47 protein-coding genes (2 of these 47 cut by a window edge) are annotated in these 57,671 nt (G+C 52.6%); 26 read left to right on the top strand and 21 right to left on the bottom strand.

Annotation, left to right across the window (positions count from 1 at the left end):
* The 4 genes in view from ABDW13_RS00740 to ABDW13_RS00725 are tightly spaced (at most 11 nt apart) and all read left to right on the top strand, a layout consistent with a single transcriptional unit that may run on beyond the window.
* Nucleotides 1-40, top strand: partial view of an autoinducer 2 ABC transporter substrate-binding protein gene (locus ABDW13_RS00740; RefSeq protein WP_343550457.1) — the final stretch only. Its footprint begins 932 nt before the window's first position; 40 of the gene's 972 nt are visible here — the last part of the coding sequence; the start codon falls outside the window, past its left edge; the stop codon is at nucleotides 38-40.
* Between the two features lie 11 nt (nucleotides 41-51).
* Nucleotides 52-993: an ABC transporter permease gene (locus tag ABDW13_RS00735; RefSeq protein ID WP_343550456.1), complete on the top strand. Its 942-nt coding sequence runs from the start codon at nucleotides 52-54 to the stop codon at nucleotides 991-993.
* Nucleotides 990-1,934 carry an ABC transporter permease gene (locus ABDW13_RS00730; protein ID WP_343550455.1) on the top strand — a complete coding sequence of 315 codons (945 nt, stop codon included), beginning with the start codon at nucleotides 990-992 and terminating at the stop codon, nucleotides 1,932-1,934. Before ABDW13_RS00735 ends, ABDW13_RS00730 begins: the two co-directional genes overlap by 4 nt.
* Before the next feature lie 2 nt (nucleotides 1,935-1,936).
* Complete coding sequence (locus ABDW13_RS00725; protein ID WP_343550454.1) at nucleotides 1,937-3,259, top strand: ArgE/DapE family deacylase; 1,323 nt, start codon at nucleotides 1,937-1,939, stop codon at nucleotides 3,257-3,259.
* A gap of 88 nt (nucleotides 3,260-3,347) precedes the next feature.
* Here the strand turns inward: ABDW13_RS00725 and ABDW13_RS00720 are convergent, their stop codons facing one another.
* The 3 genes from ABDW13_RS00720 to eptA all read right to left on the bottom strand — a co-directional run bounded on the left by ABDW13_RS00720 (nucleotide 3,348) and on the right by eptA (nucleotide 5,896).
* Nucleotides 3,348-3,503 (bottom strand): hypothetical protein, encoded by a 156-nt coding sequence (locus tag ABDW13_RS00720; RefSeq protein WP_343550453.1) that lies wholly within the window; start codon nucleotides 3,501-3,503, stop codon nucleotides 3,348-3,350.
* A gap of 87 nt (nucleotides 3,504-3,590) precedes the next feature.
* Nucleotides 3,591-4,256, bottom strand: coding sequence for a two-component system response regulator PmrA (gene pmrA, locus ABDW13_RS00715; protein WP_343550452.1), 666 nt, complete (start codon nucleotides 4,254-4,256; stop codon nucleotides 3,591-3,593).
* On the bottom strand, nucleotides 4,256-5,896 hold the full coding sequence (gene eptA, locus ABDW13_RS00710; RefSeq protein WP_343550451.1) for a phosphoethanolamine transferase EptA: 1,641 nt from the start codon (nucleotides 5,894-5,896) through the stop codon (nucleotides 4,256-4,258). Before eptA ends, pmrA begins: the two co-directional genes overlap by 1 nt.
* A 262-nt stretch (nucleotides 5,897-6,158) precedes the next feature.
* Here eptA and ABDW13_RS00705 point away from each other — a divergent pair, with 262 nt between their 5' ends.
* The 7 genes from ABDW13_RS00705 (at nucleotide 6,159) to ABDW13_RS00675 (ending at nucleotide 11,569) form a co-directional block, all read left to right on the top strand.
* Entirely contained in the window at nucleotides 6,159-6,923 is a 765-nt protein-coding gene (locus ABDW13_RS00705) for a hypothetical protein (RefSeq protein ID WP_343550450.1), read from the top strand.
* Complete coding sequence (locus ABDW13_RS00700; protein WP_343550449.1) at nucleotides 6,920-7,588, top strand: response regulator transcription factor; 669 nt, start codon at nucleotides 6,920-6,922, stop codon at nucleotides 7,586-7,588. The genes ABDW13_RS00705 and ABDW13_RS00700 overlap by 4 nt, the downstream gene beginning before the upstream one ends.
* Nucleotides 7,564-8,916 (top strand): HAMP domain-containing sensor histidine kinase, encoded by a 1,353-nt coding sequence (locus tag ABDW13_RS00695; RefSeq protein ID WP_343550448.1) that lies wholly within the window; start codon nucleotides 7,564-7,566, stop codon nucleotides 8,914-8,916. The genes ABDW13_RS00700 and ABDW13_RS00695 overlap by 25 nt, the downstream gene beginning before the upstream one ends.
* A gap of 18 nt (nucleotides 8,917-8,934) precedes the next feature.
* Nucleotides 8,935-9,543, top strand: a complete 609-nt coding sequence (locus ABDW13_RS00690) for an undecaprenyl-diphosphatase (protein ID WP_343550447.1) — start codon at nucleotides 8,935-8,937, stop codon at nucleotides 9,541-9,543.
* Nucleotides 9,530-9,847 (top strand): hypothetical protein, encoded by a 318-nt coding sequence (locus ABDW13_RS00685; RefSeq protein WP_343550446.1) that lies wholly within the window; start codon nucleotides 9,530-9,532, stop codon nucleotides 9,845-9,847. Before ABDW13_RS00690 ends, ABDW13_RS00685 begins: the two co-directional genes overlap by 14 nt.
* On the top strand, nucleotides 9,804-10,280 hold the full coding sequence (locus ABDW13_RS00680; protein ID WP_343550445.1) for a phosphatase PAP2 family protein: 477 nt from the start codon (nucleotides 9,804-9,806) through the stop codon (nucleotides 10,278-10,280). Before ABDW13_RS00685 ends, ABDW13_RS00680 begins: the two co-directional genes overlap by 44 nt.
* Nucleotides 10,281-10,384: 104 nt before the next feature.
* Nucleotides 10,385-11,569 carry an MFS transporter gene (locus ABDW13_RS00675; RefSeq protein WP_343550444.1) on the top strand — a complete coding sequence of 395 codons (1,185 nt, stop codon included), beginning with the start codon at nucleotides 10,385-10,387 and terminating at the stop codon, nucleotides 11,567-11,569.
* A gap of 3 nt (nucleotides 11,570-11,572) precedes the next feature.
* Here the strand turns inward: ABDW13_RS00675 and ABDW13_RS00670 are convergent, their stop codons facing one another.
* The 8 genes from ABDW13_RS00670 to ABDW13_RS00635 form a co-directional block, all read right to left on the bottom strand.
* Nucleotides 11,573-12,484 (bottom strand): LysR family transcriptional regulator, encoded by a 912-nt coding sequence (locus ABDW13_RS00670; RefSeq protein ID WP_343550443.1) that lies wholly within the window; start codon nucleotides 12,482-12,484, stop codon nucleotides 11,573-11,575.
* A 119-nt stretch (nucleotides 12,485-12,603) separates the two neighbouring features.
* Nucleotides 12,604-12,891 (bottom strand): hypothetical protein, encoded by a 288-nt coding sequence (locus tag ABDW13_RS00665; RefSeq protein WP_343550442.1) that lies wholly within the window; start codon nucleotides 12,889-12,891, stop codon nucleotides 12,604-12,606.
* Nucleotides 12,892-12,976: 85 nt separating this feature from the next.
* Nucleotides 12,977-14,389, bottom strand: coding sequence for a heavy metal sensor histidine kinase (locus ABDW13_RS00660; protein WP_343550441.1), 1,413 nt, complete (start codon nucleotides 14,387-14,389; stop codon nucleotides 12,977-12,979).
* Nucleotides 14,373-15,077 (bottom strand): heavy metal response regulator transcription factor, encoded by a 705-nt coding sequence (locus tag ABDW13_RS00655; protein ID WP_343550440.1) that lies wholly within the window; start codon nucleotides 15,075-15,077, stop codon nucleotides 14,373-14,375. The genes ABDW13_RS00660 and ABDW13_RS00655 overlap by 17 nt, the downstream gene beginning before the upstream one ends.
* Entirely contained in the window at nucleotides 15,074-18,157 is a 3,084-nt protein-coding gene (locus tag ABDW13_RS00650; protein ID WP_343550439.1) for an efflux RND transporter permease subunit, read from the bottom strand. Before ABDW13_RS00650 ends, ABDW13_RS00655 begins: the two co-directional genes overlap by 4 nt.
* The gene (locus tag ABDW13_RS00645) at nucleotides 18,154-19,290 is read right to left on the bottom strand and encodes an efflux RND transporter periplasmic adaptor subunit (RefSeq protein WP_343550438.1); all 1,137 of its coding nucleotides are present in this window, start codon (nucleotides 19,288-19,290) and stop codon (nucleotides 18,154-18,156) included. The genes ABDW13_RS00650 and ABDW13_RS00645 overlap by 4 nt, the downstream gene beginning before the upstream one ends.
* A 649-nt stretch (nucleotides 19,291-19,939) precedes the next feature.
* Nucleotides 19,940-21,031 carry an ABC transporter substrate-binding protein gene (locus ABDW13_RS00640; protein ID WP_343550437.1) on the bottom strand — a complete coding sequence of 364 codons (1,092 nt, stop codon included), beginning with the start codon at nucleotides 21,029-21,031 and terminating at the stop codon, nucleotides 19,940-19,942.
* Nucleotides 21,032-21,079: 48 nt separating this feature from the next.
* On the bottom strand, nucleotides 21,080-23,203 hold the full coding sequence (locus ABDW13_RS00635) for a TonB-dependent siderophore receptor (RefSeq protein WP_343550436.1): 2,124 nt from the start codon (nucleotides 23,201-23,203) through the stop codon (nucleotides 21,080-21,082).
* Nucleotides 23,204-23,610: 407 nt separating this feature from the next.
* Here ABDW13_RS00635 and ABDW13_RS00630 point away from each other — a divergent pair, with 407 nt between their 5' ends.
* From ABDW13_RS00630 to ABDW13_RS00595, 8 genes are all read left to right on the top strand, one after another.
* Complete coding sequence (locus ABDW13_RS00630) at nucleotides 23,611-24,522, top strand: MurR/RpiR family transcriptional regulator (protein WP_343550435.1); 912 nt, start codon at nucleotides 23,611-23,613, stop codon at nucleotides 24,520-24,522.
* Between the two features lie 17 nt (nucleotides 24,523-24,539).
* Nucleotides 24,540-25,208 carry an iron ABC transporter ATP-binding protein FetA gene (gene fetA, locus ABDW13_RS00625; protein WP_343550434.1) on the top strand — a complete coding sequence of 223 codons (669 nt, stop codon included), beginning with the start codon at nucleotides 24,540-24,542 and terminating at the stop codon, nucleotides 25,206-25,208.
* On the top strand, nucleotides 25,195-25,956 hold the full coding sequence (fetB, locus tag ABDW13_RS00620; protein ID WP_343550433.1) for an iron export ABC transporter permease subunit FetB: 762 nt from the start codon (nucleotides 25,195-25,197) through the stop codon (nucleotides 25,954-25,956). Before fetA ends, fetB begins: the two co-directional genes overlap by 14 nt.
* Before the next feature lie 37 nt (nucleotides 25,957-25,993).
* Nucleotides 25,994-26,608 carry a hypothetical protein gene (locus ABDW13_RS00615; protein WP_343550432.1) on the top strand — a complete coding sequence of 205 codons (615 nt, stop codon included), beginning with the start codon at nucleotides 25,994-25,996 and terminating at the stop codon, nucleotides 26,606-26,608.
* A gap of 199 nt (nucleotides 26,609-26,807) precedes the next feature.
* Nucleotides 26,808-27,275, top strand: coding sequence for a GNAT family N-acetyltransferase (locus ABDW13_RS00610; RefSeq protein ID WP_343550431.1), 468 nt, complete (start codon nucleotides 26,808-26,810; stop codon nucleotides 27,273-27,275).
* Between the two features lie 385 nt (nucleotides 27,276-27,660).
* The gene (locus tag ABDW13_RS00605; RefSeq protein WP_343550430.1) at nucleotides 27,661-33,651 is read left to right on the top strand and encodes an autotransporter outer membrane beta-barrel domain-containing protein; all 5,991 of its coding nucleotides are present in this window, start codon (nucleotides 27,661-27,663) and stop codon (nucleotides 33,649-33,651) included.
* 500 nt (nucleotides 33,652-34,151) lie between these two features.
* A complete protein-coding gene (locus ABDW13_RS00600) occupies nucleotides 34,152-38,222 on the top strand; it encodes a hypothetical protein (protein WP_343550429.1) in 4,071 nt (1,356 codons plus the stop codon).
* A 12-nt stretch (nucleotides 38,223-38,234) separates the two neighbouring features.
* Nucleotides 38,235-39,845 (top strand): LA2681 family HEPN domain-containing protein, encoded by a 1,611-nt coding sequence (locus tag ABDW13_RS00595; protein WP_343550428.1) that lies wholly within the window; start codon nucleotides 38,235-38,237, stop codon nucleotides 39,843-39,845.
* 113 nt (nucleotides 39,846-39,958) lie between these two features.
* Here ABDW13_RS00595 and ABDW13_RS00590 read toward each other — a convergent pair whose 3' ends face one another.
* The 10 genes from ABDW13_RS00590 to ABDW13_RS00545 all read right to left on the bottom strand — a co-directional run bounded on the left by ABDW13_RS00590 (nucleotide 39,959) and on the right by ABDW13_RS00545 (nucleotide 50,608).
* Entirely contained in the window at nucleotides 39,959-40,195 is a 237-nt protein-coding gene (locus ABDW13_RS00590; RefSeq protein WP_343550427.1) for a hypothetical protein, read from the bottom strand.
* A gap of 581 nt (nucleotides 40,196-40,776) precedes the next feature.
* The gene (locus ABDW13_RS00585) at nucleotides 40,777-41,307 is read right to left on the bottom strand and encodes a GNAT family N-acetyltransferase (RefSeq protein ID WP_343550426.1); all 531 of its coding nucleotides are present in this window, start codon (nucleotides 41,305-41,307) and stop codon (nucleotides 40,777-40,779) included.
* A 207-nt stretch (nucleotides 41,308-41,514) separates the two neighbouring features.
* Nucleotides 41,515-42,363, bottom strand: coding sequence for a VOC family protein (locus tag ABDW13_RS00580; RefSeq protein ID WP_343550425.1), 849 nt, complete (start codon nucleotides 42,361-42,363; stop codon nucleotides 41,515-41,517).
* 23 nt (nucleotides 42,364-42,386) lie between these two features.
* Nucleotides 42,387-43,538: an amidohydrolase gene (locus tag ABDW13_RS00575; RefSeq protein ID WP_343550424.1), complete on the bottom strand. Its 1,152-nt coding sequence runs from the start codon at nucleotides 43,536-43,538 to the stop codon at nucleotides 42,387-42,389.
* A 2-nt stretch (nucleotides 43,539-43,540) separates the two neighbouring features.
* On the bottom strand, nucleotides 43,541-44,635 hold the full coding sequence (locus tag ABDW13_RS00570; RefSeq protein ID WP_343550423.1) for an alkylhydroperoxidase domain protein: 1,095 nt from the start codon (nucleotides 44,633-44,635) through the stop codon (nucleotides 43,541-43,543).
* A 12-nt stretch (nucleotides 44,636-44,647) separates the two neighbouring features.
* Nucleotides 44,648-45,580: a putative FMN-dependent luciferase-like monooxygenase gene (locus ABDW13_RS00565; RefSeq protein ID WP_343550422.1), complete on the bottom strand. Its 933-nt coding sequence runs from the start codon at nucleotides 45,578-45,580 to the stop codon at nucleotides 44,648-44,650.
* Entirely contained in the window at nucleotides 45,577-47,187 is a 1,611-nt protein-coding gene (locus ABDW13_RS00560; protein WP_343550421.1) for an ABC transporter ATP-binding protein, read from the bottom strand. Before ABDW13_RS00560 ends, ABDW13_RS00565 begins: the two co-directional genes overlap by 4 nt.
* Nucleotides 47,184-48,032 carry an ABC transporter permease gene (locus tag ABDW13_RS00555; RefSeq protein ID WP_343550420.1) on the bottom strand — a complete coding sequence of 283 codons (849 nt, stop codon included), beginning with the start codon at nucleotides 48,030-48,032 and terminating at the stop codon, nucleotides 47,184-47,186. Before ABDW13_RS00555 ends, ABDW13_RS00560 begins: the two co-directional genes overlap by 4 nt.
* The gene (locus tag ABDW13_RS00550; protein WP_343550649.1) at nucleotides 48,029-48,973 is read right to left on the bottom strand and encodes an ABC transporter permease; all 945 of its coding nucleotides are present in this window, start codon (nucleotides 48,971-48,973) and stop codon (nucleotides 48,029-48,031) included. Before ABDW13_RS00550 ends, ABDW13_RS00555 begins: the two co-directional genes overlap by 4 nt.
* Nucleotides 48,974-48,985: 12 nt before the next feature.
* Nucleotides 48,986-50,608 carry a TIGR04028 family ABC transporter substrate-binding protein gene (locus ABDW13_RS00545; RefSeq protein WP_343550419.1) on the bottom strand — a complete coding sequence of 541 codons (1,623 nt, stop codon included), beginning with the start codon at nucleotides 50,606-50,608 and terminating at the stop codon, nucleotides 48,986-48,988.
* A gap of 385 nt (nucleotides 50,609-50,993) precedes the next feature.
* On the opposite strand from ABDW13_RS00545, the gene ABDW13_RS00540 reads away from it, so the two are divergent.
* The 7 genes from ABDW13_RS00540 to ABDW13_RS00510 all read left to right on the top strand — a co-directional run.
* The gene (locus ABDW13_RS00540) at nucleotides 50,994-51,989 is read left to right on the top strand and encodes an MsnO8 family LLM class oxidoreductase (protein WP_343550418.1); all 996 of its coding nucleotides are present in this window, start codon (nucleotides 50,994-50,996) and stop codon (nucleotides 51,987-51,989) included.
* Nucleotides 51,990-52,002: 13 nt separating this feature from the next.
* Nucleotides 52,003-53,160, top strand: a complete 1,158-nt coding sequence (locus tag ABDW13_RS00535; RefSeq protein ID WP_343550417.1) for an amidohydrolase — start codon at nucleotides 52,003-52,005, stop codon at nucleotides 53,158-53,160.
* 75 nt (nucleotides 53,161-53,235) lie between these two features.
* Complete coding sequence (locus tag ABDW13_RS00530) at nucleotides 53,236-54,549, top strand: LLM class flavin-dependent oxidoreductase (protein ID WP_343550416.1); 1,314 nt, start codon at nucleotides 53,236-53,238, stop codon at nucleotides 54,547-54,549.
* Between the two features lie 17 nt (nucleotides 54,550-54,566).
* Complete coding sequence (locus ABDW13_RS00525; protein WP_343550415.1) at nucleotides 54,567-55,499, top strand: ABC transporter substrate-binding protein; 933 nt, start codon at nucleotides 54,567-54,569, stop codon at nucleotides 55,497-55,499.
* A 9-nt stretch (nucleotides 55,500-55,508) separates the two neighbouring features.
* Nucleotides 55,509-56,021, top strand: coding sequence for a GNAT family N-acetyltransferase (locus tag ABDW13_RS00520; protein ID WP_343550414.1), 513 nt, complete (start codon nucleotides 55,509-55,511; stop codon nucleotides 56,019-56,021).
* Between the two features lie 9 nt (nucleotides 56,022-56,030).
* A complete protein-coding gene (locus tag ABDW13_RS00515; protein WP_343550413.1) occupies nucleotides 56,031-56,954 on the top strand; it encodes an amino acid ABC transporter permease in 924 nt (307 codons plus the stop codon).
* Nucleotides 56,938-57,671, top strand: partial view of an amino acid ABC transporter ATP-binding protein gene (locus ABDW13_RS00510; protein WP_343550412.1) — the 5' portion only. 61 nt of this gene lie beyond the right edge of the window; the window shows 734 of its 795 coding nt (coding positions 1-734); its start codon is at nucleotides 56,938-56,940; its stop codon lies beyond the right edge, outside the window. Before ABDW13_RS00515 ends, ABDW13_RS00510 begins: the two co-directional genes overlap by 17 nt.

Genomic DNA, 57,671 nt, shown 5'->3' with positions numbered 1-57,671 from the left:
GGTGTTCACCAAAGAGAACGTCGATCAGTTCAAATTCTAACGGGGATGCGCATGCAGATGACTTCACGGGAGATCGCCTTGCTGGCGATTGCCCTGCTCGCCAGCGCCGGTTTCGCGTGGTTTTCGCCGTGGTTCGCTACGCTCGATAACCTGCTAACCATTCTGCGCAATAGCAGCGAACTGCTGCTGATCGCACTTGGCATGACATTGGTGATTGCGATGGGCGGCGTCGATGTGTCGGTTGGCGTGGTGATGGGCGTGGCGGCGTGGGGCGTCGGGCAACTGCTGCTGGCGCAATCACCGTGGCTGGCGGCGCTGGCCGGTCCGCTGCTGGGATTGTTGTTAGGGCTGATCACCGCGCTGGTGGTGGTGATTGGCCGCATTCCGGCCATTGTCGGCACGCTCGGTTTGTTTGGCGTGTGGCGCACCGGCTTGTTCGCTTTGCTCGGCGGCCAGTGGCTTTCCGGCTTGCCCGACGGTTTAACCAGCGGATTAATGCATTCGCTGCTGGGATTGCCGTTGATGGCGTGGGTCATCGTGCTGGCGTGGGCGGCTGTGTGGTTGATGTTGCGCCATACGCCGTACGGATTGTGGCTGCTGGCGGCGGGCAATTCAGAGGAGAAAGCGCGGCTGGCCGGCATTCCGGTGACACAAGTGCGCATCGCCACCTTCATGGTCAGCGGCTTGCTGTGCGGCATCGCCGCCACCTGTTATATCGCCACCTATCGCAACGTTGAAATGACCGTTGGCGGCAGTTTAGCGCTGGAAGCGATTGCTGCGGTGGTGCTGGGCGGCACACGCATCACCGGCGGTTCGTGCAGCTTGTTGGGCACGCTGCTCGGCGTGTTATTGCTGCGCATTTTGCAGAACGGTTTGCTGCTGGTGGGGATTCCGTCGCTGTGGCAAACCGTGGTCACCGGCGCGGTGCTGTTGATTGTCCTGAGCAGTGAAGCGGCCAGCGGACGCATGTTCACCTTCCGGAGGTTGGCATGACTTTCTGGCGCAAATCACCGGATATCACGCTACTGATCGCACTGTGGCTGCTGCTGGCGCTGGGTATCGTGCTGGTGCTGCCGCAGATGCTGGCAAGCTGGTCGATCACCTCGATTCTGCAATTCGCCACCTTGCTTTCATTGGTCGCACTCGGCCAATCGCTGGTGGTGATGACGGGCGGTGGCGGCATTGATTTGTCGGTCGGCGGCAATGTGTCGTTATCGGCGGTGATCGGCATGCTGGCGCTCGATCAGGGACTCAATCCGGCGCTGCTGCCGTTGGTGTGTTTACTTAGCGGCACGCTGGCGGGAGCGATCAACGGCTTGCTGATCGCCCGGTTACGACTTTGGCCGCTGATTGTCACGCTCGGCAGCTTCTATCTGTTTTCCGGCCTGGCGCTGGCATTAACCGGCGGCGCAGCGATTGCCGGGGTGCCAGCGGAATTAACCCAGTGGGGACGCGGTGCGCAATTGGCGATCCCATTGCCGTTTCTCACCTGCGTGATCCCGGCCTTCTTCATCGCCTGGCTGATTCTGAGCAAAAGCGCGTGGGGCAAGTGGATTTATGCCTGCGGCTTCAATGAACACGCCACGCGGCTGGTCGGCATTCCGGTTGATCGACTGCGTTTGCTGGCTTACTGCCTGAGTGGATTGCTGGCGGGCTGTGCTGGATTTGTCTCTCTCAGTTGGCTGGGCAGCGCGCGGCCAGAAATCGGCGTCAATCTGGAACTCGAATCTCTCACCGCAGCTCTGCTCGGCGGCGTCGCCATTTTTGGCGGGCGCGGCAGCGTGATCGGCATATTAGCGGCGGCGCTGATGCTGGTCACCATCAAAACCTGCATGTTGCAGTTGGGACTGAACAGCGTCTGGCAACTTGGCGTGGTGGGTATTCTGTTAATTATCGTGTTGATGGCACAACGACTTTTCATCTATCGGAGATAACCATGAATCTGACCGAACAAATCAGCGCGCACGTTGATGCCAGCGCCGAACGTATCGCACAAACACTGTGCGACCTGCTGGCGTTTCCCTCGATTGTGAAGGCCGATCCGCGTGAGGCTGGACCGGGCGAGCGTGATTGCCAACGGTATCTGCAACAACGCCTCGAAGCGCTGGGCATGACAACCGATCTTTGGGATCCCGATGGCCCGGCGCTGTACGACAAATATCAGGGCCGACCGGGCGCAAATAAAGGCCGCACTTTTGAAGGACGTCCCAATCTGGGCGGCACCTTAGCGGGCGCGGGCGGCGGAAAATCGCTGATGCTAACTGGCCATATTGATGTGGTGCCGCCGGGGCCGCCGGAACACTGGCACAGCGATCCGTTCGTACCAGAAATTAAAAATGCGGCGGTGTACGGCCGTGGCGCAGTCGATATGAAAGGCGGCGTCGCCTGCATGTTGATGGCAGTTGAGTTGTTGCAGGATCTCAATATTCGTCTGGCGGGCGATGTGGTGTTCACCACCGTGGTCGATGAGGAGATTGGCGGCATGGGTTCGCTGGCGATGGTCGATCGCGGCTTTAAAGCCGATGCGGGCATCATGACTGAACCAACGGCCAATCGTATTTCACCGATTTGCCACGGCATTTTGTGGGGACGGATTATTCTCGATGGGATCGGCGGGCACGCTGAACTCACGCCAAACAGTTGGGACAGCAGCGGCCCGGTGGATGCGGTCACTTTGTGTCGACAAATGCTCGATGGCCTGGATGTGCTCAACCGTCGCTGGCAAACCCAACCGAATAAAAATCATCCGCTGATGGAAATGCCGAATCAAATTATTGTGACGCAGTTGAAAGTGGGTGAACATCCCGCGTCGATTGCCGGTCGCGCCGAGATCGTGATTGATGTGCAATATTTGCCCGCCGAAAAAGATGAGATGGGTTTGGGCGGCAACGTTAAAAAAGAGATTGAAGCGCATGTGGCGAAGGTTTGCGCGCTCGATCCCTATCTGGCGCAGCATCCAGCGCGAATTGAATGGATTCTGGATGCCGATTGCGCCGAAATCGCCGCCGATCATCCTTTTGTCACCACTTTCCAGCAAGGCGTGGGCGATGCGGCGTTGAATCCGCAACTGGCGGGATTCGGTGCGCACAGCGATATTGGCTTGCCGAGTACGCTCGGTCAAACGCCAACGGTGAACTTCGGCCCCGGCGATCCGGCGATGTCACATCAACCCAATGAACATGTGCCGATCAGCGATTTGGTGGCGTGCACCAAGGCGATTGCGTTGACGCTGGTGCGTTGGTGCGGAACGGCTTCGTAGGGCACAAACCTTTGCACGTTCCGTAGCGGCGCGATTTATCGCGTTCAGTTGAATTTAAAACGTCAACACAACGCAATAAATTGCGCCGCTACGGTTCTGGTGAATTTTTTAATGTTTGTTCGAGGAAATCGGTGGTGTGATGCATCCAGCAGCGCATATCAAACAGGTCGAGCACCAAGCTAATAGAGATAAAGGCAATGCAGAGAATGAAAATAATCGCGAGATAATAAGGCAAAACTGACATCTATTCCTCCCTGGAATGTGCTCGACAGCGGAGGGCATTATTACTTAAATTTTTCTTATAGACAAATCAACACGCCAAATCGCACGTTTACTCTTCATCCACTACTAAGGTGTAACCAAAGCCGCGTGTGGTCTTAATAAAGGAGCGGCCAATCTTTTCACGCAGGTTATGAATATGCACTTCTAAGGTATTGGTGGCCGGTTCGGTGGACCAATTATAAATATCGTTAAACAACACTTCGCGATGTACCGGTTGCCCAGCTTTAAACATCAAGCGCGACAATATCGCATACTCTTTCGGGGTTAATTCCAGCGCTTTGCCCGCCAGGAAAATTTGCTTATTGTTGATGTTGAGCGAAAACTCGCCGACATTTAACGTCTCATCACCTTCATTAAGATGACGGCGAATCAGCGCGCGAACGCGCGCTAATAGTTCATCCAATGAGAAGGGCTTCAGCAAATAGTCATCAGCCCCAGCATCCAAGCCGATAATTCGGTCATTAACGCTATCGCGTGCGGTAAGAATTAATACCGGCACGCTGATTTTGTTTTGGCGTAATCGCAGAAGAAAATTAATCCCGTCGTCGTCAGGCAAACCCAAATCCAGAATAATCAGGCTGTAATGCCCACTTTGCAAACTGGCTTCGGCGATGCGCACGGTGGAAACCGCGTCGCAAATATAGCCTTTTCTTTCCAGGGCAATCACTAAGCCCTGCAACAGCAATTCATCATCTTCTACGATCAGCGCTTTCATTAATGATCGCTCCGGCACGCGGTGAGAATATCATCAGCTGGCTTGTATTCATGGGTCTGAATACCGGTTAAGCCGAGCATGGTAGAGAACAAGTTATCCTGCGAGAAACCTTGCTGTGCCGCTTTCTTATCGATGCAGGATTTATCCACGCCATAGCGCTGTTGATAATCCGGCGACAGCCAAATCAGCATCGGCACATGTTTCTGTTCCGACGGCGCAATGGCATACGGCATGCCGTGCAGATAAGCGCCATTTTCACCCAGTGATTCGCCGTGGTCAGAAAGATAGACCAGGCTGGTGGTGAATTGGTCTTGATGTGACTTAAGCACATTGATGGCTTTATCGACGATGTAATCGATATACAAAATCGTATTGTCGTAGGTATTCACCAGTTGTTCTTGCGAGCAATCCTGAATCTGATTGGTATCACAAGTTGGCGTGAATTTCTTAAACTGCGGCGGATAACGGTTGTAATACGTTGGACCGTGGCTGCCGATGGTATGCAGAACGATCACACCGTTGCCTTTGAGATTTTTAATGTAATCCTCGATGCCGTGGAATAACACTTCGTCATAACACTCGCCCTCGTGGCACATATCCGGCAGGTTAAGTGCGGTCATATCCTGATGCGGCACACGATCGCAGGCACCTTTACAGCCGCCGTCGTTATCATTCCACAACACCTGCACGCCCGCGCGCTGGATAATATCCAGTAGACCTTCCTGATGGCTGGCCAGTGAATCATCATAATTGCTGCGCGGCATATTCGAGAACATGCAAGGCAATGAAACCGCCGTTGCGGTACCGCACGATTGGGTATTCGGGAAATAAGAGACGTCATCTTTTGCCAGCAGTGGCGTGGTTTCACGCTCATAACCATTAAGCTGGAAATTCACCGCACGCGTGGTTTCACCCACCACTAAAATGGTCAGGTTCTTCTTCGGGCCTGCCAACATCTGGGGTTTTTGCTGCGCATCCAGACCAATTTGCACCAGCGGTAAATTCGCCGTTTTGCTGTGGTTATACCAGGAAAGGGTCGCCACAATGGAATTGGACGGGCTAAGCGATTTAATCAGTTCTTTTTGATTACGGAACAGCGAGGCGTAATCTTTATAAAAGAACATGGCTACCAATGAAATACACAGCACCGATACCACGATGGATGCAATGCGTTTGGCGGCACTTTTCCAGAAAGATGGGCCATTATTGACGCGAATCCACCACGCTAATAGCGCAGCCAACAGGCCGCTTATCACCAGTGTGACAATTAATTTTGGCGACATTAACGCCATTGATTCCGATGCCGTGGTATCCATCACATTGGTGATCATCGAACGGTCGATGACAATGCCAAAGCTCCAGATAAAGTATTGCGCCGAGGCAGAGACCAGCACAAACAGCGCAATCACTAAGCGGTCGAGCCAGATAAAAGAGGCCAGCGTAGTAATAATATTGATGACGCTAAATGCCACTAATGGCATGGAAAGGAATACCAAAATATTGCGCAGGTTATCCAGCGGCAAGGCGCTAATAACCTGGCGATAAAATGCTATGTTGAGAAAAACCGCAATATAAACCGAAAAAAGGGCAATAAAAGCCAGCCGACTTAACGTGGGTCTTTTTGACAGCGAAAACGTCATGAAAACATCCGTATGAGTGAAGATGCGAGAAAGCTTAAGAAACTAAGGTTAAGTGAACCTTAAGCATAGTCATAAATCTGTAACCAATGATTAATTAATTGAATTTATTGATTTATTTAATATGGGGCAAGGTCTTGGTTTGCCATGATGCGTAGCGGCGCGATTAATCACATCATTTTCCACTGATAAAATTTCGCGATTTAAGGGAGCTTTAAGTTTACTTCGTCATGCTGGGTTCAATACTCAGACGGGGAATCCCAACATGACCGATCATTTAACCGACCTTAAAACCAAGGTCCCGCAAGCGACGCTGCTGTTTTGGGTGTTGAAAATGATGTCGACCACGGTGGGAGAAACCGGAGCCGACTGGATTAATTTTGGCCTGGGCTTTGGCCTGGTCCATACCTCAATCATCGCGGCGGGCTTATTCCTCATCGTCCTTATTTTCCAGCTTAAGTCACCACGTTATATTTCCTGGCTTTACTGGATAACCGTTTTATTAGTCAGTATTACCGGTACGCTGATCACCGATTATTTAACCGACCAAATGCAAGTGCCGCTGCTCTATTCGGTGGCGATGTTTGGTTCAGCTTTAGTGATGGTTTTAATGTTCTGGCATCGCACTGAAGGCACGCTGGAATTCTCCGCAATCAATACCGTGAGCCGTGAACTCTATTATTGGCTCGCCATCATGATCACCTTCGCCTTTGGTACCGCATTAGGCGATGCCCTCGCAGAACGTTTAGGGCTGGGATATTTATCCACCTCGCTGTTGTTTGCGGTGTTAATTGCGATTAGCGCTTTCCTGTGGCGCTTACGCGTGCTCAGCGCTGTGGCGTGTTTCTGGACGGTTTATGTCTTAACCCGACCTTTAGGCGCGGCGTTAGCCGATCTGTTCTCGCAGCCGATTAAAGAGGGTGGGTTGGGTTACGGCACCACACCAGTGAATATTATTTTCCTGGTCGGCATGGTGACGTTAATCGGCGCATCCAGTTTTTACAGTCGTATTCCGCAGGAGCGCCCGTGAGAGTGCTGTTGGTTGAAGACGACCGCATGATCGGTGCCGCGGTGCATGCAGCATTGAAAGATGCCGCCTATGCAGCGGATTGGGTACGCGATGGTGCACAAGCGTTGCTCAGCATTGAAACGCACCATTACGATCTGGTGCTGCTGGATCTGGGATTACCGCAGCGTAATGGTTTCGAAGTGCTCAACGATTTGCGTCGTCGCGGTAATCAAGTGCCTTTGCTGATCGTCACGGCGCGCGATGCGTTGGAAGATCGCTTGCAAGGGTTGGATTCCGGTGCCGATGATTACGTGCTCAAACCTTTCGAAATGAGTGAGTTACTGGCGCGCGCCAGAGCGGTGATGCGGCGCAAAGCGGGCAACGCCACGCCGCTTTTTACCAACGGTACGCTGGAACTCAATCCCACTACGCGTGAAGTACTGCACCTCGAACGCCAGCAAAAACATCTGTTATCCAGCCGCGAATATGCCTTGCTGCACGCACTGATGATGCAGCCGGGGCAGATTTTCTCACGCAGCGAGCTGGAGGAAAAGATCTACGGCTGGGGCGAGGAGATCGAAAGCAACGCCGTGGAGTATTTCATCCATGCGCTGCGCAAAAAACTGGGCAGTGATGCGATTAAAAATATTCGAGGCGTGGGATGGAAAGTCTCAAAAGGCGAGTGAACGAGTCGGTGCAGCTGCGCCTGTCGTTCGTGCTATGCATGGCGGTGGGCGGCATTGCGTTATTGAGCGGCGTGTTGGGTTTTCTCTCTGCCTGGGATGAAGCGCATGAGTTGCAGGATTCGTCATTGCAGCAAATCGCCAGCCTCGCCAAAGATGGCATGCTCACGCCGCGCAACGACAATTTTGTCAGCCCGCCGCTGCACGATGAAGAAGCGTCACGCGTGGTGGTGCATTTTCTGCTGCCCGCAGGCCAGGCGTTGGCAACCACGCCAGATCACTTTGCGTTACCGGCCAACTTAGACACGGGTTTTCACACGCTAAAGATCAATCGGCACGCTTATCGGGTGTTGATTGAGGATGTGCATGATGGCATTCGCGTCGCGGTTGCGCAGCGCGCCTCGGTGCGTGAAAGCGTGGCGTTATCCTCGGCGCTGCGCACTCTGGTGCCATTCTTCATTCTGTTTCCAGTGCTGCTGTATTTGGTCGCCGATTTTGTGCGCAAGATTTTCCGTCCCATTCGCCAGTTGGCCGATGATGTGGATGCGCAAAGTGATGGCTTAAATGCGGCGATTAACAGTGAATCCTTGCCGCGCGAAATCACGCCCTTCGTCAATGCGATCAATCGTTTATTAAAGCGCTCGGCGGAATCGGTGGAATTGCAGCGGCGATTTGTGGCGGACGCCGCACACGAATTGCGCTCGCCACTGACGGCGTTGCTGCTGCAAACCGCTCGCTTAGAGGCCGGTGATTTGCCGCCAGCCAGCCGCAACAGCCTCGGCGTATTGCGTGAAGGCATGAAACGCATGGCGGCGCTGGTCGAGCAATTATTAAGCCTGAGCCGGGCGCAAAGTGGCGAAAATATCAAATTGCCACCGCCGGAGAATATTGCGGTATTTGCGGTGATCAAACAGGTGATTTCAGATTTACATCCTTTAGCGGAAGAGAAATCGCAGGATATCGGCGTGGTCGGCGAAAGCAATACGTTAGTTTCTGTTCGTCCTTCTGAGCTGTATACGGTATTGCGCAACATCATTCACAACGCGATTCAATATACGCCGGTACACGGAAAAATAGATATTTCGCTGCATGATCATCAAGGTTGGGTCTCGATTGAAGTTGAGGACTCTGGCCCCGGTATTCCGCCCGATAAAAGAGAGCGGGTATTTGATGCCTTTTATCGCATTGAAGGCAGCGACGTTATTGGTTCTGGCCTGGGATTATCCATTGTCGGCGCCATGATGGCGCGCATGAAAGGGCGGGTGAAACTCAGTTCAGCCAAACAAACGTCATCAGGTTTGAACGTTCAACTTTCACTGCCACATATTTAAGTTTACAAGGAGAGGAATATGTTTTTAACGTCTGAAACTGCGGAAAATATTAACGATACATTGTTTCTGTTGATCAATGCCCCGGCACACGCATCACATTTATTATTGGGCTTCGGCAATCTGTGTGCTTCCGGATTGATCTTTCTCTATCCGCTGATGCTGCTGATTTATTGGTTCAGCTTCAATAACACCAAGCAGAAAATCGCACTTCAGGCGTTACTGGCATCGCTGTTGGCGTTAAGCGCGAACATGGTGATTGCCCATTTCTTCACGCATCCGCGGCCATTTATGGTGCCGATCGGCCATACCTTTATTAGCCATGCCGCCGACTCCTCGTTCCCCAGCGACCACATGACGCTGGCCTGCGCCATTGCCATCAGTTTTATCTTCAGCAAAAAAAACGTTGCTGGCATGAGTTTGTTGTTATTGGCGCTGTTTATTGGTTGGGGACGTGTCTATTTAGGTGTGCACTTCCCTGGCGATATTTTAGGTTCGCTATTAGTGGCAACCTTCTGTGGCTGGATGGTGAAAAAGTCAGAAAATATATTCGATCCGCTATTTGGCAAGCTTTATCGATTGAATGATTGGCTCTTTGGTTCATTGAAACGTTCGAATGTCAAAAGCTGATGCGGGTTATATGCATGCAACTGTTGCGCAAACCGCTATTTTTACTTTTACTCATCAGTGGGATGTTATTTTGCATCCCGTTGCTGGCGTGGGTATTACATTGGCAATGGCATGCCAATGCACAATCGTCATTGTTGTGGGGATTTTATTTATTTACGCAAACCGTCAGCCGACCTTTTGGTTATATAACGTCATTGGTGTTGCTGATAATGATGTTTTATTCGCTCGGCATCCCGCGTATTCAGTGGGGGAAATTTGCCTTGGCGTTGCTGTTACCGGTGATTATTGGTCAGTTGGCGATTAATGTGATCAAGCAACACAACCAGGAACCGCGCCCTTATGTGGTGTGGCTGAGCCAAACTGATCGCCAAGCCGATCAGCACTTTTACCAACTTGATGTCGCGCAGCGGCAACAGCTGATTAAACGGGATTTAGCCAGCAACGGCGCGATTCCCGCCTGGCAGCAGCAGCATTGGCTGGCGCAAACCGATCCTGCGTTCCCATCAGGACATACCATTTTCGCCGCAACATGGGCATTAATGGCGGTGAGCTTACTGCTGGCGCGCGGAAAATGGCTGCTTTCCACTGTGATTGTGCTGTGGGCCGCTGGCGTTATTATCAGCCGCCTGGCATTGGGCATGCACTGGCCGGGTGATGTGTTTGTCTCGATTATGCTGGCGCTGTATCTCAGCATGCCGTCGGTGTATTGGCTGCGCGGAGGTTTTACCGGCGATTGACGAATTTATGTCGTCAAAGATGCGCGTAGAGTGATATTTCCGAGTTGAGCTAACTCCTTAAGAATAGCGCTATCCAAAACAGGCTTATTCTTATAGGTAGTACGATGCAAAACAAAGGTTCACTGCTGTTATTGACGCTTTCTGTCGCCGTTTTTGGCGTCATCACCACGGAAATTGGCATTATTGGCTTGCTGCCAAAACTGGTTTCACAACTGCATGTTACCGCCACGCAGGTCGGATTTTTGGTCAGCATCTACGCGCTGATTGTGGCGGTAACCGGCCCGTTTATTACGCTGCTGTTGTCTGGCGTAAACAAAAAGACCGTGTTGTTGGCAATCCTGTTGGTATTTGTGGTTTCAAACCTGATTTACGCCACCACCGATGTGTTTAACATGATGTTGGCGTTCCGTATCTTGCCAGCGTTGATGCATGCGGTGTTCTTTTCCGTTGCGTTAGTGGTCGCCAGCAACTCGGTGCCGAAAGAAAAATCTGCCGGTGCCGCGGCCAAAATCTTTGCCGGCGTCGCCGTCGGTTTAGTGCTGGGCGTGCCGCTGAATACCTTGCTGGCCGAACATTTCTCATTGGCGGTGGCGTTCTGGTTTGCGGCAGCGGCTTGTCTGGTCGCCTTTATCGGCATCCTGCTGTTTGTGCCGTCGATGCCCGCCACGCAGAAGGTCTCTTACGTCAGCCAGCTACGCGTGTTACGTAACGGCAAACTGTGGTTAACCATCGTCACGGTCACGATGATTTTTGCCGCGATGTTCTCCAGCTTTAGCTACGTCGCGGACTATCTCGCGCGCATCACTCAGATGGATAACAACGACATCAGCGCCATGCTGCTGCTGTTTGGTATTTGTGGTTTCATCGGCAATTTTGTCTTCAGTAGCTTCCTGCAAAAGAGTGTGGTGAAAACCACGTATCTCTATCCACTGCTGTTCGCGTTTGTCTTGCTGCTGATTTGGCTGGTGGGAAGTTCAGTGCTGGCGATGTGCCTGTTAACGGTTTTTTGGGGCGCGTTCCACTCTTCAGGACTGGTGATCAGCCAAACCTGGTTGATGCGAGAAGCCAGCCAGGCACCTGAATTTGCCAACAGCTTATATATGTCGTTTTCCAACCTCGGCATCACCGTGGGTTCTCTGGTCGGCGGCTGGTTTATCGCGCAGTTTGGCACCCATTCAGTGGTGTTCAGCAGCATTATCTTTGCACTGCTGGCCTTTATTAGCATCGTGATTAAGCAGCGCGCAGACAATCCCGCTAGTGTTGCCTGTAACCCGCTCAAGCAAAACTAACTGTTAATCTAATAAACCGTCTTCAGCTGCCTTCACCAATATATCGACGATATAGCGGATTTTAGGCAGCAACTGACGACTTTTCGGCCACAAAGCGCTGACGGGCATTTCGGCTCCGGCATGCTCGTTCAGCACTTCTTGCAGTTTCCCATTCGCCAGATCCTCTCCCACTAACCAGCGCGGCAATTGCGAAAGCCCACAACCGGCGCGCACCGCCGCGAGCATGGCATCACCATCGGCAAATTCATGGGTTGCAGGGGGAATCAAGCGGGTAATCTCGGCGTCTGGATTTTTCAACAACCAGTTTTTCGGCTGATTACGGCGCAGTCCGACAATGCAGTGATGTTGGCTGATATCGGCGGGTTGTTGCGGTACGCCATGTAGCTGGAGATAGTCGGGCGAAGCACAGATCACCAGTTTTTGCGTGGTCAAGCGACGCGCCACTAAGCCACTGCTGTCCGCCAGTTCACCAATGCGCACCACCAGATCGATGCCTTCCTCAATCGGATCGACAAAGCGTTCACTGAAGGTGACGGTGATGGCGAGATTAGGGTGATGACGCAGAACGTTTAGCAAATGGGGAAGGATGCGTTGCCGGCCAAATGCCGCCGGCAGATCGATTCGCAATCTGCCTGCAGGCTCAACGATATGTGAGGTGAGTTCGGCTTCGGCTTGCTCAAGAATTTCAATCGCATGCTGGCTGCTTTCCAGAAACCGCTCGCCGTCGGGCGTTAGACTCAGGCGGCGGGTTGAGCGCTGAAACAGTTGCAGCCCTAACCGGGCTTCGAGTCGCGCCACGCTTTTCGCCACTGCCGATTTGGTCAAACCTAAACGTTCCGCCGCTGCCGTGAAGCTGCCGTGTTGAGCGGTAGTAACAAAAGCGGTAATGCCGCCAAGGTGATCGGTTTTGCGCATGTGCTGAATACTCGAACGAATTAAGACAGTGCAAATTGTAGCGTTTGGCGAGAGATTGGGGAATTTATGGATACAACGGAAGGGAAGTAAGGTCGCCATTTATGGCGACCGATTTAACATTATTGCTTCTGCTGATACACCGGCGATGAAACTGATTGATCGCTTAACGGATGCTGATTGCTGCCGTTATTGTAATGACGCGCCTGATCGCCATCGCCGTTATTGATCTTGCTCTCATGCAGGTCGAACGGATAATTCTCTTCGATTTGATTGCGGTTATGTGTCCAACTCGCTGGCGTCAGCAGCCAGGTATTTGCGGTACGCTCGACGCCACTATTTGCCTCAACCTGCGTCACGGCCAGTAATGATAAAGCGGCTAAAACAATTACCATCAGTTTATGTTTCATAGGTCACCTCGGGGTTAAAACAACACCGTTTGTGTTGATGGCGTTATTATCTCTCGCCCGCAGTGACCCGCTTTAAACATGCAGATTACAATTTTGACAGACTCAAGGTATCCGGCAATGAAAGGGTAAAGGTGCTGCCTTTGCCTGGCGTGCTTTTTACACTGACTTTTCCACCGTGCAGTTCAGCAATAGTTTTGACGATGGCTAAACCCAAACCGGTATTTTCGTTGCTGCTGCGTGATTCGTCTGCGCGGTAAAAACGCTCGAACAGATGCGGAAGATGTTCCGGCGCGATGCCTTCGCCATCATCAATCACGCTAAAATGCAGCCCATGATTATCGCGCTGCGACTGCAATGAAATATGTCCGCCCGCAGGTGTGTAATGCAGCGCATTGGCTAATAAATTGGCTAAGGCGCGTTGGAAATGCAGCGGATCGGCGGAAAAAGTCAGCGTGCCACGTTGGGTTAAGGTGATATTTTTCTCTTCCGCCAGAATGCCGTAGAAGCTGATTAAACGGCGGAATTCCACTTCGCTATTTAATGTCTCTTTCTTCAATGGCTCACGGCTATTATCGGCACGCGCCAGGAACAGCATTGAAGAGATGGTGCGGGAAAGACGTTCGCCTTCCTCGACAATCGCTTCCAGCGTTTCCTGATATTCGGCGTTGGCGCGCTGCTGATTTAACGTCACGCTGGCGGCGGAAATTAAATTATTAATCGGCCCGCGCAGTTCATGGGCTAAATCGGATGAGAAACGCGTCAGTTGATCAAATGAGGCTTCGAGACGCGTCAGCATATTGTCAAAAGATCGCGCCAGGATAATGAGTTCTGACGGCCAACGTTCGGAGGCCAAACGCGTGTGCAGCTCCTCAACATTAATTTGCTCTATTTGCTGGCTCATCACCCGCAATGGACGCAAACCGCGCCGCGCCAGCCAATATCCGCCGGCTGCAAATACCAGGATCGCCAACGCCGCCGCGATTTGCATGCGCGCCCAATAATTTTCGATGATTTCATTATTGCGTGACACATTCAGCGCGGCCTGCACCGACCACTGTTCATGTCCTTTCAAAGTAAAGGTGGTGGCAGTAATCAGGTATTTTTCATGCAGTTCGCCATCGTGATGCTTCCAGCTGGAATAGTTAAAATTGGCGGTGGGCGCGGGATAATCGGCCACTGGCACGCGCATGTTTTTTGATTGCGACCAGATTTTGCCCTCCGGACTAATAATGCGCAGCGACAGGCGATCCTGCTCGGCAATAAATTCAAACAGCTCCTTTTGCCACTGCTCTTGCGGCCCCTGACGTTCGCTGATGGTGGTGGCGATCTCTTGCTGAAATTGCAGCGTACTGCGCAACTCATTGACATCTTTGGTGTTCAGTTGATCGCGTAAGGTCTGATACAACAAGCCGGACACGCTATACAGCACCACTGCCATCGCTACCGAAAAGAACAAGGTTAAACGTAGGGTGATCGGGACGTTACGGGGTATCAACATGCTCTTTTTCTTCCAGTACATAACCGGCACCGCGAATGGTGTGCAGCAGCTTTGTGGCGTAGTTATCATCAATTTTGCCGCGTAAGCGACGGATGGCGACATCAATCACGTTGGTTTCAGGATCGAAATTCATATCCCACACTTGCTCGGCAATTACCGTACGTGACAGCACTTCGCCGCTGCGGCGCATCAACAGGCTCAGCAGCAGGAACTCTTTTTGCGTCAACTCGATACGTGTGCCATCACGGGTGACTTTATGCTTCACCACATCCAGCACCAGTCCGCCGATTTGCAGTTGTGATTCGTCGCTTACCGCCTGCACATTGCTGGTTTGACGGCGCAGAATCACCCGCGCGCGTGCCAATAATTCACTGAAGGAAAACGGTTTGATCAGATAATCTTCTGCGCCCAATTCTAGCCCTTTAACGCGATCGTCCACGTCATCGCGCGCGGTCAAAAACATCACCGGCGTTGAGCGGCCAGCCTGACGCGCCAGTTCCAGCAGTTTCCAGCCATTCATGCCGGGCAGCATCACATCGAGAATCGCCAGATCGTAATCGTGCGTCAGTAATAAATGCAGGCCATCAATGCCGTTGGCGGCAACGTCCACCACAAAATCATTTTCGCGCAAGCCTTTGGCGATGTAATCCGCCGCCATATTTTGGTCTTCAACTAATAGCAATCTCATGATTCTTCCACCGCGTGGGTCAGTGCGTCTAAACGCGAGCCTGTGCGCTCAAACAGTAAATAGAGCACAGGGGTAATAAATAGCGTAATGAACTGCGAGAAGATCAGGCCGCCAACCACCGCCACGCCCATCGGTTGACGCAGTTCTGCGCCCGCGCCCCAGCCGCAGGCAATCGGTAATGCCCCCATAATGGCGCACAAGGTGGTCATCATGATTGGACGGAAACGCTGCAAACAGGCCTGAATAATCGCGTCGTGTGCGCTGAGTCCTTGATCGCGCTGCGCCGACAGGGCGAAATCAATCATCATGATGGCGTTCTTTTTCACGATACCGATCAGCAGCAAGATACCAATCATCGCAATAAAGGTGAGATCCAACTGCATGATGCGCAGCGAGAGCAGCGCGCCGACCGCCGCCGAAGGTAAGCCGAGCAAAATAGTGATCGGATGAATCCAGCTCTCATACAGCATGCCCAGAATCACGTAGATCACCGCCAATGCCAGCACAATCAGCCAGATTTGGCTGCTTTGCGACTGCTGGAACAGCGCCGCTTGTCCGGCGTAAGTGCCAAACACAGTCGATGGCAAGTTGATGTTGTTTTCAGCCTGCGTGATCGCTTGCGTCGCATCGGACAACGATTTACCCGGTGCTAAATCAAACGACAAAGTAATCGCTGGGAGTTGTCCCTGATGGTTGACGGCGGTGACGCCTTGCACGCGGCTAATGTGCGTGAAGGTAGAGAGCGGCAGCAGGGCATTGGTTGAGGATCGCACATAGATTTGCGACAGATCGCTTTCGTTCTGGCGGAATGGCTGCTTCACTTCCATGATCACCTCGTAGCTATCCTCCGGCGCGTAAATGGTGGACGCCTGCAACGTACCGAAAGCCGCGTAAAGATTACTTCTGATTTGATCGACATCGACGCCCAGCAACGAGGCTTTATTGCGATCGATCGTCAGCTGCGCTTGCAAGCCGTTCAGCTGTGCATCGCTGTTAACCCCCACGAACACGCCGCTTTTGTTCATTTCCGCCATCAATTGATTAGCATAGTCATTCAGGCTGAGACCTGCGCTACTGCTGACGGATTGCAGCGTGTATTGATAGGTGCTTTTCGCCGAGCGGCCGCCAACTTTAAAGTTCTGCACCGGACTGTAATAGACTTTGATGCCAGGCAAATAGCCGGTTTCGGCGCGCATTTTTTGCAGTACCTGCGCCATCGCCGGACGTTGGGTTTGATCTCTCAGCGTGATATTCAACTGTGTGGTGTCGTGATCCACTTTGGTCACCAGCGTTTGCACCGCCGGATCGCTAAGTAGCGTGTTGCCCAGCTTGAATGCCACATCTTTACGCGCGTCATACGACATATCCTGCGGCGTATCGATATTGGCTGTTACCTGACCGATATCTTCCTGCGGGAAGAAACCTTTCGGTGCGCTGACATACAGCCAGGCAGTCAACGCCACGGTTAATGCCGCCACGGAAAGCGTCACGGTGCGGTGATCGACTGCCCAATTTAAGCCGTGCGCATAGCGCAGGCGCAGGCTTTCAAACATCCGTTCAAACAGCTGGCTCCACGCCGGTTCTGGCTTGTCGTGCCCAGCGTGATGGCGGAACAACATCGGCACTAACAGTGGAATGATGGTCAAAGACGCGGCAGCTGACACCAAAATCGCCAGCGAAACAACCCAGGCAAATTCGTGGAACAGCAAACCCATGGTGCCGGGCATAAAGAAGATCGGGATAAACACCGCGACCAGCGACAGGGAAATCGAAATCACCGTGAAGCCGACCTCTTTTACCCCTTTCAGCGCGGCTTTTTTCGGTTCTTCGCCCTGTTCGATGTAGCGCATGATGTTTTCCAACACCACGATGGCGTCATCGACCACCAAGCCGACGGCGATGGTTAGCCCCATCAACGAAATGTTATCGAGACTTAGGCCAAAGGCGTACATCAGGCCAAAAGCGCCCAGCAGCGAAATCGGCACGCTGAGCGCTGGAATCGCGGTGGCACGCACGTGGCGCAGGAACAGCAAAATCACCATGATCACCAAGGCGATAGTCAGCAACAGGGTGAGGTTGACGTCGTGAATCGCGTTGCGCACCGAAATAGAACGGTCGTTGAGCAACTGCATATGTACCGATGAGGGCATCTGCTGCTGCAACTTTGGCATCAGCTGTTTGATGGTGTCGAGTGTGGCGACCAAATTGGCACCAGGTTGGCGTGTGATGCTCAGCACGATCGCGGTGTGATTGTTCACCGCGCTGTGGCTCAAGGTATTTTCAATGCTGTCCTGCACATCGGCCACATCGGTTAACCGCACCGGTTGCCCGTTGCGTGTGGCAATCACCACGTTTTTAAAATCATCGGCATTGCGCAGATCGCCACTGGTTTGCAGCATCATCATCTGCCGCTTGCCATCCAGCTCACCGACTGGCGAGTTGTCGTTGGCGGCTTTCAACGCGGTGTGCAGTTCTTCCAGCGTCATATCCGTGGCGGCGAGCTTGGCCGGATCGACTTCAACACGCACCGCATAACGTTTCTGACCAATTACCGTGACTTCCGCCACGCCTTTCACCATCGACAACGCGGGCGAAATCAGATCATCGGAAAAGCGGTTGAGATCGGATAAGGTCATCGACGGCGAATCGAGGCTGATTTGCGCAATGGGCGCATCGGCGGGGTTAACCTTTTTGAAGGTTGGCGGGGTGGTCATCTGCGATGGCAATTTCTTCAGCGACTGATACAGCGCTGCCTGCACATCGACTGAAGCCGAATCGATGTTCACTGACGGATCAAACTCCAGCACGATGGTGGTCGCGCCTTCGAGGTTGGTCGAGGTCATCATGTTGACGCCAGCAATCGTCGCCAGATTTTTCTCGAGCGGCGTAGCAACTGATGACGCCATGGTTTCCGGACTGGCGCCGGAAAGTGAGGCATTTACTTTAATGGTTGGCGTATCAAAAGTAGGCAGCGCGGCAACCGGCAAATTACGCCAGCAGACAAAACCCGCCACCATGATAGCGATCCATAGCAACAGCACGGCAATCGGGCGTTGCAAACAGAGTTCTGAAAGTTTCATGGATGCGCCACCGCCTGATGTTGATTGCTGGCGATTTGCACCGTCATACCCGGACGCAAATTGTTCGCGCCTTCATTCACCACCTGCGTTCCTTCCGAAATGCCGGTGATCACCGCTAATTGCTGTTGCACGCGCAGCAGCGTGACCGGTTTGACCGTGGCCTGATTATGCTGGTCGATCACATAAACAAAATGCCCATCCGGCCCGTTCTGTACCGCTTGTGGCGGCAACACCACCGCATCCGGCGTGACGCCGGCATCCACTTTTACGTTCTGGAACAGACCTGGCCACAGCAAACTCTGTTTGTTGCTGAAATGGGCTTTAAGATTGATGGTGCCACTGGCGGTACTGACGCTGTTATCGATAAAGTCCAGCTTGCCGGCGGTCGGCGTACCGCTGGCATTTTCCACCCAAACGGTAACCGAACCTTTCGACTGCGCCGCCAGTACCGATTTGAGATCTTGCTCAGGCAGCGTGAAAGAGACGCCAATCGGATCAAACTGCATCACCGAAACCAGCGGTAAGGTGCTGCCAGGTTGCACCAGACTGCCGGGATGAACGTTGAGCGCACCGGTTTTGCCGCTGACCGGCGCGACAATGTGCGTGTAGCCGAGATTAACGCGGGCGGTCGCCACATCTTGTTGGGCGGCTTGATATTGCGCCTGATACTGCTGCACGTTGCTCAGCAAGGTGTCCCAATCAGACATTGAAATGTAGTTTTTTGCTTTGAGCGCGCGACCACGTTGCAGATCGCTTTGTGCCTTAACCAACATGGCTTTGGATTCACCGACGGTGGCGACCGCGTGATCGTAAGCCGCTTGTTGGCTGGCGCTGTCTAGCGTGAACAGCGGCTGCCCGGCTTTGACAAAATCACCTTCGTGAAAATCTACGCTTTTCACTGTGCCGGTGATTTGTGCCTGGATATCCACCTGATTCAGCGCCACCACGTGGCCTTGGGTGGTTAGAGTGATCGGCAGCGGTTTAACGCTGGCGCTGATCATACTCACCAGCGCGGGCGCATTGGCGGGTTTCACCGCGGCATCGGCCTGTTGGCGCGGCCAGAAGTACCAGCTTGCGCTGCCGAGTAATAAGCCAGTGATGAGCAACAGCGTGCCCTTGTGTTTAAGTGCCATGATGCCTCAGAGCGATAATCTTATTTGTGCCAGTTTATCGAAGCTCACCGAACAGAAAGGAAAGGGGAAGATGACAAATTTGTCATCTGGCGATGCGTGGACGTCAAGTTTTTGCGGAATGGCGTGAGGCCCGCCAAACAGTTGATCAACAACAGGAATAAAAAAACGCCACAGCGTGGCGTTTTAGGCGGCGAACCAGATGGCAAGAAAACTCACCACGGCGAATGTGCTAACCGCAAGGGCGGCATATTCGCTAAAAGGGCGGGACAACATCGATTTCATGGAAAAATTCCTCTTAGGTTGAGGGCATTTTCACTGGTGAAGATTAAGCGAACATTAGGCTGGGTCTTGGAAAAGTTTTTTTATTAATGGATGGATCTGATTTTGCTCAACACATTGCCCATTCACACATTGCGCAATAAATTGCGCCGCTACGAATTGTGCGGTTATCGGGTGCGAACTCAATGCATGCACAGATTAGTAGCGGCGCGATTTATCGCGTTGTGTTGACCTTTGCTGCCCATTCACAGATTGCGCAATAAATTGCGCCGCTACGAATTGTGCGGTTATCCGGTTCGGGCTCAATGCATGCACAGATTTGTAGCGGCGCGATTTATCGCGCTGTGTTGACCTTAAACTGCGCAACAGCCTAATTATGCGTCCAATAAGTTCCCGTCTCTGGCAGCGGCAAAAACTGCTGGCTCATCTCCTTCAACGTTTCATCTGGAGACAAATCGTGGAACAGGTCCGGATGGAAGGTTTTGGCGAAAAACTCCACCGCCAGCAAGTGCCACGGACTCATATAGAAATTCTGCCAAAACGCATAGGCGCGTTGCTGCTGCACTGCGGGCAGCGCGGCGACAGTGCTGTCTTGCGTTAACGCATGCAGGAAGGTGGATCTTGCGGCGTCGGCGCTGACCTGCGGACCGAGTTGCAAAAAGTCACTCTCAGCAGGCGATGCTGAACCGGTGGCGATATAGATATCAGGATTGGCCGCGATCACCGCTTCTGGATTGAGTTGCCCGAACACTGCCGGGAAACGTCCGGCGGCAATGTTATCGCCACCGGCAAACGCGATTAAATCAGCCAGATTACCGTGCGCGACAGTGGTACAACATTCGGCTTTCTTACCCAGATGCAGTTGCAGCATCACTTTGGGACGCGCGCCTTGATAACTCGCCAGTCGTTCACGAATACGCTGCATATGTTGCTGATAGAACGCAATAAAGCGTTCGGTTTTCGCTTCATCATTCAACGCTTTGCCCAGCGTGGTTAAACTCGCCACGGTATTTTTCAGCGGATCAACGCGGAAATCGAGAAACAGCACCGGAATATGGGCGGCGGCTAACTGCTGCATTAACTGTGAATTGTTCGGTGGCGTGCGCGCGTAAACCGGCAATATAACCAGATCCGGTTGCAACGCGATCACTTTCTCCACGTTAAGCTGAGAAAAGTTGGAATTGCCGATTTGCGTAATATTGGCGATTTCCGGGAAGGCTTTTACATAGCGATCCCAGGTTTGCCTATCAAGGTTGCGCAAATCCGCTGGCCAACCCACCACGCGTTTCGCCGGATTACCCGTTTCAACCAGCGCCAGGGTGTAAATCATCCGGCTTTCACCAATTACCAGGCGCTGCGGATTTTCGGGCACGTCAACCTCGCGGCCCAGACTGTCGGTGAGCATTTTGCTTTGCGCAAGCAGAGGCAGCAATAACAATGCTGCCAGCAGAATTCGTTTCATTACCGTTCTCTCTGATGGCTCCGCCCGGTTAGGACGGAGCAAATCACCTTAGAAATCCACCGACGCTTGCAGATACATCACGCGCGGCTCGCCTTCAATCACGCGCAGGTTACCGGCGCTCGATTCGTAGTATTCACGGTTAAACAGGTTCTTTACGTTCAACTTCAACTGCGTGTGTTTGCCCACCAGTTGGCTGTCCCACGCAATAAACGCATCCGCTACGGTGTACGCAGGCATCACAAAACTGTTTTCCGGATCGCCAGCACGCGTGCCAACATAGCGACCACCGCCGCCGAGGCGCAATTCACCCGGCAACCACGAGAAACGCAGCGTATGGCTGAGATACAAGCTGCCCATGTTGGTCGGCGCGTTCACCAGACGATTGCCGACGTTGTCCGGATTGACGTTGTCAGAAACGATCTCTGTTTTGTCGTAGCTGTAGTTGGCTATCAAATTCCAATCCGGCGTGATCTCGCCGTTTAATTCCAACTCCGCGCCGGTGGAACGCGCTTTAGGAATGTTGCGCGTGACGCCATTAATGAAAATCGACATGTCGGTTTCATCGATACGATACAACGCTAACGTCGCGGCCAGACTCGGTGACACCTGCCATTTGGAACCCACTTCCCAGGTGCTGCCTTTTTCCGTCGAAGCCACATTACCGTTGTCATCGGTTTGCGTTGATGGTGTGAACGACTTGCTGTAGCTGCCGTATAACGACACTTGCGGTAAAACCTTATACACCACGCCGAGTTGCGGCAGGAAGGCGTTGCCGCGATCGTTGAGCGTTGTCTCGGGATCATTCCAGCCATTGCTGGAAGTTTGCGTATAGCGCTGGAATCTGCCTCCCAAAACGGCAATCCATTTGTCGGTCAGATGGATGTTGTCTTTGGCAAAGATCGAACGGCTATACAGGTTGGTGCGCAGATTACTGATGCTGTCGCTGTAAGTGCTGTCGCTCACCACCGGCTCTTCGCCGTATACCGGATCGTACATATTAAAGCTGCGCGAAACCGTGCCGCGATAGGAGCGGGCTTTGTAGGTTTCGTTCTGCTCGTAATCGACGCCAAGCAACACATCGTGCTGCATTCCGCCAATCACCGGCGAGCCGCTGATATCCCACGAGGTGTATTCGGTTTGATGGTTGAAGCCACGGTTGGCATCGGCACGGCGCGAGACAATCCCGGTGGTGGTGTTAATCGCGGTGGCGCGCACTTCATTACTGTCGTAACGGCGCTGCATCCAGCCGTAATTGAGATGCGTTTCCCAAACATCGTTGAGGTTGTAGCCGTAAGTCACGTTGAGACGTTTGTTCTTGCCCCACGCGTGGTTAGCGTTGTCATCGAGACGGCGATTGTAGGGAATATCTACCGGTTTGCCGCCGATAAACGCCGTGCCGCGATCGTATGGCACGTCATATTTATACTCGACGTAACTGATGTTGAAAGATGCGCGATCGCCGTACCAACTGAGGGAAGGTGCCAATAACGTGTGTTCATTGACGCCAAAATTGCGCCAGTAATCTTCGCGCTGGCGTTCCGCCACCATACGAAAAGCAAAACCGTTACCCAGCGGCCCGGTAACGTCCACCATGCCGGTGCCGCCGCCAAAGCTGCTGGATTCGCCGCTGATGTGGGTGTTCCATTCATACTGCGGCTTTTTGCTCACCAAATTGATGATGCCGCCGGGATTGAGAATGCCGTACAGCAGCGAGGACGATCCTTTCAACACTTCCACATGGTCGATACTCGAATCCATGGTTAAGCCCTGATTGCTGCGCACGCCATCGATGAAAATCGATCCATCGGTATTCGAGCCAAAACCGCGCTTCACAAAACCATCTTCGGTGCCGCCCAGCGTGTTGCCTTGCGTCACGCCACTGACAAACTTCACCGCATCATTCAGGCTGGTGACTTGATAATCCTTGATCACTTGCGGTGTAACCACGCTGATCGATTGCGCGGTTTCACTGCGCGGCGTGTTGGTGCGCAAGGTGGCTGCCGCATCTTCCTGGTTATAGCTGCCGCTAGCCGCAGACTGATCTGCCGTAACGGTAATAGTTGAGTCGGCTGCTATCGCAGAAGTGCCGTACAGCAAGGTCGAAGCCAGTAAAACCTGAGAGCCAGAGCGGGTATATTTAACCACTGGTGAAAAGAAACAAAGATACTTCATTATTTTAAATCCGCATCAAAACAGGAATATTAAGAAGTCTGGATAGTAATGAGATTGATTTTCATTTACAGCAAAATTGTTGTGTTTTATTAGCGCGCTTGCGGATTTTTTAATTAAATAAATCGTTTTTTCGACAGCAGAAAAACATGAATGATTGCAACATAAAATTTAAATGTAGTTTTTTAATTTCATTTATTTCATCATGATAAAGATATTATGTAGTAGTGATTGTAGTTTTTGTGGTGCACTATAATTTACACTACATTTTGCTGTTCGACGGTGGGTGATGTCGTGGCACATTTAGTTGATTGATTGTTTTGTCTTATTTTTACGCATTAAGGTTTTCTTAATCCTCGCGCCAATAATAGGGTTATTCCGGCGCATGCACTGAAAGGTATTAAACTGCCGTGACTGATTCCGCGCCGAAAACCCAGAAACGTCCTTATGATTTGTATGGTGAACGTTTCCATGCCTGCAAACATCAACTCTCGCCACGCTTATTGAAGGTTGCGCACTACATCCATCAACATCGCAGCGCGGTGCTAGAGAAGACGGCGCTCGGTATTGCCATTGATACGCAAACCTCTGATGCCACAGTGATTCGTGCTATCCAGGCGTTGGGATTTTCGGGCTTCCGCGATCTCAAAATTGTGATGGCAGAATATTTAGGGGTGCAGCAACGTTCACCGGCGCGGGTGGCGTCAACCGTCAACGAACTGGCGCAGAACGCGAAAGGCAGCGTGGATTTCGTGCTGGATAGCTATCGCATGAGCTGCGAAATGCTGGCGACAGCCGCGAATCGTGAAGCCATACAACAGGCGATTGACCTGCTGCAACAGGCGGAGCGGGTGGCTATTTTTGGCATTGGTGCCTCGGCGATACTGGCGGATTACACCGCGCGCCTGTTCAAACGCAACGGCAGCGCATCATATGTGTTGAATCACACCGGCATTGCGCTCAGCGAGCAGATAGCTGACATGCGCCACGGCGATGTGCTGATTATGATGGCGCAAAAAAGTGCGCATCCTGAAGGCCGGGTGACAATTGCCGAGGCGCAGCGGCTCAGCATCCCGATTATCCTGCTGACTGCCGCAACCGATTCGATGTTCGCGCAACGTGCCGATGTGATGATTGAGATTCCGCGCAGCCGTGCCGCCGACAAAATGCCGGTGCATGCCACACCGATGATCTGCCTGGAAATTCTGGTGCTAGGATTAGCCGCGACCGCGCCGATTGCCACCTTGAATAGCATGAACAAACTGTATGAAATTAGTAACGCGCTGACGCGACCCGGCGCGCGCAAATCGCAAACGCCATAAACTTTTGGAAGATACCCATGACAACCGAATCCCTCTTGCTGGATGTGCAAGCGGTGAGCTACGCCATGCAGGGGCGCACGCTGTTAGCGCCGGTTTCGCTGCAACTCCACGTCGGTGAACGGTTATTGCTGACCGGCCCGTCCGGCAGCGGTAAAAGTACCTTATTGAAGATCATCGCCTCGCTGCTGGAAGCCAGCGCCGGAAAAATTACGTTTGAACAGCGTGACATCACGACGCTCAATCCCGAACACTATCGTCAGCAAGTTTCCTATTGTTTCCAAACGCCGCAGCTGTTTGGCGAGACGGTGTACGACAATTTGGCGTTGCCGTGGCAGATTCGTCAGCAGAAGCCAACACGTGAACAATTAGTGGCCTCATTGGCCAGCGTGCAGTTGGCGGCGGAGATGTTGGATAAGAACATTGAGCAACTTTCCGGCGGCGAGAAGCAGCGTGTCGGCTTGCTGCGTAATCTGCAATTTATGCCCAAAGTGTTGCTGCTGGATGAAGTGACCAGCGCCCTGGACGAAGAGAACAAGTTGATTATCAATAGTTTGATTGACTCATTGGTGCGCGAGAAGAATCTGGCCGTGATCGGCATTAGCCACGATGTAAATGAGATTCGCAGCGCCAATAACGTCTTGAAGCTGCACGCACCAGCGCAGGGAGCTGAACATGAGCCAGCATAATATTACCGATAGCTCGTTGTTACTTTCGCTAATGCTGGTGGTGATTGCGCTGCTGATCAGTCAGAAAGAGAAGTTAGGCATGGGCAAAGACATTATCTGGAGCGTTTGCCGCGCGATTGTCCAGTTAGTGATTGTCGGCTACGTGCTGAAGTCGATTTTTGACCTAAATAATGATTGGCTGACGCTGCTGATGGTGTTGTTTATCTGCGTCAATGCGGCGATCAATGCGCGCAAACGCAGTCGCAATATCGACCATGGTTTTATCATCTCTTTTGTGGCGATCACCACCGGTACCACTTTGACGTTGACCATTTTGGTGCTGAGCGGCGCGATTGAATTCATTCCGATGCAGGTGATCCCGATCTCCGGCATGATTGCTGGCAACGCGATGGTGGCGGTGGGGTTGTGCTTCACCAATCTCAATCAACGCTTCGACGATAACCGGCAAAAAATTCTCGAAATGCTCAGTTTGGGCGCGCCGGTAAAAGTGGCGTCCGGCGCTTTTATTCGCGCCAGTATTCGCGCGGCCATGATTCCCACCGTCGATGGCGCAAAAACCGTTGGTTTGGTGAGTTTGCCAGGCATGATGTCGGGACTGATCTTTGCCGGTATTGATCCGGTGAAAGCGATTAAGTATCAGATTATGGTGACGTTTATGCTGATCGGTACCGCCAGTTTGTCCACCATCATCGCCGCCTATTTAGCCTATCGCCGCTTGTTCACCCAGCGTGCGCAATTAAAGTTTTGACCATCTTATTTAGCTGGTCATTGTAGGGTCGCCATTTATGGTGACCTTGCCAATGTTCTTTAATAAATATGATGCCACTGCCAAGTTTTCATCAATATCTTCTAAAGCTGGCAAACTTGCTGCCGATATATTACAGAAATTTACTCACGGAAGAAGATGTATGAAAAAGTTGATTTTATCAGCACTAATTTTAATGACTACAGCTCCAGTTGCTCATGGTCAAGAAAATATTGAATATGAACAAATTAAGCCGAGTGTGATTGCTTTTCTCACTAGGGCAGCAGGTCCTTCAGATGGCTGTGACATTTTTAAAAACATTTATTCCAAAGATCTCACTAATAATCAGAATAAGAAAATGATGCTAGGTTTATGCGATGGTGATATTGATTTCTCACAACCAATATCATTCTCTCAGATGAGCACTCATCACGTCGGTGGTGCGGATTATGTGTGCGGAATAATTTCTGGCCGAACAAAGCTTAATCGTAAAATAGGCGCTAGATTTATCTCTTTTGAGCCCTATCACCTAATATTAAATGTAAAGTACTCGCGCCGTCCCATAGCATATACGGTCGATGATGGATTCTTGGTTGATGATTATCGAATGCAGGTGAAATCATTTAATGAGCTTAACGATAAGTATTGCCGGTAAAGAAATTCTAAAGTGCTTATATTTGTTTCGATATTCACGTCCTTTTCTGGCACAAAGATGTCCAACCCCAGTTTCAGCGGTTTGCTATAAGTGAGAAGTGTAATTAACACATCATTGCTAACCGCCAGGAATCTGATTATCCCTAAGTCGTTCAATTAATATGGTTAGATTTCCTTAAATCTTTTAAGCAGGAACGAACGTGAACACTGCAAAAAAACATCAATGGAGTAAGGGCAGTTACCTGGTAAGTACAGACAGAGATAAACTGGATATACCGGCTATTCACCGTTATCTGACAAGATCAACCTGGGCCGAGGGTATTCCCCTGGATACTGTTTCTGCTTCAATCGAGAACAGCCTTAACTTTGGTGTTTATCATGATCAAACCCAGGTAGGTTTCGCTCGCTTAATCACAGACTACGCGACGTTCGCTTATCTTTGTGATGTCTATGTTCTTGAAAAGCATCAAGGAGAAGGGCTGGGAAGATGGGTGATGGAATGCATACACGATCATCCCGTGTTTGAGCATCTTCGCAGGATCATGCTATTTACAACCACTGCTCCCTGGCTTTATAAAAAGTTGGGCTATGAACCCGTCAATCGGGAAAATTATGCATGGACCATCACCCGCCCTGATATTTACACCAAAGCGAAAAAGCCTGGCTGAACTACGCCCATATTCGCTGCCAATCAGGTATATCGCCGCTAACACCAACCTTGCCATTTCCCCGCAATACATGCCTGCTTATTTTGCCTTGAAGCCTGCTAGATAGTTTTTAGAGTCATAAGTCGGACTGTTTAGAATATTCACTAACCAGCCTTACTTATTTTTAGTTCCAATAATTACATTGCTAATCCTGGCCAAATTCCTAAATCCCATCTCCCGCCTCACAATTCCTTAACTCAAACTGGACGTTTTCCGCGTAATACGTAGATACTCATTACACCAGATGCCAAATATTAAATTTCTGAAACAAATTATATCAGCGACTTAACTTCCAGCCCATTGACTTACCGATGCGCGCGTTGTCTTCTCGGTTGAGGAATACTTTGTGTTCAAATTAAATCCGGTGTTACTAAGCCTTGTGGCGGCGCAAGGTTTGATGTTCCCTACCTCACTGTCGTGGGCGGCGGAGTTAAAACCTTATACGCCTGAAATTAATGACAATAAAGTTGGGGCTTATTGCCTTTGTAATGGCTCGACGCAAACGCTGCGCGGTTTACCGCAATTCGCGCCTGGTGAAAGCGGGGCAACCACGGTGACGTTTGGCGAATTGCAAAGTATTGGTCGAATAATCAATAACAACTTGATTGGCGAGCCGCGGCTGCAAATAGGCCAGCAGAATCTCACCATTCAAATACCGAGTTTCGAAGATTGGATATATACAACTTACGACGTTTATAACTCCGCCGATTTAATGGATTTACCAAGTGTCGGCCTCAATACCGTAGTGCCAGATTATTATGATGTAAACGACAAACAATATATTAATGCGCGCATCGGTTCCGTCAGCAACGGCAGGCTAAATATCGATATTGGCGAACATGGCGCGGCGGCTAATTCATCTACTAATAGCTGGTCTATGGCGGCGAAACAAAGCCAACTGTTTACCGCTACCAAAAAAGGTCATCTCAACTGGAATTCCGATAACCGCATCGCCTTTACGGCGGCCACGCCACCTTATGGCGGTGATCGCCTGGCGTACGACGTAGGCAGCGTGGTGGATTATGCCGGAGCCATCAGCGTTTCAACCCTGGATGGCAGTACCAGCAACTTCAACATCAACAATATCAACGATCTGCGTCACTATAATAATTGGCTGATCGAGCAAGTCACCTTATCCAACCTCAGCACCGACCGCTACAACGATGAATTCCATAAAGCCTTCATCCAGCGCGACGGACGCGTGGTGTATCGCATGAGCACCAACAATTACGACGATGAAGTGGCGCAATCGCTGGGCGATCAAGTGGTACTAAGCGCGGATGGCAAAGATGCCAGCGTAAAAATCAATCGCGGCAAAACCCTTGAAGTGCTGGATAGCCACAGCGCGGTGATGCGCGCCAGCAACGGCGCAAAAGCCATTATCAACGGCAAACTTGCCAGTAACGGCTCCGGCTTAGAGCTGCTGAACCACGCGCGCGGTCGCAATAACGGCGTGATTAACGCTGGATTCCTCAACAACGTTGACGGCAAAGGCGTCGATAGCAACACCTTAGGCGCAGGTATTGGCGTGCTTGTCAGCAACGGCAGTCGCTTCAGCAATTACGGCGTGATCAACTTCCAGCCTGGCAACAGCGATAGCAGGGCGATTACGCTCTACGATGCGCGAGCGGTCAATCGCGGCAATATCAATCTCGGCGTCACCGAAACCATCGGCAGCGGCTCGATGACTGGCGTAATCGCCAGCGGCGCAGGCGGTTTCACCAACGCCAAAGGCGGCACCATTTACATCGGGCGCACGCCGCAAAATAACAAGAACGACCCAACCAGCGATGTAGCGGTGAACCTCAGCGGCGGCGCAAGCGCCATTCAAGGCTTTCTCGATTCCCGCATCGTCAACAACGGACGCATCGTGATCGGCTCGCTGGTGCAGAATGCGGTTGGCATGCTGGTTGAATACGGCCCGAATGCCACCGCACGCAATAACGGCGTGATAGATGTGAATGGGATGGCAGAAGGGCAGCCGCGCGAGAATATCGGCATGCTGGTGGTTGATTCCGGCAGCGGCGGCAAAGTCGGCAATGGCAAAGCGGGCACCATCAACCTCAACGGCTATAACAGCACCGGCCTAAAAGTCATCGCCCACGCGGGTGAAAGTGCAAAAGCTTATTCGCGCGGTGCCATCAACATCCTCAGCGATGCCGGCCAATATGGCACAACCGATCACAACACTGCCGTTTGGGTCATCGGCGAAGAGGGCGGCAACGCCGTCGCCAACGTCAGCGGACCGATTCAGCTTGGCGGCAACGATGCGATTGGTATTCGCGCCGAAGGCAACGCCACGGTGAACGTTAGCGCCAACGCGATTCCGGTTGCCGGACCGCGCGATATCTGGGGACTGGTACGGCAAATCAGTTTCTACACCAAAGGCGAAAACGCCAAAATCAACCTGCCGAAAAACGGCAGCTACTCGACATCGGTGGAATACGGCACGATTTTCCGCGTAGAGGATGGCGCGGATTTTGACGGTCGTGGTATGACACTCTCCATGAACGAAAGGAATACCACGGGCGTCTATGGCAGCGGTGTGGGCACCAACGTGAACACCAACGGTGCAACGCTGAATGTTGGCGTCTTCGCCACCGGGCTGATAGTAGCTCACGGCGCGCAGGGTACGATTGATGCCGCGACACGGTTTAACCTTGATGTTTCTGGCGTAGCGGCACAAGTCGATGGCTCAGCCGACACCTTGCAAGGCAACACGATTGATCCCGAACACCAATCCAATCCTGATACGCATCTCACCAACCATGCTGAGATTAACGGCAGTGGCCGCTTCCAGGTCGGCTTAATCGCCACCGATTTAGCTCAGCTCACCAACACCGGCGACATCACTTTTACCGGTGAGGACAGCGGCGGCATTTACGCGCAATACGGTGCGAAGGTGACCAACAGCGGCACCATTAACATGACGCTGCGCAGCCATGCTTTGTATGCCTATGGTTTGCAGCGTAGCTTCGATAGCGCCCCGCTGACCGAAATCTTCAACAGCGGCACCATCAACATCTACAACCGCGACAGTTTTGAGTTGAACACCACCATTGGCCTGGTCGCCAGCAACTATTTGGCGCGCATCTACCAAAACGGCACCATCAATCTGTATGGCGACAACGCGATGGGTGCCAACGCATTTTTAGGTGGTCGAATCACGTTTGGCCCGGATAGCCGCATCACCTTCAACGACCCGAATCAAACCGGCTATCGCGCCACCGATGAGGGAACGCAATTAATCAGCAACGGCAACAATATAGATGTGCGCACTGCGAATTCCACGCTGTATGACATCAGCAATGGCGCGTGGCTGTACACGCAAGCTCCCGGCAACGTGACGCTCAGCGGTGAAAACAGTCGCGGCGTGGTGCTAAGCGGCGAGGGCACGCAAGTGTCTTACACCGACAACTATGTGGCGAGCGGCAAAGGTGCTGTGGTGATGAGCGCCAGCAACCGCGCCGAGGGCGTGATCAGCAGCGGCATTACGCTCAGTGGTGAAAACACCACCGCCGCGATGGTCAGCGGTGACGAAACGGAAATCTACGCAGCCTCCACCATCAGCGGCAACGGCGCCAACGCGACGGCGTTTGATGTCAGCGGCGGTGCGCGCCTGTTTAATCAGTATCAAGGCGTGGTGGATCTCAGCGGATCGCACAGCACCGGCGCGCGCGTATATGACGGCGGCAACTTCATTAATCGCGGCAGCATGCACATTGCGTCAGGCATTGGCGTCGATGTGTCAAGCGGTTACGGTCAATATGTGCCGGTCGATAGCGCATTGCGCGTCGATGATGGCATTGCAGCGATGCGCGTCGGCAGCGGCGCATGGATGAAAATCTACGGCGACGGCCAAGGCTACAGCGTGATGCAGGCTAACGGCAGCGCCGACGGCTTGTTACTTGATGTCGGTGCGGATGGGTTCGAAGCCGACAACATCACTATCGGCGCGTACGGCAGCGGCAGCGCGATCAACAACCGCGCCGAAACCCCGAACATCAATTTGGATAACGTGCGTTTAGAGGTGGCAAACGGTAACGGTATTCGCTCAGCGACCTCATTCAATTCCGCTGGCAGTGCGCAAATTAACGTTAGCGGTTCGGGCACCGGTTATCGCTTTGAAAACGCCAATGGCTCAACCACCAACAACGATCTGGTGATCGGGCCGGATTATTCGATTGTGGTGACAGGAACCGGCAATGGCGTGATCGCCAACACCCGCGGCAACGTTATTTCTCAGGGCTTGATTGATATTCAGGCGGCGAACGGCGGCTCGGCGGTTGTCACCAAAACCGCCAGCCAGGTGATTAACCAGGGCACCATCAGTTCGCAAAGTCGCGTTGCGCCGCTGGTCGACCTGCGCGGCGGGCAAACGGTGTTTATCAATGAAGGCACCATTAATGCACCGTTCCCTGATCAGGTTGTCGTGGCGGGCGGCGCGACCGATGACGTCATTGCGCTGTTGGAGGGGGCGGTGGTTGGCGATGTGAACACCGGTAACGGACGCGATGAACTGATTGTCACCGGCGGCACCATCAAAGGCAGTTTGACGATGGGCAGCGGCGCGGCTAATCAGGCCACGGTGCAGAAAGTGAGTCTGGCTGATACACGCCACATCACCACGGAAAATGGCGCGGGCAGCACGCTCAATCTCAGCCAACTCAAGGCGCGCGGCGGTTCGTTCGCTAGCGATGATGCGGCAAAAGGCACCAATCTGGGTTCAGGCTGGAGCACGCTGAATTTCCACAAAACCCAATGGACGTTAACCGACAACATCAAACTGGCGCACAGCACGATTAACGTGGATGCGGGAAGTACGCTGTTCGCGGGTGACAACGTCAATCCGCTGTTGCAGGGCAGAACCCGCGATTCGCTGGTGGTGAATAACGCGGGCACCCTGGATCTCACCAACGGCGGCAACGCGGCGGCGAACACGCTAACGATTGACGGCGAACTGGCCTCGGCGGGCGGCAGCGTCAAGCTGAACGCCACAGCGGCCAGCAGCGATGTGGTGCTGGTGAATGGCGTGGCATCGGGCGTAACGCAGGTTGAAGCAAAACTTGCGGGAGCACCGCTGTTCGACAGCAACGGCGATGGCGTGATCTCTGCGAACGAAGGCGTGTCGCTGGCGCAGGTTTCCGGCAGCGCGAATGCCAACAGCTTTGCGCTGAAAAGCGGCTATATCGCATCCGGGCCGTGGCAATACGGTTTATACAGCTTCGCACCGGGCAGCAATGATCCAGCCCGCAGCGCGGTAGGCGGCAGCGCGTGGGATTATCGACTGGCGAACGCCTTCGTGTGCGAAGACGGCAGCTTGTGCCAGCCGTCAGCAGGCAGCGCACCAAGCGCCGCGCGTCTGGCGGTAACGCCGCAGGTGCCGTCTTACATCTCTGCGCCGGTTGGCCTCGCTTATTACTCGCTGGCAATCACCGACGATCTGCATAAACGCCTCGGTGAACTGCGCCAGCAGCAGGCAAATCCGGATGCGGTTGGCGGCGAGATGTTCATCCGCTACATCGGCTCCAACCTGAAATACCAGACCAATCAAAGCTTCAGCAATTACGGCTACGACTTCGATCTCGACTACAGCGCGGTGCAGCTCGGCGGCAATGTGATTCGCGTGGATGGCGCGGACAGCAGCCTGCGCGGCGGCGTGGCCTACACACGCGGCAACACGCGTATTCGCCCGCACGCAGCAGATGGCTACAGCTCGACCAGCTTCGACAGCGACACGCTTTCACTGTACGGCACCTGGCTGCGCGACAGCGGCTTTTACGTGGACGGCTCGCTGAGCTGGGGCTGGCATCGCGGCGCGACTGACATTGCACGGCAGAAAGATGTCGCCAAACCAAAAGGCAACGGCTGGACGGCTTCGGTTGAAACCGGTTATCCGCTGGAAATGGGCGGCGGCGTGCGCATCGAACCGCAGGCGCAGATCACCTGGCTGCAAATGAAGATGGACAGCTTCACCGACCGCGATAACACCCGCGTTTCCTACGACGATTACAGCCAGACGATTGGCCGCATCGGCGCGCGTGTGGATAAAACCTGGCAGGACAGCAGCGCGAATCAGTACACGCCGTATCTGCGCGTGAATTACACGCAGGGTTGGGGCGGCACCGCGAAAGCGAAGATCGGCGCGGCGGATGTTGGCGGCAGTGAAACCTTCGACAGCGGCAAGTTCGGCAAAATGTGGGATGTCGGCGTGGGCGGCACCGCGACGGTGAACAAGGATGTGGCGCTGTACGCCGAAGCGGATTACCGCAAAGAGATCGACGGCAACGGCGCAAAAGGCTGGCGTTACAACGCGGGCGTGCGCTGGTCGTTTTAATTGAACCGGTCGCCGTTATGGCGACCGAAATATTTCACGCTTTTTAAAACCCGCGCGATAAATGGAGCTGCGTCCCAGATTGCCTGGTCATTGCATCACATCTGAAACTTTCTATAGCCAGATGGCTCCCTTCGGCTCCCCGGCGTACCGGGCCTGACGGTTTGGGACTGATGGCAAGCAAGTAGTGACTACGGGTAGAAAACTGGGGATGGCGATTGCATCTCGTCTGGGCAATATGTCCGTTAAGAGCGACATGCAGCCCATGCAACGGGGCCAGCGTCATCCCGGATTCCATCAATGTTTGAATGGTATCAGCACTCGACGTCCTAGCTACCAGTTCTGCTCACTATGAGCCTGTCATGTAATCTAAAACGTAACATCATAGCAACCATGGTGGGTTAGATGGTTTACTGTATCGGCTGAAAGTCTATGGTAAATTTGGAGTAAAACCTGCCATACAGATTTGGTAGAACAAAAATAGATACTCAGGAACCTATAGAATGCTAAACAGGCAAGTCAGGCAAATCTATCCTCAACAGGATAAAGGTACCCAAACAGTGGTATTTAGTGATTATTCTGACTTTCCAAACATTGTTCTGCTTGGTGATCCCGGTGCTGGAAAAACGCACCTCTTCAAACAGTTTGCGGCATCTCAAGAGGCAAAATATCTGACAGTACGTCACTTCTTGAGTGGCGTACCTATTGATAACCAGAAAACGTTATTCATCGATGCATTAGATGAGAAGAGGAGTGCCAGTAACAGTAGTGACGTTGTAGATGACATCGTCCGTAGGCTTTTTTCCCAAACGCCACAAAATGTCAGAATTTCTTGTCGCTCTCAGGATTGGTTAGGCGAATCAGACTTGTCAGCATTTTTACCCTATTTTGAGCAGACGGGAGGCTATGTTGTTTTACATTTGCAGTCGCTCTCAAAAGAAGAGCAGACTGCGATTCTACAAGCTAATGGTGTAGAACACCCCGAAGCGTTTCTGGTTGAAGCAGAAAAACATGCCGCCAGCGAATTTCTTTACAACCCACAAAATCTGATAATGCTGGCTGAAGCCGTTAAAGAAGGAAACTGGCCCCGTACAAGGTCTGAACTTTTCCACTCTGCGACACAGTTCCTTTTAACTGAACATAGCCAAGAGCATACGCGGCTAACTTCAGGAATTTATACCTGTGAGGAGCTAGAGTATCCTGCTGGATCAATTTGCGCGTTGCGCATATTGAGTGATGTTTCCGGGGTTTCTCTGCTTCCGAACGATATTCGACAAGAATACCCCAGTTACAGAACCATCACGTTCTTCTCACATGAAATAATTAGAGCGGCGTTATCGAGGCGGGTTTTTTCTGCCGGAGATGAGCTTGAGACTGTTGAGTACAGTCACAGGACAATTGCTGAGTATTTAGCGGCAAAATGGTTAGCCGGGATCGTTGACAAAGGGCTACCCATGGGACGTTTGAGAAGTATGCTGGGATTTGAGGGGTATCCGTCTTCAGAATTGAGAGGTTTACACGCATGGCTAGCGGTTTTTTTACCGCAATACGCCCAGGTATTTATTGAAGCCGATCCTTACGGCGTTCTGATCTATGGCGATGCAGCTTCATTACCGATAGCACAAAAACAAAATCTACTGGTGGCGCTATCAAAGCTTTCAGAACGTGATCCCTGGTTTAGAAATCACGGTCTCAATTCATATCTGAATGGCTTCGCGACAGTAGAAATGGAAACTCTGTTGCGACAGATAGTCCGCGATCCTCATTCGTCTTTTTCTCTGCGCATGATCGTTTTGGAATCCTTATCGTTAACTACACCGATAGTCACACTGAGCGATGACTTAATTAATATTGCCAAATCGGAGGATTCCTCGTATGCGGAAAAAGAGGAAGCAATAACGGCATTAATCCATTTTGGAGTGTCTGGCCAGGAATTTTCGGTACGTTTCTTTGCGGAATTAAAAGACAAAAATCATGACAGCATCCGGTTGCGCAACCATATTATTCAGTTGATCTATCAAGATTACTTTGTACCGCAGGATATAGCACAACTGCTGGTTGACACATTAAATATAACCAATGAGCGATTACCGATAGGTGCATTATGGCAGCTGAAAAATATTGTACCGGCAGCTGATCTGCTCGCTATCTTTGAGCATCTCGATCGGTACCACACCGCTCATAGTAAAGACTGGTATTCTTCAGCTAAAAATCATTATGAGATTATGCATTTTCTGGAAGCTGGATTATTGCAGATACTCAGCGAGAAGAATGGTTACAGCGCATCTCAGATATGGTTGTGCCTAAAAACGTTCTATAGCTACTCCCATAGTCACTACTATCGCGGTTATGACGATGTACAGAAATCTATCGTTCAGGAGATAAAAAATCGTAGCTGGCAATATGAAGATATTATAGACGCCGCCATTCTTTCATTTACACGCTATGATACTCTTTATTTGTTCTTACATGATTTTGCTGGAAGCACCTTCTATCTTATTCCTGATGAGATTTTGCTGGCACGATTTATCCACTATTTATCCCATGCCGAAGCTAATTCAGATAAAACTGAATGTATTTATCGAATGACATTTGCGGTCCTTTACAGATGTACCAAGCCATCCCAAGAGACGTTTGAATTTCTTTCCGCGTACTGTCATTTAAATGTAAAGTTGACTACTGTGTTTAAGACTTCCATTGTCTGCGAGATTGACGATTGGCGAGTGAAACATAATCTTAGCCAAATAGAGTCTGAGAAAGAACGAAATGCGGCTCGTTATGAAGATAGGCAGAGTTTTGAGTTATGTCGGCAGGAAATTGTATCGGGCCAACATTTGAATTGGCTCAAACATATTTCCTATATTTACTATTCGAAATACAGCGATGTTGATGACAAATTGACGCCAGTGCAGCGCTGTGCAGACATATTAGGTGCCGAAAACGTCACTGATGCGATATCCGGTCTTTTAGCGATTTTAAATCGTTCAGATCTGCCCACAATTGACCAGTTGAATTGTGCTTTGCTGAAGGGGGAGTATTACGGATGGTGGTATGCGGTACTTGCAGGAAGCGATGAATTATTTAAAAAACATCCTGATGTTATACAATGGAACGAAGATCTATTAACCACGCTATTGGCTCTGGATGTGGTATTAGCACTTTTCACCAAAGACAATAATGTTGTAAGTGATTATTCATTACCGTGGAAAAAGGATGTGATACTTAACAAAACAGCATTTTTCATCAAAACCTATTACCACATTATCAATTTCTGCATTAATAATCAGTTGCAAGATATCCGTGCACTTAACTATCTGTTAAATGATACCTGCATTCCAATCGACTATGCCGTTCCTTTAATCATGACACTAGCTAAAGAGCACCCTGATGATGTTGTCCATTTACAAAACCTGGTGGGGTGGTTGTTAGCGAATCCTGAGAGTCATGCAGAGTTGTTGCAGTTATCTGAGTTGATGATAGCGCAACCCTCAAAACTTAAAAAGCCAAGTTATCAAATTTGGCTGGTATGTACTTATTTACTCGCTCCAGACCAGCGTCAGGATCTATTTTTATCTGAATCAAAATCCGCGCCGGAAATGATAGCGCTTATTCGTCAACTATCAGGTAAGGCGAAAAGAGGTCGTGGGAGTAGTGAGCAGCGTTTATCACTAACACAATTGGAAGCGATCATCACTGTCTCTGCTACTCATTTTCCTAATGCAGATCGCGTTGCAAGTAACGACTCTAACTCAGCAAACAATTGGGAGTATGCTGATTTTATCAAAAGATTGATTGATGACGTTTCTTCTTTTTCCTCACATGATGCCGGTGAAATATTTGACCGTTTATTATTACTGCCAGAATGTACAAGTTACCGGGATTATCTCTTGCACGCCCAAAGTAACCAGAAGGTGCGGTATCGGGAATCACAGTTTCAACACACTAACTGGAAGCAAGCGTTGAATACGCTGAAAAATCAGACCCCAGCTAATGTAATGGATCTCTATGCATTATTGTTAGATCATTTGCAGGATATCGCTAACCGAATTACTTATGAAAATACCGATGTTTATAAACAGTTCTGGAATGAGAATGGCAATGGTCAAATTTTAGTGCCTAAGCCTGAAGAGAGCTGTCGGAATTTTTTTCTGGAGCTGCTTAGAGCACGACTCCATCCGTTACAAATAATTTGTGAGCCAGAAGGCCACATGGTTTCGGGTAAAAGGGCTGATATCATCATTTCACTTCCAGGAATAAAGATCCCCATTGAGATAAAACGTGATTATCACCGGGACGTTTGGAGCTCGCTTAACGAGCAACTGGACCAACTTTATACTACCAATCCCGATGCCGCAGGCTACGGTATCTATCTAGTCTTCTGGTTTGGTGCTTCTCGACCAAACGCTATCCCTCGCCCGGCAAAAGATACGCCACCCCCAGTAAACGCCGCGATAATGGAGGACATTCTTAATAAATCTGTGCCAATGGTTAAGCGAGGCCGCCTGTCCGCGATAGTAATTGACGTATCAGGTGAGGCTAATTCGACTGTTGAAACGCAAAAATCATCTAAGTAAGGAAAGTGAATCATGATTACAAAAGAACTTATAGATGAAAGTCTCAATATTCACCGACTGGTTGATTGTGGTGATTTTGATCTGGCATATCAGCAATCCGTTGTATTTCTGGAAAAACTGGAAAAGATAAAGCTCAAAGGTGATAATTATTTTATAGTGTTGGGGAATGTGGCTGGTGGTCTTGTTGATATAGGGCAAATGAGCAAGCATACAAATGCAGCAGAGCTTGGTTTTAAGCTGATGGATAATAATAAGGAAGCATTAGCGCATGTACAAGGAGAGAGCCATTTTTATTATAATTATGGTAATGCCTTGTCTAATAAGATAAGTGTCGATAATCCTCACGACCACACATTTCAGTCAATAGAAGAACTTGTTTCGTTAAAAAACATCTACTGGCGAGCCTTTAGATTCTCTTCACAAGAGAGCGAAGAGTTTCAGGCGGAACTATCCGTTAATCTGGCCAATTCGCTAAGAAGCCAATTTAGGCTGAGTGAGGCACTGAGATATTATGATCTCACTAATCGCAAGGGATTAGATATACCACAGTCTTGGGTCAATCGTTCTGCCGCGCTCATTGAGCTAAACCTTATTTCATCTTCATACTCCATTAAGCAATTGAAGGAGATACGAAAAGGTTATATTAATGCATCTGTTTCCAAAAAAATCCCTCCACAATGGGAATCATTCTATCTTGGACGTATAGCACAAATAAACGATAAAATTGAAAAATGCATATCAGCAGACGGCGAAACGGACGAGCATGATGACATGCTCACGCAACAGGAGTTTGACGCATTAAGTGCATACAGGAAATTCTGCCTAATAAATCACCTGACGCTGTCCGAGCACGGTGTTTATTGCCCCTGTGTGGAGAGTGCCACCGATAATCTTGTCATCTCTTCTTCTGGTGTAACCGGTGATTTTATTATTCCAATGGAGATGGCGTTAAACCGCTTTAAATCGGAGTTTTCACTTGCCCGCCATCTCTATTTTGAATACCTTTACCCTCAGGATACGGATGAAATTAAAGAAGAATGCCATTTTCTAGAGTTACATAATGACGAGATCTTAGGCATTGATATTGAGAAAATCAGAACAGCATTTCGCCTCTGCTTTGGTATTCTCGATAAGATTGCGGTATGTATCTGTGAACTTTACAAAGTTTATCCACCTGCCCAGAAGGGTGGGTTACAGAAAAATATCTATTTTCAAAGCTTCTGGCAGTTAGACGTTGATAACAGAAGACAACGGTTTGAAGGTATAAAGTCACCTGGACTTTTAGCATTGTACAGCATTGCTACTGACCTGAATAAAAATAAAGGTGGCGAATTGGCTTTTTATAAAGAGTGGCGCAATGGTCTAGAACATAAATTTTTGGTGGTACACAAAAGTGATAAAGCAGAAGATCTTTACCAGTCTTATAAATTGATTAAAGATATTCTTTTTATCAAAGAGAATGAGTTTATTCACCATTTCGGTCAGTTGATTCAGATTACCCGTTCAGCAATATTTTCATTTGCTTTTATGGTTAGACATGAAGGTAAGAAACAACAAAAAGAGAATATTCCTTATATTACCAATGAACTGCATATGAAAAAGTATTCGTCAGAACCTAAGTAAAAGGCAGCAAGCGAAGCGCTATGTAAACACCCCTGCAAAACTACCCATCCACTATTAGATAGTCTTTGGCACCCCAGCTTCCGCTTTTGGCACTCAGCAGACTTTCAGGCCCATCACGATTCCAGCTTTGTAGGCGGAAGCCGTTTTTTCGCTTCGTGAATGAGTTTTTCAATCTCTTCTAGAGGGATGCCTCCTTCATAGCAAGAAAAAGAGAACTCGTGAGTTACATCGGAATAGAAGACTTCAGCAATTTGCTTGAGCGGGGCTGTTCCAGCCTCAGACAATTCAAGGAACATACCATCACGAATGACATCGCTTCCACGGGACAGGTGGTATTTAATCTTAGCCATAAAGTTAATTTCCCATTTTTCAAGTTATGACGACTGTAGTCGCACGCTGAAAAACCTAAATATCTTCCAGAAGGTGGCTTTAATAGGTTCGCATACATCGAAAAGCTGAAGCCGGAAGTTACCTGCTGATGTGAGCTATTATGATATAAAAATGATATATCAACCCGTAGTCAATTGCTCCTACACATATCGAGACCATAGTAACCATGTCCCTATACATAATCCGACCAACACTATAAGTGAGAGCATGATTAGCACAGTAATATAATAGCGTTCTCCACGATGAAATGATCGCTTTTTATGATTGATGCTTGCCGTGACTACTCCGGTTCTAATTGCCTTTGTTACAACACTTATTACCCAGAAACAGCCACAAAACAAACCCAAAAGTGACCAGTCAAAAACACCATTACTCAATCTTATTCTCCAAAAAAATGCTGCTTCTTAGTTCTTTGACCTACGGTCTACAATTTAACACATCATGCTTTTAATGATGCTCACTCTGTTACTCAGCAGTTTCCCCTTGCTAAGCGAATATAGCCAATCCAAAGCGAACAAAATTCCACTCTCATGTCGAAACATTATTCCCCACGCACTAAGCCAAATAACCAATCATTCCGCCATGCATTTCTTAGCCAATAACTTTCTCGCAGTTCGCCTTCTAATACGAAACCGACTTTTTCTAATAGTCGGCGCGATGGCATATTGCCAGCGGTGACGGTTGCGCTTAAGCGTCGAATGCCGCCATCGTTAAATGCATAGTCACAAATAGGCTGCAGCGATTCATAGGCATAGCCTTTGCCTTGCGCTTCTGGTGCGAACAGGAACCCGACTTCAGCGCTATCTCTGTCGCGGTGAATATAGCCGCTGACGCCGATGCGATTGCCGGTGTGTTTTTCGCGCACCACCAAACATAGCCAATGCGCGCTGAGTGGCGACCAGATTGGCAGTCTGGAATTGAAGTCAGCGCGAATCTGCTCTGGGGATTTTTCATCGGCAACGTAGTGCATTACTGCGGGTGTTAATTGTAGCTGACGATAAAAGTCCCAGTCGGCTTCTTTTATTTGCGAGCAGATGAGTCGGGAGGTTTCGATAATGAGGGGTGTCACCAATATTCACCTTCGCTGGCGCATTGAGCTGATGGCATTATTTTAACCAGGTCACCATAAATGGCGAACCTACAAAGTTCAGCGAAAACAAAGCGGCGCAATTCATTGCGTTGTGTTGATTTTAAAATCCACCGAACGCGATAAATCGCGCCGCTACGGAATATGCGGTAGTTGGGGAACACTGCTTAACTGAACGGTATTTCGGGCTACTTACCGCTGAAACCGCAACGCCACGCCAAACGCCTGTTCGGCTGCAACGATGATCGCCGCTTCTTCCTCATGAAACGCCACATCGCCCAGCAACAAACTGGCTTTCACTTTGCTTAATTCGCGAGTGCGTAAGCTCAACCCGGCCATACGCGCGCTGCCATCGTAATCGATCGGTAACCCCGCGAAGCGTTGCGTGACGTAATTCTCGGCGGCGAAGCGCACGGTGGCGACGCCAGCTTTCATTACAAACGCGCCTTCCTGGCAGGCGGTGAGTTTGTCCGCGCCAAACAAGCGGCTGTAGGGCTGCGCGGCGGCGGCGGGATCTTGCGCCACCACCACAAATTCCACGATATCTGTTACGCCATTGGGATGGTCGCGCCATGCGTTTTGCCACACTGCATCCGGCGTGTCGTGCTGGCAGAAGAAGCTGCGGCCATTTGCCACCAACTCCGGGCGCAAGCGTACGGTGCGGAAGCGCGCCTGTTGTTCACTGCCGTCGGGCAAGGTCACCGGGCGGAAAAAACTGGCGGGCAGATCGCCATCAATATCCTGGCTTTCCAGATAGCGCCACACCGCATCGGCATCCTCGGTTTTCCACACCAAACCACTGAGACCAATCGGTGCTTGCCACAAATCCTTACGCAGATTGCCGCGGCCGGCTTCAAAACCCAGCAACTCCAGATAGTTATCGCCAAATATCGCCAGATGATTGCTCGAACCGAGCGAATGATGTCCACGCTCGGTGAGTTGGAAACCCAGCCGACGAAACAGCGCGGCTGCGTCGTCTAAATGATCGGCTACGTTAATCACCACATGGTCGAGACGCGGAACCGGTACAGAAATCGCCATCGGTCTTCTCCTTGTTCGTAAGGTCACGATGCCAGCGCCTGTTGTTGGCGCAGCGTCGATAATGCGCGTTGTGCCAGTACGGTGAAGTAGTGCACCGCCGGTTCCAGCATCGCTTCATCAGGATCAAATCCGCCGTGATGCAGGCCAAATTCGCTGGCGCTGCCAATGCTGACGAACGCGCCGGGCAGGTGCTGCAAATAGAAAGCAAAATCTTCACCGCCCATTTGCGGCGTGCCGACTTGGGTTCGATATCCTTGCTCGGCCGCCAGTTCCAGCGCGAAATCGGCCCATTCAGGCGTATTCACCAGCGACAGCGGACCTTCCTGCCAGACCAGCTCGGCCTGCGCGCCGAAGCCCGCCGCGATGCCGTTGATCAAGGCTGTAATCTTATCGGGGATCCGAGAACGAATCTCAGCGCTATGGGTGCGCACCGTACCTTCCAGCTCCACCGTTTGCGGCAGCACGTTCCAGCTGTTGCCCGCGGTGAAGCGCGTCACGCTCAGCACCACCGATTCCAGTGAGCTGAACACCCGGCTCGGCAAGGTTTGCAGCGCGGTGACGATGTGGCTGGCAATCACGATGCTATCAATGCCTTCGTGCGGACGCGCCGCGTGTGCGCCTTTACCGCTGATATTGATTTGGAAGCGATCAACGTTGGCGTAATAAGCGCCGCCACGGGTGCGCAGCGTGCCAACTGGCAGATCGGGCGCGTTGTGTAAGCCAAAAATTGCCTGTACATCCTGCAACGCGCCAGCCGCCAGCAGCTGTTTGGCACCGGTGAAAATCTCTTCGGCAGGCTGAAACAGAATACGCACGCGGCCGGGAAGTTGGGATTCAATGCGTTTCAATTGCTGCGCCACGCCAAGCATGACGCTGCTGTGCAGATCGTGACCACAAGCGTGCATCACGCCCGGCTGCTGTGATCGCCACGGCTGATCGGTATGTTCATCAATTGGTAAGGCATCGATATCTGCACGCAAGGCGATCAGCGGTTCGCCGTGGCCAATTTCAATGACAACACCGGTTTTCAAGGCCAAAGGTAACGGCTGGATGTTCATCTGCTCCAGCCAGTGCCGAATACGTTCGGTGGTGGCAAACTCTTGATCGGACAATTCGGGATGCTGATGCAGCTCGCGGCGCCAGCGCAGCAGTTGTTGCGGAAGAAAATCAGACATGGTCATCCTTGATGTTCAGGTAAGAAAGGTTCGCCCAGCGTCAGCATCAGGCGATTGGCCCAGGCAAAGAAGGCGGCGGATTGAATCAAATCCAGCAGTTCCAGCGTGCTGAATCCCTGATCGTGTAACACCTGTAATTGATTCAGGCTGGTGGCGGTTGGCGTGATCGACAAGGCAGCAACCAGATCGATCTGCGCCGCCCAGCGCGCTGATTGCCCGTGCGACAGCTCAGCGCCAGGCGCAACGTTCAGCAGCTTTTGCACGGCGGCTTCATCTTTCGATAGCTGGCTGGCTTTGCGCGCATGCACCGAAGCGCAATAAATGCAGCCGTTCACTTTGCTCACCACCGTGGCGGCCAACTCGCGTTCCGCGCGGGACAATCCGCCAGGCGTGTAGAAAATGCCTTTGTCGGTGAGCGTGCGCTGTTCCAGCAACGGCTGATTGCGTCCCAACAGGCGGAAATAATCGGAATCGGCGTGACCGAACTTCTTCAGCGTGGCTTGCTCCTCGGCGCTGAATTCATTGAACGGTTTGGCGGCCAGCCACGGTTCCCAACCTAATTCTTGCTGGGTAAACGCCGTCAGCGCGGTTTTGCCGCTCAACGTGCGCGGCGCGTCGTGCCATTTACCGGCCACTGCATGCGGCTGGGTTGGGGTTTCTTCGCCGTTCAGCAGACGTAATCCCGCCAGCAAACGGCTTTGGAAGCTGACAAAAGCCACTAACTGCGCCAGCGTGACGATGCCGCGCGGCGACCAACCGGCACTTTGCAGGTTGTCGATATGCTGCGGCGTGGCATCGACCGGATGCAGACTCAGCAATTCGGCAAACGCGCGGCCACTTTCCAGCCGCGCACTGTGCACGGCGTTTTGCGGCTGGTAATGCGCCTGTAAGCGGGTTGCGCCATGCCACGCCGCGACTTGTGCGGCGATAGTAAAGCGTTCAGCCAACGGGAAATCTTCATCATCCTGGCTGAACAACACATCGTAGCTGCCTTGCGCATGTTGGGTGGCGGCAGGGCGTTCGGCGCGCGCGCGCGCCAGCTCAGATGCCGGATCGATATCCGCTAGTGCGGTCAATAAATCGGTGTTTTGTGACATAACATTCTCCAGTTAAGCGGGGCCAAGCGCACGCAGCGCGGGCGCGATGTATTCGGCAATCAGTTCGATGGAACGCAAAATGTCCGCGTGCGGTGGATCGATGGAGTGCACCTGGAAACTGATGTCGGTCGCGCGTTGCAGCGTGCTATCGGCCAGCAGCGAGGCCAGCACGGTTTTCGCATCGCCATAATGCGCATCGGCGATCACGTTGGGTTTAGCCAGACGGCGCGCGTAATCGGTGGAATCGGCGACGAACGTGGTGCGCGACGCCAAAATGCGCGGCGTAACGCCCGCAGGCAGCGCCGCCAGATAGGCATCGATCATCGGATTCTGGATTTGATCAAGGGCTAAATCGGGCTGATCAGCCGGACGCGGTTGGGTGCGCGACAGCATCAATCCGTGTCCTGCTTGTCCTGCAAGCGCTGCGCCGTCCACCGAGAAGGTGGCGATCCACACGCGTTGCGCCAGCGTTGGCGCCGCCGGATAAAGGCGATTGTCCGGATGCGCCAGCGTATCGCCGCGCCATGCGCTGAGCAGTTGATGTAGATGATCGGTGAACACACTGGCACGTTGCTCGATGGTTAAGCCAAATGGCAGGAATGACGTCGGCGTACCGCCCGATCCCAAACCCACTTCGAGGCGACCGTTGCTCAGCAAATCCAGCACTGCTGCGTCTTCCGCCACGCGCAGTGCATTTTCCATCGCTAAGGTGATGATGGCGGTGCCGAGGCGAATGGTGCGCGTATGCGCCGCCACATGGGCGAGGAACAGCAGCGGCGACGGCAAGCCGCCTTCATGTTCGTGAAAGTGGTGCTGGGCAATCCACGCACTATCAAAACCATTACGTTCAGCGTGCTGAATCTGTTCGGTTGCCAGCCGATAGCGCTGCTGCGCGGTGGTGTCATCCAGCAAGCGGGTGAAAAATCCAATGCGTTTACGCGTCATGCAGACTCCTTAATCAGCGGACGGAAAGCGGGAATGGCGTCAATTAGCGATCGGGTGTAAGGATGCTGCGGCGCGTTGAATAGCGTGACGGTGTCACCTTGTTCCACCACTTCACCGGCGCGCAGCACGGTGACGCTGTGCGCAATGCGACGGACAGTGGCGAGGTCGTGGGTGATAAACAGATAAGTCAGGCCGAGTTCGCGTTGTAGCTGCTGCAAAAGTTGCAGGATCTGCGCTTGCACCGTGACGTCCAGCGCCGAGGTGGCTTCATCCAGCACCAGGATCGCCGGTTGCAGAATCAAAGCGCGCGCAATCGCCACCCGCTGACGCTGACCGCCGGATAACTCGCGCGGTTTACGTGACAAGAAATCCAGCGGCAATGCTACGCGCTGTGCGACCTGTTCGACGCGCTGACGACGTTGATCCCGGCTGAGTTTTTCAAAATTGCGCAGCGGTTCTTCAATGATGCTAAACAGCGTCTGGCGCGGATCGAGTGAAGCAAACGGATTTTGATAGACGAACTGAATCTTGCGTCGCAACTGGCGCAGCGCTTCGCCGCGCAACGCGCTGGCATCAATGCCATCAATCACCACGCGTCCGCTGTCGGCTGGTTCAAATCCCAACAGAATGCGCGCCAGCGTCGTTTTGCCGGAACCGGATTCGCCAACTAAGGCGTGCGTGGTGCCGCGCGCGACTGTGACGCAAACGTCTTTCGCCACCTGTAATTGCTGCTGACGATTGAGCGCAAACTGCTTGTTGATGGCGGAAAGTTGAATCGCCGGAGCGGAGAACGCGGCGTGCGCGGGCACGGTTAACGCGTCATCGCCGGGATCGGCATCCTGCAACAGTTGGCGCGTATAGGGCTGTTTTGGCGCGGCAATGACTTGCGCCGCTGGGCCTTGCTCCTGCACTTCACCATGACGGAATACCAACAGCCGATCGGCGCGTTCTGCCGCCAACGCCAAATCGTGGGTGACGAACAGCACCGCCGTGCCGGATTCGCGGCGCAGCACATCCAGCAGATCGAGAATGCGTTTTTGTACCGTGACATCCAGCGCGCTGGTGGGTTCATCGGCGATGATGATCTGCGGGCGCAAGGCGAGGGCGATGGCGATCAACACGCGCTGTTTCATGCCGCCGGAAAGCTGATGCGGATACTGATTCAATCGCTGCTCTGGATGGCTCAAACCGACTTTTTGCAGCAACTCCAGCACGCGCTGTTGGCGTTCCGCCGGGTTGATTTTCAGGTGCAGTTGCAGCATCTCACCGACCTGATCGCCGATGGTTTTCACCGGATTGAGCGAATTGCCGGGATCTTGTGGCACCAAACTGATACTGACGCCGCGCAAGCTATCCAGCCGCTTTGCTGACCAACCGGCAATATCGGTGCCGTTGAGCACAATCTTGCCACGGTCGCGGCGACCATTTTCCGCCAGCAAACCAATAATCGCCTGTGCGGTGGTGGTTTTACCGGAACCGGATTCACCGACCAGCGCCACCATTTCACCCGGCTGCAACGCGAAGCTGACGTTGTGCACCACTTCGCGCCATGTACCTTGCTGGCGGTAACTCAACGTGAGATTTTCAATCGCTAATAGTGCGCTCATGCGTCACCTCCGGCCAATTGACGACTAATGCGATTGGCGGCCAATACCACCGCCACCACCACGATGCCGGGGAAGGTGGTGAGCCACCACGCGGTTGCCAAATAATTGCGTCCTTCAGCGATCAGCAAACCCCATTCCGGTGTCGGCGGCGGCGTGCCGTAACCGAGAAAACTCAGGGTTGAAAGCGCCAGAATTGCCTGACCAAACTGCAACGCGGCAAAGGCGATCACCGCCGTCAACGAGTTGGGCAAGATGTGGCGCCACAACACGCGCCAGAAGCTGCCGCCGCTGCCATAAGCCGCTTCGACAAATTCGCTGCGGCGCACGCGCACCACTTCACCGCGCGCCAGACGGGCGAAGCTGGCAATCGAGGCGATACCGACGGCCAACGCGGCATGCACGGTGCCGAAACCGAGCAAAATCAAAATGCTCAGCGACAGCAATAACGAAGGAATCGATAACAGCACATCGACCAAGCGCATCAGCGCGTTTTCCGTGCGTCCGCCGAATGCGCCTGCCAGCACGCCGAGCGTGGTGCCGCCAATCAAGCCCATCGCCACCGCGGCGACCGCGGCTGACAGCGATTGCGCTGCGCCATACACAATGCGTGTGTAGAGATCGCGGCCCAGTTGATCGGTTCCGAGCCAGTAAGCGGCTTGCGGCGCTAACCGTTGTGCGCCAGGCACACCTTCGGTTGGGCTGAAATGGGTAAACAAACCAGGCGCGAACGCCGCCAGCAGCGCCAGCAACATCACCGCCCACGCCAGCCATAATCCGGGCTGGATGTTTAGAACCCGCGCTGTGCGGATACTTTTCCGCGCCGTTGAGTAATCGACCAGGCTCATCGTGCACCTCCGGCAATGGATTGCAGACGGGGATCAAACAGCGGCATCAGTGCATCGACCAACAGGTTAATCAGCACAAACGCCAGCGCCGAAATCATCACCACCGCTTGCAGCACCGCGACATCCTGATTATTCACCGCCTGCTGGGTGAGCTGACCGATGCCGCTCAGGCCAAACACGGTTTCGGTAATCAGCGCACCGGCGATCAGTTCTCCGAGCAGCAAACCGGCGACGTTAAGCACCGGCAGCAGCGCGTTGCGCATCACGTGATGCCACAATACATGACTTTCGCTGGCACCTTTGGCGCGCGCGACGGCGACAAACGGCTGGGTGGAGACCTGATCAATGCTGCGCAACAGAATCTGTGCCAGTGGCGCGGAGATCGGAATCGCCACGGTGATCACCGGCAGGATCAAACCTTGCAGCGCCGACGGATTGATCACCGGAATCCAGCGCAACTGGAATGAGAACAGTTGAATCAGCGCGATGCCGAGCCAAAAGGTGGGCAATGAGATAAACAGCGCGGGTACCGCTTGCAGCAGCGCACGCAAGAAACGCAGCGAGGGCAAACGCGATAGCGCCGCCAGCGTAAAGGCAATCAACGTTGCCAGCGCAAAACCCAGCAATGCCAGTTGCAGCGTGGCGGGCAAGTTGCTGATCAACTGTTCGCTGACCGGCACGCCCGCCTGCACCGAATATCCAAAATCGCCGCGCAACATCGCCCACAGCGTATGCAGATACTGCTGCCACAGTGGATTATCCGCGCCGTACGCCAGACGCATTTCGGCGATTTGATCCGGGCTGAGTCCGAGGTCGGGATTCTGAAACTTAATCAGCACCGCATCGCCGGGTAACACTTGCAGCAGAAAGAACGACAGGGTGAACGCGGCCCACAGTACCAACACGCTTTGACCCACTTTTCGCAGCAGTGAACGTTGCATCATTAACCTGCCTTAGTGTTTTTCCAGCCACGCGCCGTAAAACGACGGACGGCCAACCGCTTCAAAACTTACGCCTTTCAGCCACGGCGCACCGGCGAACACCTGCGGTTCTTCGAAGATCGGAATTACGTACGCTTGATCGAGCAGATAACGCTGTGCATCGCCGGTCACCGCTAAGCGCTTGGTCGGATCGACTTCAGAGGAGATGCTTAGCAGCAGCGCGTTGAGCTTGTCATCGCGGAAGTTTTGCACTTTGTCGCTAGAGCCACCTTTTTGCAGCAGCGCATCGCGATTGGTCGGGTAGAACTGGCTTTTCACTACATCCGGATCGGCGCGACCGACTTCAGAAACGGTAAGCGGAGTTTTCTGCGGATCGAGGTTATCCAGCACGCGGCTGCCGGCATCACCGGCTTTTACCGCCAGCGCCACGCCGATTTGCCGCCACTGCTGCGCCACCAGTTGCAGCACTTCTTTGTTCTGCGGCTGCGGCAATGATTCATACACCGCTAACGCCAACTTCTTGCCCTCTTTCTCGCGAATACCGTCGCTGCCCGGCTTCCAACCCGCTTCATCCAGCAGCTTTTTCGACAGCGCCGGATCGTATTTCAGCTTGTCAGCCAGATTGACGTAGCCCGCCGCCGACGTAGCGATCACCGAGGTGGCTTGCGGATAGTTGGGAGAGAACAGGGTTTGCACCACTTGCTGCGCGTTAGTGGCGTGCAGCAGCGCCTGGCGCACTTTCACATCGCTAACCAGCGGGTTATCCGGGCGGAAGCTGATACTGTCGTTCACGCCGCGCGTCGGTGCTGCGTAGATCGGGAAGTTTTGCTGCTGCGCCTGCTTTTCGTCATAGGCTTGTACCTGACGGATAAAGTCGGCCTGGCCCGCCAGCAACGCGCCGATGCGCACGCTGTCTTCCGGCGTAACGATAAATTTGATGCCATCGAGATTGGCTGGCCCTTGCTGGGCGAGGTTTTTCGGTCCCCATTGATAATCTTTACGTGCGGTTAAATCGACTTCGCGCCCGAGCTTTTCATCGCTGACCACAAACGGGCCGGAACCGATGATATGGCGCGCATCGCCCAATTGATCGAAGCTACGCTGCAAGGTGCTGAGCGAAACCAATCCCGATCCAATGGTCGCGGTGCCCTGTAAAAATCCCGGCGACGGTTTTTTGAAATAGAATTTCACCGTCAACGGATCAATAACCTCACTGTGATCATAATTATTAATCACTTCAGAAACCGGCAGACGTTGGGCTTTATTTCCCAGACCGTAAGTATCAAAGTTTTTCGCCACCGCATTGGCATCTAATGGCGTGCCATCGGAGAAAGTGACGCCGGAACGCAGTTTAAAGGTATATTCGGTTTTATCGGCGTTACTGCTCCAGCTTTCGGCAATCCACGGTTCGACTTTTAAGGTTTCGGGATTCTGCCAGGTTAATTTGTCGGTGATTTGATTCAGAATTCCGCCATTCGGATAAAAGCCGCCTGCGGGTGGATAAAGGTTGGTGTGCGCCTGCTGTTCAAGATAAACCAGCGTGCCGCCTTTAACCGGCGCATCGGCGGCGTGTGCACTAAAAATCCCTGAGAGCAGCGCTAAACTCAGCGCCTGCAAATGAAAATGCTTGGTCATGGTGTTTCCCTTTTTTATCAATGTTGGTACGGCTTCATTCATCATTGAATGTCGCTCTTGTGAGTTGAACCAATGAATTGCACTAAGCTTTGCCAGAAAAGATAAATAGGGTTTCGGTCACCATTAATGGCGTAATGCTGTTTAATTAACTAATGCTTTCAATCATCGCACAATCCCGTAGCGGCGCGATTTATCGCGTTCTGTTGTTTTACAAAGGTCAAAACAACGCGATAAATCGCGCCGCTACAAATATGTGCGATTTTTATTGGTTTAAATAAACGGCTTTTCTATTTTTCATATTCACTATCTCGGAATTGTTGTTTTACGAAATAGCGTTTGTCACACCACACTACTCGCCATATTCACTTTGAAAAGGATAAGGCGCATGTCATACCGACTGAGTTTGCTGGATAAATCGCCGATTGCGGACGGTGAAAGCGCCAGCTACGCGCTGCATCGCACCTTACATCTGGCGCAGCAGGCCGAAGCCTGGGGCTATCATCGCTTCTGGTTAGCGGAACACCACAACAGCGATCGCCTGGCCAGTCCGTCGCCAGAATTGCTGATTGCGTGGATCATCGGCCAGACCAAACACATTCGCGTCGGCTCTGGCGGCGTGATGCTGCAACACTACAGCCCGTACAAAGTGGCGGAAAACTTCAACCTGCTGGCGTCGCTGGCACCGGGACGCATTGATATCGGCATTGGTAAAGCGCCCGGCGGATTGCCGCTTTCGACGCGCGCGCTGCAACTCGGTGTGCATCTCAATGAAAAGGGCAGTTTCCCGCAACAACTGACCTTACTGGATAGCTGGCTAAACGTGCCGCCGGTTGGCGATGAAGAGATCCTGCGCGCGACGCCGCAGCCGCCACGTCCTGCCAATCGTTTTCTGCTGGGGGCAAGCGAAGAGAGCGCCAAACTGGCGGCGGAGTTGGGCTGGCAACTGGTGTTTGCCGCGCACCATAACGGCGATCCGCTGTTGATGGAAAAAGTGCTCAACAGCTATCGCCAATACAGCAACGGTCAACGTGCGCTGGTGGCGGTGCAGGCGGTGGTGGCGGATTCGCCGGCGGAAGCCGATCTGCTGGTCGAGAGCTTGCGCGTCTATCACGTCAATGTGAAAGATGGCCCGAGCGTCAATGTCGGCAGCGTGGAACAGGCCGAACGCTATGTGCATCAGGGCGGCTACAGCGATTACGTGATTGAGCCGCGTACGCCGTCACTACTGAAAGGCACCGCCGCACAAGTGCATGCCAAGCTGGACGCGCTGCACCAGAACTTCGGTATTGAAGAGTTCGTGATTGATACGCCGGTGGCAGAAGAGCAGGCGCGGGTGAAATCCCTCGAACTGTTAGCCACTCACCGTTTAGTGACGGCGTGAGGCGGAGATCGCGATGACGCAATTTAGCGAACAGCAACTGATTGATTGGCGACGCGAGTTGCACAGCTGGCCGGAGTTATCCGGACGTGAAGTGGCAACCACCGCGCGTTTGCGCGCTTGGTTGCAGGAGGCTGGTTTGCGCTTGCTGGATTATCCGCTGGAAACCGGCGTGGTGGTGGAGGTCGGCAGCGGCGAAACGCTGATTGCATTGCGTGCCGATATTGATGCGCTGCCGATTCATGAAGCCACCGGACTCGCTTACCGCTCACGTAATGCCGGTGTAATGCACGCGTGCGGACACGATGTACACAGCGCGGTGATGCTCGGTGCGGCGCTGCAACTGAAAGCCATCGAATCGCAATTACCCGGCCGCATTCGCATTCTGTTCCAGCCAGCGGAAGAGAACGCCACTGGCGCGCGCCAGTTGATCAACGCGGGCGTTATCGACGATGTGCAGGCGATTTTCGGTATGCACAACGAGCCGGGATTGCCGACCGGCACCTTCGCCACGCGCGGCGGGGCGTTCTACGCCAATGCCGATAAATTCATCGTGCGCGTTTCCGGCAAAGGTGCGCACGCCGCGCATCCGGAAGAAGGAGTGGACAGCATTGTGGTGGCCAGCCAGATTATCCAGGCGCTGCAATCGCTGACCAGCCGCAGTTTTAATACGTTGGATAGTTTGGTGTTGAGCGTGACGCGTATCGATGCCGGTAAAACCTGGAATGTGTTGCCGGGGGAAGCTGAATTTGGCGGTACGGTGCGCACCCACGACAAACACGTGCGCGCGGAACTGGAACAACGTGCGCGCACGCTGGTGGCAAATATCGCCAGCGCCAGCGGTGCCAGCGCCACATTTAGCTGGCATCCCGGCCCGCCGGTGCTGGAGAACGATACGCGCTGGGCACAATTCGCCAGCCACATCGCCCAGCAAAACGGTTATCAGGTGCAAACCGCTGAACTGCATCTTGGCGGCGAGGATTTCGCCTACTACTTACAACAGATCCCCGGCGCGTTCGTCAGCATTGGTAGCGCCAGTGAATTTGGTCTGCACCACGGCGGCTTCAATCCCGATGAAGCGCTAATTGCGCCCGCTGCACATTACTTCAGCCAATTGGCTCAACAAGCGTTGCAGCACCTCAACGCGCGATGTCGCGACGCCATCCTGAACTAACCCCATTAAATTCATCGATCTGCACGGCAACATGATGTTGCCGTCAGGCCGCGCTTTGCCACAAGAGAGACGATTATGACTGCAAGACAAATGCGATTAGGCACCATTTTGCATGGCGCATCCGGCAATATGTCGGCGTGGCGACATCCCGCGGCTCAGGCCAATGCCAGCATCAGTTTTGATTACGCCAAACACATCGCGCGCAAGGCGGAAGCGGGCAAACTCGATTTCCTGTTCGTCGCCGATGGTCTGTTTATCAACGAAAAATCGATCCCGCATTTTCTCAATCGCTTTGAGCCGTTGACGCTATTGTCGGCGCTGGCGGGCGTGACCGAGCACCTCGGCTTGGTCGGCACGGTTTCAACCTCGTACAGCGAACCGTTCACCGTGGCGCGCCAGTTCGCCAGCCTCGATCATCTTAGCGGCGGTCGCGCCGGTTGGAATGTGGTGACCTCGCCGCTGGAAGGTTCGGCGAAGAACTTCTCGCGCGCCCAGCATCCCGAACACGCGCTGCGCTATCGCATCGCTGATGAATATCTGCAAGTGGTGAAAGGATTGTGGGATTCATGGGAAGGTGATGCTTTTGTGCGTAATAAAGAAAGCGGTCAATTTTTTGATGCCAGTAAGCTGCATACGCTGGATCACCACGGCGATTTCTTCCAGGTGCAAGGGCCGCTGAATATTGAGCGCACGCCGCAAGGGCGTCCGGTGGTGTTCCAGGCGGGCGCATCGGAAGATGGCCGCAAGCTGGCAGCCAAACATGCCGATGCCATTTTCACCCATCAACCGACGCGTGAAGAAGCGCAGGCGTTTTATCAAGACGTGAAAAAACAGTTGGTGGCAAACGGGCGCCAGCCGGGCGATTTGCACATTTTCCAGGGCGTGGGCGTGATTGTCGGCGATGATGCTGAGGATGTGGAGCAGCAGTACCAAACCACCGCCGCGCTGGTATCGATCAAAGACGCACTCAACTATCTTGGCCGCTTCTTCGATCATCACGACTTCTCACAATATCCACTCGATGAACCTTTCCCGCAGCTCGGCGACATTGGTCAAAACAGCTTCCGCAGCACCACCGACGAAATCAAACGCAAGGCACGGGAACACGGCCACACGCTGCGCCAGGCCGCGCTGGAAGCTGCTACACCGCGTCCGCTGTTCCATGGCACGCCAGAACAGGTCGCCGATGGTTTGCAACTGTGGTTCGAAAGCGAAGCCACCGATGGCTTCATCATTCAGGGCGGCACGCCGGACACCTTCGAACGCTTTGTCGATCGTGTGATCCCGATTCTGCAAGCGCGTGGCTTAACCCGCCGCGAGTATCCCGGCACCACGCTGCGCGCCAGCTTGGGTTTGCCAGAGCCCGTTAACCAATTCACACAACAATAAAATTCGAGAACAACGCTATGCAGAAAAAATCCCTTATCGCGCTGATGTTGCTGGGCCTGAGCAGTACAGTGTTGGCTGAAGATGTGGCGGTTAACGGTCAGCAAATCAGTATCGAAGCCAATAAAACGCCGATCAACACGGCAAAAAACGCTGCCGCCGTGGCACAAATCCCCGCCGGGCATCGCTTCGCCGTGCCGGGTTCGTTTACCGTGGCGGTTGCCGCTTTGAACTCGCCGCCGCTCACCGTCTTCAGCGATGACAACAAAACCCTGCTCGGCAGCGAAGTGGATATCGCCCGGCTGGTGGCCGATAGCCTTGGGCTGAAACTCAACGTGGTGCCTACCTCGTGGGAAGATTGGCCACTCGGCGTGGCATCGGGCAAATACGATGCGGCGATCACCAACGTCACCGTCACCAAAGAGCGCAAAGAGCGCTTCGATTTCGCCACCTACCGCAAAGATTCACTCGGCTTTTACGTCAAAGCCAGCAGCCCGATTAAGTCGCTAACCAAGGCTGAAGATATTGCTGGATTGCGCATCATCGTCGGTTCCGGCACCAATCAGGAGGCGATTTTACTGGCGTGGGATAAGGAGAATCAGGCCAAAGGACTCAAGCCCTTTACCCCGGTTTATACCAAAGATGATGCCGCACAAACGCTGGCGTTGCAGTCGGGCCGGGCCGATGCCTATTTCGGTCCGAACGTGATTGGCGCGTGGAAAGCGGCGCTGACCAAACAAACCAAACTGGTTGGCAGCGTCGATGGCGGCTGGCCGAAAGCGGCACATATCGCGGTGACGGTGAAGAAAGATAACGGATTAGTGCAGCCGATTAATACCGCGCTGAACGGCGTAATCAAAAACGGCGACTACGACAAAGTGCTGAATCGCTGGGGCGAAGGCGTGGAACGTCTCAACAGTTCAGAAATCAATCCTGCCGGATTGGGCGATTAAGGAGGCCGCATGAGCCAGCAATTTTTCCGTGAAGTGTCGCCAGAAGCGCCTGAACTCCAGCCAATCTTAACCGGCTTATTTGGCGAATACGCCGCGCGTTATGGTGAATTTTTTAGCCGTAAAAAAGAGGTGGAGCTGACCGAATGGTATTTGCCGCCGCGCGGGCTGTTTATTGTGCTGGAGCGCGACGGCGAAATCATCGCCATGGGCGCGTATAAGCCGTATGACGCGGTTACCGCCGAGTTTAAGCGCATCTGGACGCGCAGCGATTTGCGTCGTCAGGGTTTGGCGTTGCTGATTCTGCAAGAGCTGGAGCGGCGCGCGTTGCGTGCAGGTTATCAGCGCGTGTTTCTCACCACCGGATTCCGCCAGCCAGAAGCGGTGAAGCTGTATATCGGACACGGTTATCAGCCACAGTTTCAGCTGCTTGAGGATATGGAAGTCTACGGCCAGCCGCCGCACGATGGTCGTTTGCGTTTCCTTAAAGTGATTGATGTGCACAGCACCGCGCAGGCCAGCTAAGGAGCAATGATGAGCGAGCAAAAACGTCTCACCGTGGTGCCGGCACGTTATCCGGCGCGTACCGTTGGCGCACTGGTCGCGCTGTTTATTCTTGCCAGCGTGATTGACTCGATTGCCTTTAACCCGCGCTGGGAATGGGGCGTGTTCGCCAAATGGTTTTTTGATCCGGTGATCCTCAGCGGTTTGGGACAAACATTACTGCTGACGCTGTTTGGTACCGTGCTTAGCCTGATTTTTGGCGGTTTGCTGGCGCTGGCGCGGCTTTCGTCATCGTGGCTGCTTAGCACGCTGGCGTTTGGCTATATCTGGCTGTTCCGCTCGCTGCCGCTAATTGTAGTGCTGATCATTCTGTATAACTTCTCGTATCTGTACGACACGTTATCGCTCGGCATTCCGTTTACCGCGTTGTCGTGGGGACATTTCCAGACGATTAACGTGCTCGGCCAGTTCCCGGCGGCGGTGATCGGTTTGACGCTGGTGCAAAGTGCTTACAGCGCCGAGATCATTCGCGGCGGCTTTTTGGGTGTCGATCACGGCCAATTTGAGGCGGCTTCAGCGCTGGGTTTATCCTCTTCGCGACGCACCTTCCGCATCATTCTGCCGCAGGCGCTGCGCGCGATTATTCCCACCACTTTTAACGAAATCATCAGCCTCGCCAAAGGCACCTCAATGGTTTACGTGCTGGCGATGCCGGAACTGTTTTACACCATCCAGATGATCTACAACCGCACGCAACAGGTGATCCCGCTGCTGATGGTCGGCGCAGCCTGGTATTTGATCATCACCACCGTATTGTCACTGCTGCAACACAGCGTTGAGCGCTGGTTGGCACGCAGCGTCACGCGTGAACCGCAACCGTCGCGCTGGCGTCAATGGCGCAATCGCAGCAACCCATCCGCAACTGAGGAGCTTTCTCATGTCCGAAGCCATTGATTACCGCAATCTGCACAGCACCGGCGCGATCAGTATCACCGGCGTCAGTAAGTCGTTCGGCAAACTCAAAGCGCTGGATGATGTTTCTCTGGAATTAGAACCGGGTTCGGTGACGGTGATCCTTGGGCCATCCGGATCGGGAAAATCGACATTGCTGCGCACCATCAATCATCTGGAGCGAGTGGATAGTGGTTACATCCAAATTGATGGCGACTACATTGGCTATCAACGACGCGGCGACAAGCTGTATGAACTGAAAGAGCAGGCGATCTTGCGCCAGCGCATCAACGTGGGCTACGTGTTCCAAAACTTTAATCTGTTTCCGCATTTAACCGTACTGGAGAACCTGATTGAAGCGCCGATTGCCCATCGCCAGTTGTCGCGCCGGGAGGCGATTGAACGCGCCGGTGAGTTGCTGGATGTGGTGGGTTTACGCCACAAAGCCGATGCGTGGCCGCGCCATTTATCGGGTGGACAACAGCAGCGTATCGCCATTGCGCGCGCGTTAATGTTGAATCCACGCGTGATGCTGTTTGATGAACCGACCTCGGCGCTTGATCCTGAGCTGGTGGGCGAAGTGCTGGACGTGATCAAAAAGCTGGCGCGTTCCGGCACCACGCTGGTGATCGTCACGCATGAAGTCGGTTTTGCGCGTGAAGTGGCGGACAACGTGGTGTTTATGGTCGATGGCCGCATTGTGGAGCAGGGCAGCAGTTA

It is taken from the genome of Pantoea sp. (assembly GCF_039594315.1).
Classification (GTDB): domain Bacteria; phylum Pseudomonadota; class Gammaproteobacteria; order Enterobacterales; family Enterobacteriaceae; genus Pantoea.
The sequence above is the reverse complement of the archived record's forward strand: the minus strand, read 5'-3'. Positions and strand labels throughout refer to the sequence as shown.

What these genes read in the sequence shown, in the direction of transcription:
- ABDW13_RS00735 (WP_343550456.1), top strand. Translation starts at nt 52, where the DNA reads ATGCAGATGACTTCACGGGAGATCGCCTTGCTGGCGATTGCCCTGCTC.
- ABDW13_RS00730 (WP_343550455.1), top strand. Translation starts at nt 990, where the DNA reads ATGACTTTCTGGCGCAAATCACCGGATATCACGCTACTGATCGCACTG.
- ABDW13_RS00725 (WP_343550454.1), top strand. Translation starts at nt 1,937, where the DNA reads ATGAATCTGACCGAACAAATCAGCGCGCACGTTGATGCCAGCGCCGAA.
- ABDW13_RS00720 (WP_343550453.1), bottom strand. Translation starts at nt 3,503, where the DNA reads ATGTCAGTTTTGCCTTATTATCTCGCGATTATTTTCATTCTCTGCATT.
- pmrA (WP_343550452.1), bottom strand. Translation starts at nt 4,256, where the DNA reads ATGAAAGCGCTGATCGTAGAAGATGATGAATTGCTGTTGCAGGGCTTA.
- eptA (WP_343550451.1), bottom strand. Translation starts at nt 5,896, where the DNA reads ATGACGTTTTCGCTGTCAAAAAGACCCACGTTAAGTCGGCTGGCTTTT.
- ABDW13_RS00705 (WP_343550450.1), top strand. Translation starts at nt 6,159, where the DNA reads ATGACCGATCATTTAACCGACCTTAAAACCAAGGTCCCGCAAGCGACG.
- ABDW13_RS00695 (WP_343550448.1), top strand. Translation starts at nt 7,564, where the DNA reads ATGGAAAGTCTCAAAAGGCGAGTGAACGAGTCGGTGCAGCTGCGCCTG.
- ABDW13_RS00690 (WP_343550447.1), top strand. Translation starts at nt 8,935, where the DNA reads ATGTTTTTAACGTCTGAAACTGCGGAAAATATTAACGATACATTGTTT.
- ABDW13_RS00685 (WP_343550446.1), top strand. Translation starts at nt 9,530, where the DNA reads ATGTCAAAAGCTGATGCGGGTTATATGCATGCAACTGTTGCGCAAACC.
- ABDW13_RS00675 (WP_343550444.1), top strand. Translation starts at nt 10,385, where the DNA reads ATGCAAAACAAAGGTTCACTGCTGTTATTGACGCTTTCTGTCGCCGTT.
- ABDW13_RS00670 (WP_343550443.1), bottom strand. Translation starts at nt 12,484, where the DNA reads ATGCGCAAAACCGATCACCTTGGCGGCATTACCGCTTTTGTTACTACC.
- ABDW13_RS00665 (WP_343550442.1), bottom strand. Translation starts at nt 12,891, where the DNA reads ATGAAACATAAACTGATGGTAATTGTTTTAGCCGCTTTATCATTACTG.
- ABDW13_RS00660 (WP_343550441.1), bottom strand. Translation starts at nt 14,389, where the DNA reads ATGTTGATACCCCGTAACGTCCCGATCACCCTACGTTTAACCTTGTTC.
- ABDW13_RS00655 (WP_343550440.1), bottom strand. Translation starts at nt 15,077, where the DNA reads ATGAGATTGCTATTAGTTGAAGACCAAAATATGGCGGCGGATTACATC.
- ABDW13_RS00650 (WP_343550439.1), bottom strand. Translation starts at nt 18,157, where the DNA reads ATGAAACTTTCAGAACTCTGTTTGCAACGCCCGATTGCCGTGCTGTTG.
- ABDW13_RS00645 (WP_343550438.1), bottom strand. Translation starts at nt 19,290, where the DNA reads ATGGCACTTAAACACAAGGGCACGCTGTTGCTCATCACTGGCTTATTA.
- ABDW13_RS00640 (WP_343550437.1), bottom strand. Translation starts at nt 21,031, where the DNA reads ATGAAACGAATTCTGCTGGCAGCATTGTTATTGCTGCCTCTGCTTGCG.
- ABDW13_RS00635 (WP_343550436.1), bottom strand. Translation starts at nt 23,203, where the DNA reads ATGAAGTATCTTTGTTTCTTTTCACCAGTGGTTAAATATACCCGCTCT.
- fetA (WP_343550434.1), top strand. Translation starts at nt 24,540, where the DNA reads ATGACAACCGAATCCCTCTTGCTGGATGTGCAAGCGGTGAGCTACGCC.
- fetB (WP_343550433.1), top strand. Translation starts at nt 25,195, where the DNA reads ATGAGCCAGCATAATATTACCGATAGCTCGTTGTTACTTTCGCTAATG.
- ABDW13_RS00615 (WP_343550432.1), top strand. Translation starts at nt 25,994, where the DNA reads ATGGTGACCTTGCCAATGTTCTTTAATAAATATGATGCCACTGCCAAG.
- ABDW13_RS00600 (WP_343550429.1), top strand. Translation starts at nt 34,152, where the DNA reads ATGCTAAACAGGCAAGTCAGGCAAATCTATCCTCAACAGGATAAAGGT.
- ABDW13_RS00595 (WP_343550428.1), top strand. Translation starts at nt 38,235, where the DNA reads ATGATTACAAAAGAACTTATAGATGAAAGTCTCAATATTCACCGACTG.
- ABDW13_RS00590 (WP_343550427.1), bottom strand. Translation starts at nt 40,195, where the DNA reads ATGGCTAAGATTAAATACCACCTGTCCCGTGGAAGCGATGTCATTCGT.
- ABDW13_RS00580 (WP_343550425.1), bottom strand. Translation starts at nt 42,363, where the DNA reads ATGGCGATTTCTGTACCGGTTCCGCGTCTCGACCATGTGGTGATTAAC.
- ABDW13_RS00575 (WP_343550424.1), bottom strand. Translation starts at nt 43,538, where the DNA reads ATGTCTGATTTTCTTCCGCAACAACTGCTGCGCTGGCGCCGCGAGCTG.
- ABDW13_RS00570 (WP_343550423.1), bottom strand. Translation starts at nt 44,635, where the DNA reads ATGTCACAAAACACCGATTTATTGACCGCACTAGCGGATATCGATCCG.
- ABDW13_RS00565 (WP_343550422.1), bottom strand. Translation starts at nt 45,580, where the DNA reads ATGACGCGTAAACGCATTGGATTTTTCACCCGCTTGCTGGATGACACC.
- ABDW13_RS00560 (WP_343550421.1), bottom strand. Translation starts at nt 47,187, where the DNA reads ATGAGCGCACTATTAGCGATTGAAAATCTCACGTTGAGTTACCGCCAG.
- ABDW13_RS00555 (WP_343550420.1), bottom strand. Translation starts at nt 48,032, where the DNA reads ATGAGCCTGGTCGATTACTCAACGGCGCGGAAAAGTATCCGCACAGCG.
- ABDW13_RS00550 (WP_343550649.1), bottom strand. Translation starts at nt 48,973, where the DNA reads ATGCAACGTTCACTGCTGCGAAAAGTGGGTCAAAGCGTGTTGGTACTG.
- ABDW13_RS00545 (WP_343550419.1), bottom strand. Translation starts at nt 50,608, where the DNA reads ATGACCAAGCATTTTCATTTGCAGGCGCTGAGTTTAGCGCTGCTCTCA.
- ABDW13_RS00540 (WP_343550418.1), top strand. Translation starts at nt 50,994, where the DNA reads ATGTCATACCGACTGAGTTTGCTGGATAAATCGCCGATTGCGGACGGT.
- ABDW13_RS00535 (WP_343550417.1), top strand. Translation starts at nt 52,003, where the DNA reads ATGACGCAATTTAGCGAACAGCAACTGATTGATTGGCGACGCGAGTTG.
- ABDW13_RS00530 (WP_343550416.1), top strand. Translation starts at nt 53,236, where the DNA reads ATGACTGCAAGACAAATGCGATTAGGCACCATTTTGCATGGCGCATCC.
- ABDW13_RS00525 (WP_343550415.1), top strand. Translation starts at nt 54,567, where the DNA reads ATGCAGAAAAAATCCCTTATCGCGCTGATGTTGCTGGGCCTGAGCAGT.
- ABDW13_RS00520 (WP_343550414.1), top strand. Translation starts at nt 55,509, where the DNA reads ATGAGCCAGCAATTTTTCCGTGAAGTGTCGCCAGAAGCGCCTGAACTC.
- ABDW13_RS00515 (WP_343550413.1), top strand. Translation starts at nt 56,031, where the DNA reads ATGAGCGAGCAAAAACGTCTCACCGTGGTGCCGGCACGTTATCCGGCG.